At 68.0% G+C, this 55,421-nt stretch carries 45 protein-coding genes and 2 pseudogenes (1 of these 47 only partly in view); 21 read left to right on the forward strand and 26 right to left on the reverse strand.

The annotated features are described in order from the left end of the window. The 6 genes from A4F85_RS28745 to A4F85_RS28770 form a co-directional block, all read right to left on the reverse strand. Window positions 1-338, reverse strand: partial view of a benzoate/H(+) symporter BenE family transporter gene (locus A4F85_RS28745; protein WP_013804763.1) — the 5' portion only. 844 nt of this gene lie to the left of the window's left edge; only the first 338 of its 1,182 coding nucleotides appear in the window; the start codon lies at window positions 336-338; its stop codon lies beyond the left edge, outside the window. A gap of 50 nt (window positions 339-388) precedes the next feature. After that, window positions 389-2,257 carry a potassium transporter Kup gene (locus A4F85_RS28750; protein WP_034397428.1) on the reverse strand — a complete coding sequence of 623 codons (1,869 nt, stop codon included), beginning with the start codon at window positions 2,255-2,257 and terminating at the stop codon, window positions 389-391. A 97-nt stretch (window positions 2,258-2,354) separates the two neighbouring features. Next, window positions 2,355-3,650, reverse strand: coding sequence for a glutamate--cysteine ligase (gene gshA, locus A4F85_RS28755; RefSeq protein WP_012207794.1), 1,296 nt, complete (start codon window positions 3,648-3,650; stop codon window positions 2,355-2,357). 81 nt (window positions 3,651-3,731) lie between these two features. Then, a complete protein-coding gene (locus A4F85_RS28760) occupies window positions 3,732-5,198 on the reverse strand; it encodes a TrkH family potassium uptake protein (protein WP_013804766.1) in 1,467 nt (488 codons plus the stop codon). A 10-nt stretch (window positions 5,199-5,208) separates the two neighbouring features. Continuing rightward, window positions 5,209-6,666, reverse strand: a complete 1,458-nt coding sequence (gene trkA / locus A4F85_RS28765) for a Trk system potassium transporter TrkA (RefSeq protein ID WP_012207796.1) — start codon at window positions 6,664-6,666, stop codon at window positions 5,209-5,211. Between the two features lie 89 nt (window positions 6,667-6,755). After that, window positions 6,756-8,036, reverse strand: coding sequence for a glutamate-5-semialdehyde dehydrogenase (locus A4F85_RS28770; protein ID WP_012207797.1), 1,281 nt, complete (start codon window positions 8,034-8,036; stop codon window positions 6,756-6,758). A 189-nt stretch (window positions 8,037-8,225) separates the two neighbouring features. Here A4F85_RS28770 and A4F85_RS28775 point away from each other — a divergent pair, with 189 nt between their 5' ends. Beyond that, a complete protein-coding gene (locus tag A4F85_RS28775; RefSeq protein ID WP_063328563.1) occupies window positions 8,226-8,528 on the forward strand; it encodes a hypothetical protein in 303 nt (100 codons plus the stop codon). 10 nt (window positions 8,529-8,538) lie between these two features. Here A4F85_RS28775 and holA read toward each other — a convergent pair whose 3' ends face one another. From holA to leuS, 3 genes are read right to left on the reverse strand one after another with little or no spacing between them, the layout of a single operon-like run. Further along, window positions 8,539-9,591: a DNA polymerase III subunit delta gene (gene holA, locus A4F85_RS28780; protein ID WP_012207798.1), complete on the reverse strand. Its 1,053-nt coding sequence runs from the start codon at window positions 9,589-9,591 to the stop codon at window positions 8,539-8,541. 5 nt (window positions 9,592-9,596) lie between these two features. Further along, window positions 9,597-10,103 (reverse strand): LPS-assembly lipoprotein LptE, encoded by a 507-nt coding sequence (locus A4F85_RS28785; protein WP_012207799.1) that lies wholly within the window; start codon window positions 10,101-10,103, stop codon window positions 9,597-9,599. A 44-nt stretch (window positions 10,104-10,147) separates the two neighbouring features. After that, a complete protein-coding gene (gene leuS / locus A4F85_RS28790; protein ID WP_063328564.1) occupies window positions 10,148-12,883 on the reverse strand; it encodes a leucine--tRNA ligase in 2,736 nt (911 codons plus the stop codon). Window positions 12,884-13,245: 362 nt separating this feature from the next. On the opposite strand from leuS, the gene A4F85_RS28795 reads away from it, so the two are divergent. Then, window positions 13,246-14,460: a mechanosensitive ion channel family protein gene (locus tag A4F85_RS28795; RefSeq protein WP_063328630.1), complete on the forward strand. Its 1,215-nt coding sequence runs from the start codon at window positions 13,246-13,248 to the stop codon at window positions 14,458-14,460. A 27-nt stretch (window positions 14,461-14,487) separates the two neighbouring features. On the opposite strand, the gene A4F85_RS28800 is transcribed toward A4F85_RS28795, so the two are convergent. From A4F85_RS28800 to A4F85_RS28815, 4 genes are all read right to left on the reverse strand, one after another. Then, window positions 14,488-14,967 (reverse strand): ExbD/TolR family protein, encoded by a 480-nt coding sequence (locus A4F85_RS28800; RefSeq protein ID WP_012207802.1) that lies wholly within the window; start codon window positions 14,965-14,967, stop codon window positions 14,488-14,490. 24 nt (window positions 14,968-14,991) lie between these two features. Next, window positions 14,992-15,726: a MotA/TolQ/ExbB proton channel family protein gene (locus tag A4F85_RS28805; RefSeq protein WP_063328565.1), complete on the reverse strand. Its 735-nt coding sequence runs from the start codon at window positions 15,724-15,726 to the stop codon at window positions 14,992-14,994. Window positions 15,727-15,790: 64 nt separating this feature from the next. Further along, window positions 15,791-16,627: a 4-hydroxy-tetrahydrodipicolinate reductase gene (gene dapB / locus A4F85_RS28810; RefSeq protein WP_063328566.1), complete on the reverse strand. Its 837-nt coding sequence runs from the start codon at window positions 16,625-16,627 to the stop codon at window positions 15,791-15,793. A gap of 124 nt (window positions 16,628-16,751) precedes the next feature. Continuing rightward, window positions 16,752-17,300 (reverse strand): outer membrane protein assembly factor BamE, encoded by a 549-nt coding sequence (locus A4F85_RS28815; protein WP_034397436.1) that lies wholly within the window; start codon window positions 17,298-17,300, stop codon window positions 16,752-16,754. Between the two features lie 156 nt (window positions 17,301-17,456). Here A4F85_RS28815 and fur point away from each other — a divergent pair, with 156 nt between their 5' ends. The 3 genes from fur to A4F85_RS28830 all read left to right on the forward strand — a co-directional run bounded on the left by fur (window position 17,457) and on the right by A4F85_RS28830 (window position 20,835). Beyond that, the gene (gene fur / locus A4F85_RS28820) at window positions 17,457-17,882 is read left to right on the forward strand and encodes a ferric iron uptake transcriptional regulator (protein ID WP_013804774.1); all 426 of its coding nucleotides are present in this window, start codon (window positions 17,457-17,459) and stop codon (window positions 17,880-17,882) included. A 143-nt stretch (window positions 17,883-18,025) separates the two neighbouring features. Further along, window positions 18,026-19,603 carry a DUF1800 domain-containing protein gene (locus A4F85_RS28825; RefSeq protein WP_063328567.1) on the forward strand — a complete coding sequence of 526 codons (1,578 nt, stop codon included), beginning with the start codon at window positions 18,026-18,028 and terminating at the stop codon, window positions 19,601-19,603. A 17-nt stretch (window positions 19,604-19,620) separates the two neighbouring features. Beyond that, the gene (locus A4F85_RS28830; protein WP_063328568.1) at window positions 19,621-20,835 is read left to right on the forward strand and encodes a DUF1501 domain-containing protein; all 1,215 of its coding nucleotides are present in this window, start codon (window positions 19,621-19,623) and stop codon (window positions 20,833-20,835) included. Window positions 20,836-20,843: 8 nt separating this feature from the next. Here the strand turns inward: A4F85_RS28830 and sigJ are convergent, their stop codons facing one another. The 5 genes from sigJ to A4F85_RS28855 all read right to left on the reverse strand — a co-directional run bounded on the left by sigJ (window position 20,844) and on the right by A4F85_RS28855 (window position 27,832). After that, entirely contained in the window at window positions 20,844-21,794 is a 951-nt protein-coding gene (sigJ, locus tag A4F85_RS28835; RefSeq protein WP_063328569.1) for an RNA polymerase sigma factor SigJ, read from the reverse strand. 70 nt (window positions 21,795-21,864) lie between these two features. After that, window positions 21,865-22,365 carry an NUDIX hydrolase gene (locus A4F85_RS28840; protein WP_012207810.1) on the reverse strand — a complete coding sequence of 167 codons (501 nt, stop codon included), beginning with the start codon at window positions 22,363-22,365 and terminating at the stop codon, window positions 21,865-21,867. Window positions 22,366-22,444: 79 nt separating this feature from the next. After that, on the reverse strand, window positions 22,445-22,969 hold the full coding sequence (locus A4F85_RS28845; RefSeq protein WP_063328570.1) for a GNAT family N-acetyltransferase: 525 nt from the start codon (window positions 22,967-22,969) through the stop codon (window positions 22,445-22,447). 94 nt (window positions 22,970-23,063) lie between these two features. Then, window positions 23,064-24,065, reverse strand: a complete 1,002-nt coding sequence (locus A4F85_RS28850; protein WP_012207812.1) for an HD-GYP domain-containing protein — start codon at window positions 24,063-24,065, stop codon at window positions 23,064-23,066. Continuing rightward, window positions 24,062-27,832, reverse strand: a complete 3,771-nt coding sequence (locus A4F85_RS28855) for a PAS domain S-box protein (protein ID WP_063328571.1) — start codon at window positions 27,830-27,832, stop codon at window positions 24,062-24,064. The genes A4F85_RS28850 and A4F85_RS28855 overlap by 4 nt, the downstream gene beginning before the upstream one ends. Before the next feature lie 150 nt (window positions 27,833-27,982). Between A4F85_RS28855 and A4F85_RS28860 the strand changes: the two genes are divergently transcribed. Continuing rightward, window positions 27,983-28,243 (forward strand): DUF2061 domain-containing protein, encoded by a 261-nt coding sequence (locus tag A4F85_RS28860; protein ID WP_013804781.1) that lies wholly within the window; start codon window positions 27,983-27,985, stop codon window positions 28,241-28,243. 427 nt (window positions 28,244-28,670) lie between these two features. On the opposite strand, the gene A4F85_RS28865 is transcribed toward A4F85_RS28860, so the two are convergent. After that, window positions 28,671-29,639, reverse strand: coding sequence for a LysR family transcriptional regulator (locus A4F85_RS28865; RefSeq protein WP_063328572.1), 969 nt, complete (start codon window positions 29,637-29,639; stop codon window positions 28,671-28,673). A gap of 245 nt (window positions 29,640-29,884) precedes the next feature. On the opposite strand from A4F85_RS28865, the gene A4F85_RS28870 reads away from it, so the two are divergent. Further along, complete coding sequence (locus A4F85_RS28870) at window positions 29,885-31,243, forward strand: aspartate aminotransferase family protein (RefSeq protein WP_013804783.1); 1,359 nt, start codon at window positions 29,885-29,887, stop codon at window positions 31,241-31,243. Between the two features lie 79 nt (window positions 31,244-31,322). Here A4F85_RS28870 and A4F85_RS28875 read toward each other — a convergent pair whose 3' ends face one another. Together A4F85_RS28875 and A4F85_RS28880 are read right to left on the reverse strand one after the other, a co-directional pair. Next, on the reverse strand, window positions 31,323-32,339 hold the full coding sequence (locus A4F85_RS28875) for a Bug family tripartite tricarboxylate transporter substrate binding protein (RefSeq protein ID WP_013804784.1): 1,017 nt from the start codon (window positions 32,337-32,339) through the stop codon (window positions 31,323-31,325). Between the two features lie 113 nt (window positions 32,340-32,452). Further along, window positions 32,453-33,469, reverse strand: coding sequence for a FadR/GntR family transcriptional regulator (locus A4F85_RS28880; protein WP_063328573.1), 1,017 nt, complete (start codon window positions 33,467-33,469; stop codon window positions 32,453-32,455). A gap of 244 nt (window positions 33,470-33,713) precedes the next feature. Between A4F85_RS28880 and A4F85_RS28885 the strand changes: the two genes are divergently transcribed. From A4F85_RS28885 to A4F85_RS28930, 10 genes are all read left to right on the forward strand, one after another. Then, complete coding sequence (locus A4F85_RS28885; RefSeq protein WP_063328574.1) at window positions 33,714-34,919, forward strand: ABC transporter substrate-binding protein; 1,206 nt, start codon at window positions 33,714-33,716, stop codon at window positions 34,917-34,919. A 172-nt stretch (window positions 34,920-35,091) separates the two neighbouring features. After that, complete coding sequence (locus A4F85_RS28890; RefSeq protein WP_012207821.1) at window positions 35,092-35,952, forward strand: branched-chain amino acid ABC transporter permease; 861 nt, start codon at window positions 35,092-35,094, stop codon at window positions 35,950-35,952. A gap of 5 nt (window positions 35,953-35,957) precedes the next feature. Next, entirely contained in the window at window positions 35,958-36,950 is a 993-nt protein-coding gene (locus tag A4F85_RS28895; RefSeq protein WP_170962116.1) for a branched-chain amino acid ABC transporter permease, read from the forward strand. Then, window positions 36,947-37,726, forward strand: coding sequence for an ABC transporter ATP-binding protein (locus tag A4F85_RS28900; RefSeq protein ID WP_043820693.1), 780 nt, complete (start codon window positions 36,947-36,949; stop codon window positions 37,724-37,726). The genes A4F85_RS28895 and A4F85_RS28900 overlap by 4 nt, the downstream gene beginning before the upstream one ends. Beyond that, on the forward strand, window positions 37,723-38,433 hold the full coding sequence (locus A4F85_RS28905) for an ABC transporter ATP-binding protein (RefSeq protein WP_013804788.1): 711 nt from the start codon (window positions 37,723-37,725) through the stop codon (window positions 38,431-38,433). The genes A4F85_RS28900 and A4F85_RS28905 overlap by 4 nt, the downstream gene beginning before the upstream one ends. Before the next feature lie 32 nt (window positions 38,434-38,465). Continuing rightward, the gene (locus A4F85_RS28910) at window positions 38,466-39,761 is read left to right on the forward strand and encodes a Zn-dependent hydrolase (protein WP_063328575.1); all 1,296 of its coding nucleotides are present in this window, start codon (window positions 38,466-38,468) and stop codon (window positions 39,759-39,761) included. Beyond that, window positions 39,758-41,224, forward strand: a complete 1,467-nt coding sequence (locus tag A4F85_RS28915) for a M81 family metallopeptidase (protein WP_063328576.1) — start codon at window positions 39,758-39,760, stop codon at window positions 41,222-41,224. The genes A4F85_RS28910 and A4F85_RS28915 overlap by 4 nt, the downstream gene beginning before the upstream one ends. A 208-nt stretch (window positions 41,225-41,432) precedes the next feature. After that, window positions 41,433-43,742: an NADP-dependent malic enzyme gene (locus A4F85_RS28920; protein WP_063328577.1), complete on the forward strand. Its 2,310-nt coding sequence runs from the start codon at window positions 41,433-41,435 to the stop codon at window positions 43,740-43,742. Between the two features lie 310 nt (window positions 43,743-44,052). Next, window positions 44,053-44,472: a ribonuclease domain-containing protein gene (locus tag A4F85_RS28925; protein ID WP_013804791.1), complete on the forward strand. Its 420-nt coding sequence runs from the start codon at window positions 44,053-44,055 to the stop codon at window positions 44,470-44,472. Window positions 44,473-44,621: 149 nt separating this feature from the next. Further along, window positions 44,622-45,047 carry a barstar family protein gene (locus A4F85_RS28930; RefSeq protein ID WP_013804792.1) on the forward strand — a complete coding sequence of 142 codons (426 nt, stop codon included), beginning with the start codon at window positions 44,622-44,624 and terminating at the stop codon, window positions 45,045-45,047. A 77-nt stretch (window positions 45,048-45,124) separates the two neighbouring features. On the opposite strand, the gene rsmA is transcribed toward A4F85_RS28930, so the two are convergent. From rsmA to A4F85_RS28945, 3 genes are all read right to left on the reverse strand, one after another. Continuing rightward, a complete protein-coding gene (gene rsmA, locus A4F85_RS28935) occupies window positions 45,125-45,892 on the reverse strand; it encodes a 16S rRNA (adenine(1518)-N(6)/adenine(1519)-N(6))-dimethyltransferase RsmA (protein WP_043783066.1) in 768 nt (255 codons plus the stop codon). A gap of 76 nt (window positions 45,893-45,968) precedes the next feature. Continuing rightward, entirely contained in the window at window positions 45,969-47,396 is a 1,428-nt protein-coding gene (locus tag A4F85_RS28940; RefSeq protein WP_013804794.1) for a peptidylprolyl isomerase, read from the reverse strand. 41 nt (window positions 47,397-47,437) lie between these two features. After that, on the reverse strand, window positions 47,438-49,873 hold the full coding sequence (locus A4F85_RS28945; protein WP_156517070.1) for an LPS-assembly protein LptD: 2,436 nt from the start codon (window positions 49,871-49,873) through the stop codon (window positions 47,438-47,440). A 92-nt stretch (window positions 49,874-49,965) separates the two neighbouring features. Here A4F85_RS28945 and A4F85_RS28950 point away from each other — a divergent pair, with 92 nt between their 5' ends. Together A4F85_RS28950 and A4F85_RS28955 are read left to right on the forward strand one after the other, a co-directional pair. Further along, complete coding sequence (locus A4F85_RS28950) at window positions 49,966-51,063, forward strand: aminoglycoside phosphotransferase family protein (protein ID WP_013804796.1); 1,098 nt, start codon at window positions 49,966-49,968, stop codon at window positions 51,061-51,063. Between the two features lie 13 nt (window positions 51,064-51,076). Beyond that, a pseudogene (locus tag A4F85_RS28955) lies at window positions 51,077-51,830 on the forward strand (16S rRNA (uracil(1498)-N(3))-methyltransferase). Here the strand turns inward: A4F85_RS28955 and A4F85_RS28960 are convergent. After that, window positions 51,817-52,702, reverse strand: a pseudogene (locus A4F85_RS28960) (alpha/beta hydrolase). The pseudogenes A4F85_RS28955 and A4F85_RS28960 overlap by 14 nt on opposite strands. Further along, complete coding sequence (locus A4F85_RS28965) at window positions 52,702-54,210, reverse strand: M20 family metallopeptidase (protein ID WP_063328579.1); 1,509 nt, start codon at window positions 54,208-54,210, stop codon at window positions 52,702-52,704. Before A4F85_RS28965 ends, A4F85_RS28960 begins: the two are co-directional and overlap by 1 nt. Before the next feature lie 11 nt (window positions 54,211-54,221). Here A4F85_RS28965 and A4F85_RS28970 point away from each other — a divergent pair, with 11 nt between their 5' ends. After that, window positions 54,222-54,719: a MerR family transcriptional regulator gene (locus A4F85_RS28970; protein ID WP_231890642.1), complete on the forward strand. Its 498-nt coding sequence runs from the start codon at window positions 54,222-54,224 to the stop codon at window positions 54,717-54,719. Window positions 54,720-54,757: 38 nt separating this feature from the next. Then, entirely contained in the window at window positions 54,758-55,408 is a 651-nt protein-coding gene (locus A4F85_RS28975) for an NAD(P)H-dependent oxidoreductase (RefSeq protein ID WP_063328580.1), read from the forward strand. The last annotated feature ends 13 nt before the right edge of the window (window positions 55,409-55,421 follow it).

Here is a 55,421-nt window from a genome sequence, read left to right on the forward strand (position 1 = left end):
GTGGCACCCACCAGGATGATCAGCCCCGCGCTGATGATGAAGGCGCCGACGGCCTCGCCCATGGAAAAGCCTCCGGCAAGCCCTGCGGTGGCCAGCACGGCAGCACCTGGTGTGGACCAGGCGACCATGACGGGCATGCGCAGTATCAGCGAGGGCAGCAAGGAGCACAGGCCCATGCCCAGCCCCAGCGCCCAGACCCAGGAGGTGATCTGCTCGGGCGTGGCATGGAAGGCCTGGGCGGCCTGGAAGACCAGGGCCACCGAGCTGGTGAAGCCCACGAGCACGGCCACGAAGCCGGCCGCAAAGGCGGAGGGACTCAAGTCACGGAGAAAGCGCATCGCGCGATTCTGTCACCACAGTGGCGGATCGTGCGATGCGCGGGCGACGCCTACAGCTCGATCTTGGAGCCCAGCTCCACCACGGAGTTGCTGGGCAGGTGCAGGAAGTCGGAGACACGGCTGGCGTTGCGGTGCATCTGGGCGAACAGCTTTTCGCGCCAGGGCGCCATGCGGTGGCTGATGCGCGGGATGATGACATCGCGCGACAGGAAGTAGCTGGTCTCCATGGCGTCGAGCTGGCAGCCCCGGGGGCGCAACAGGGACAGCGCCGCCGGCACGTCGGGTTCGTTCTTGAAGCCGTAGTTGATGATGACCTGCCAGCAGTCGCTGCCCAGGGCCTCGATCTCGGTACGCTTGTCCAGGCCCACCCAGGGAATTTCGTGGTTGCGCACCGTGACGAAGATGTTCTGGCTGTGCAGCACCTTGTTGTGCTTGAGGTTGTGCAGCAGGGCGTTGGGCACGGTGCCAGGCTCGCCGGACAGGAAGACGGCCGTGCCCGGCACCCGCGCCGGGGGATGACGCCAGACCGATTCGAGGAAGCTCTTGAGGTCGATGGCATCGGCCTGCAGCTTTTGGTGCAGCAGCTCGCGGCCCTTGCGCCAGGTCATCATCAGCGAGAACACCGTGCCGCCGATCAGCAGCGGGAACCAGCCGCCATCGAACAGCTTGAGCAGGTTGGACGAGAAGAAGGCCAGGTCCACCAGGAAGAAGAAGCCGGTGGCGGCAATGCACAGGGCCAGCGGGTAGTTCCAGCGGTAGCGGATCACGAAGAAGGTCAGCGTGGTGGTGATCAGCATGTCCAGCGTCACCGCAATGCCGTAGGCGGCCGCCAGGTTGCCGCTGGAGCGGAACAGCACCACGGCCAGCGCAATCGCCACGAACAGGCTCCAGTTGACCAGGGGCATATAGATCTGGCCGGCCTCGCGCACGCTGGTGTGGCGCACTTCCAGGCGCGGCAGATAGCCCAGCTGTATGACCTGGCGCGTGACGCTGAAGGCACCCGTGATCAGGGCCTGCGAAGCGATGACCGTGGCCATGGTGGCCATCAGCACCAGGGGCAGCAGAGCCCAGGCCGGGGCCATCATGTAGAAGGGATTCTTCACGGCGGCCGGGTTGGCCAGCAGCAGCGCACCCTGGCCGAAGTAATTGAGCGTGAGGGCAGGCATGGCCACGGAGAACCAGGCCAGGCGAATGGGCTTCTTGCCGAAGTGGCCCAAGTCGGCGTAGAGCGCCTCCGCCCCGGTCACGCACAGCACGACGGCGCCCAGGATGATGAAGCTGGTGCCGGGGTTGTCCCAGATGAAGCGCACCGCGAAGTGCGGGCTGATGGCCGCCAGGATTTCCGGATGGCCGGCGATCTGGTGTATGCCCAGCGCGGCGATGGTGGCGAACCAGACCAGGGTGATGGGGCCGAAAAAGCGCCCTATCCCTGCCGTGCCGTGCTTCTGGAACCAGAACAGCAGGAACAGGATGACCAGGGTCAGCGGGATCACCGCCTTGGTGAAGTGCGGGGACACCACCTCCAGGCCCTCGACGGCCGAAAGCACGGAGATGGCCGGTGTGATCACGCCGTCGCCATAGAACAGCGAGGTGCCGAAGATGCCGATGAGCAGCAGCACGCTGCGCAGGCGCGGCTTGTCCTTGACGGTCTGCGAGGCCAGGGCCAGCATGGCGACCAGGCCGCCTTCGCCGTTGTTGTCGGCGCGCAGCACCAGGACCACGTATTTGAGCGAGACGATGACCGTCAGCGTCCAGAACAGCAGCGACAGGACGCCGTAGATGTTCTCCTGGGTGAACGGCACATGGCCGGAGCCGAACACCTCCTTGACCGAATACAGCACGCTGGTGCCGATATCGCCATAGACCACGCCGATGGCGCCCAGGGTGAGCGCGGCCAACGAAGATTTGGTTTTCTGCACAGGTCTATGCGCCATCCCGTGGGGAGATGGCTTCAGTCAATTGAAATGCCGGCATTGTCCGCTGTCCTGATGACGAGCGCATCGGACAGCACCCCGATCAGTCGTAGATTTCCGCGTTGGGGTTGGTCGCCTCCAGCTCATAGCTGGCCGCCAGCATGGCGACCCGGGCCACCACGCCGTACATGTAGAAGCGATTGGGCATGCTGGCACCCGGGCGGGCGCCGATCTGGGGCAGCTGGGTGCTGTGCTGGAAGGCCAGCGGCACGAAGCCGGCACCGGGCGCGTTGAGGTTTTCGTCCACATCGCGCTCGGGGTGCATGCGGTAGAAGCCGCCGACCACGTAGCGGTCCATCATGTAGACCACGGGCTCGGCCACGGCGTTGTTCATGCGCTCCTGGGTGAGCACGCCCTCCTGGATGATCACGTCGTGCACGGTCTGGCCGTCCTTGATCATGCCCATCTTGTTGCGGCTCTTGCGCGGCAGCTCGGCCAGTTCCTTGGCGTCGCGCACGGTCATGACGCCCATGCCATAGGTGCCGTTGTCGGCCTTGACGATGGCAAACGGCTTTTCCTTGATGCCGTATTCCTTGTACTTGCGGCGCACCTTGGCCAGCAGCACATCGACCTGCTCGGCCAGGCCTTCCATGCCCACGCCATTGGCGAAGTCGATGCCTTCGCTGCGCCCGAACAGCGGGTTGATCAGCCAGGGATCGATGCCCAGCAGCTTGCCGAAGCGCTTGGCCACTTCCTCGTAGCTCTGGAAATGGCGGCTCTTGCGGCGCACGCTCCAGCCTGCATGCAGGGGCGGCAGCAGGTATTGCTCGTACAGCTCCTCGACGATGCCCGGCACGCCGGAGGACAGGTCGTTGTTGAGCAAGATGGTGCAGGGATCGAAATCCTTGAGGCCGATGCGGCGCTTGCTGCGGATCACCGGCTCCAGCGTCACCGTGTCGCCATGCGGCAGGGTGACGGTGGTGGTCTTCTTGACATCGGGGCTGATGGAGCCGATGCGCACATTCAGACCGGCCATGTTGAAGATGCGCTTGAGCTGCACCACGTTGGCCAGGTAATGGGTGTTGCGCGTGTGGTTCTCGGGAATGATGAGCAGGTTGCGCGCTTCGGGGCAGATCTTCTCGATCGCCGCCATGGCCGCCTGCACGGCCAGCGGCAGCATTTCGTCGGTCAGGTTGTTCCAGCCGCCAGGAAACAGGTTGGTATCCACGGGCGCGAGCTTGAAGCCGGCGTTGCGGATGTCCACCGAGCAATAGAAAGGCGGCGTGTGTTCCATCCATTCGAGCCGGAACCAGCGCTCGATCGCCGGCATGGAGTCGAGGATGCGCTGCTCAAGCTCGTTGATCGGGCCTGTCAGGGCCGTGATGAGATGTGGAACCATAAAGACCCTCTGGGTACGGCGGTGGGGGGCAATTGTAGAGATTGGACCATGGTCTAAGTGTTTTCCCTAGTCTCTTCGGCATCATCGGCGCCAGAAAGCCGGGGAAAGCAGCGCCATGAAACTCAGGATTTCCAGGCGCCCCAGCAGCATGGCCAGGGTGCAGATCCAGGTCTGGAAGTCGGTGAGCACAGCATAGTTGGAGCTCGGCCCCAGCGCGCCCAAGCCCGGCCCCATGCAGTGCACGCTGGCCAGCACGGCGGAAAAGGCGGTCACCGGGTCCAGGTCGGTGAGCAGCAGCACCATGCTGAGCGTGATCACGGTGGCGCCATAGACCAGCATGAAGGCCAGCACCGAGAAGATCATGCGGTCGTCCACCACGCCGTTGCCCAGTCGCACGGGCTGCATGGCGCGCGGGTGCACGAGCCGCGTGAGCTCGCGCCGCGCCTGCTTGAGCAGGATGAGCATGCGCACCATCTTGATGCCGCCACCCGTGGAGCCCGCGCTGGTGGCCACGCCCGACAGCAGCAGCATGAGCACGGGCGCGAAGACGGGCCAGCTCAGGTAGTCGACGGTGGTGAAGCCCGTGGTCGTGGCCACCGAGACCACGTGGAAGATGCCATAGCGCAGCGCCTCGACAGGCCCGTACACGCCCTTGGCCCACAGCAGCAGCGCGACGATGAGCCCGCCGCCCAGCAGCACGGCCAGCGTGGCGCGCATTTCGGGGTCGCGCCAGAAGCCGTCCCAGCGGCCCTTGCGCATGGCCACGAAGTACAGCGCGAAGTTGCAGCTGGCCAGCAGCATGAAGACCAGGGCGATCAGCTCGATCAGCGGCGAGTCGAAGTAGGCGAAGCTGGCGTCATGCGAGGACAGGCCGCCCAGGCTCACCGTGGCGAACATGTGCATCAGCGCATCCAGCGGCTCCATGCCCGCGGCCCAGAAAGCCAGCGCACAGGCCAGCGAGAACACGCCGTAGACGCCCCACAGGCCCTTGGCGGTCTCGGTCATGCGCGGCGTCAGCTTGGTGTCCTTGATGGGGCCGGCGGCCTCGGCGCGGAACAGCTGGGCACCGCCCACGCCCAGCAGCGGCAGGATGGCCACGGCCAGGATCAGGATGCCCATGCCGCCCAACCATTGCAGGAAGGTGCGCCAGACGTTGATGGACACGGGCAATGCATCCAGCCCCGTGAGCACGGTGGCGCCCGTCGTCGTCAGGCCCGAGACGGCCTCGAAATAGGCATGGGTGAAGCTGATGCTCAGGCCCACATGGCCCAGGCCCAGCACCAGGGGCAGCATGGCGCACAGCGGCAGCACCACCCACACCAGGGTGACGAGGATGACGCCGTGGCGCGGCTGCAGCTCGCGCCGGAAATGGTCCAGGCCTACCCACAGCGACAGCCCCGCCGCCGCCGTGATGCCGATGGCCCAGGGGTAGATGCGCCAGATGCCGTCGTCGGCAAACCAGGACACGGCAAAGGGCAGCAGCATGGACAGCGCGAACATGACCATGAGCATGCCAAGCACGCGCAGGACGGGGAACAGGTCGCGCATGGGTATGGGCTCAGAAGAAGGTGGCGCTGACGCGGAACAGGTTTTCCACGTCCCGCACCAGCCGCTTGTGGGGCAGGAAGAAGACCACGTGGTCGCCGCTCTCGATCACGGTGTTGCCGCGCGGGATGATGACCTCGGGCTCGGCGCCGGCCGCGATCTCGTCGGCCGGCACGCCTTCGGGAATGCCGCGCACGATGAGGCCGATGTGCGCATCCTCGGGCACGCGCAGGTCCTCGACCTTGCGGCCGACCACGCGCGAGCTCTTGCGGTCGCCGCGCGCCACGATCTCCAGCGCCTCGGCCACGCCCCGGCGCAGGCTGTGCACGGCCTGCACGTCGCCGCGGCGCACATAGGCCAGCAGCTCGCCGAGCATGGCCTGGGCCGGCGACAGCGCAATGTCGATCTGCGTGCCGTGCATCAGGTCGGCATAGGCGCGCCGCGTGATCAGCGAGAGCACGCGCCGCGCGCCCATGCGCTTGCCCAGCAGGCTGGCCATGATGTTGTTCTCGTCGTCGTCGGTGAGGGCCAGGAACAGGTCCACGTCCTCCACGCTTTCATCGGCCAGCAGGTCCTCGTCGGTGGCATCGCCGTGCAGCACCAGCACCTCGGCCGGCAGCAGCGAGGCCAGGTCCTGGCAGCGCTGCTCGTCGGGCTCGATGATCTTGATGTGAAAGCGGCCCGGCACGCGCGACAGCTGCAGCGCCAGGCGCAGGCTGACCTGGTCGCCACCGGCGATCATGATGCGGTAGACGGGGCGCGAAGGCCGGCCCGCGGGCTGGTGGATGGCGCGCAGCACCTCGGCCACATGCTCGCGCGCGGCCAGGATGAAGACTTCGTCGCCGGGCTCGATGCGGGTGTTGCCGTCGCAGCGCACGAAGCGGTCGGGTTCCTCCAGGAAACGCCGGTAGATGGCCACGATGCGCATGGCCAGCTCGGGCATGCAGTCGCGCAGCTCGCCGATGTGCTTGCCGACGGCGGGGGCGCCGTCGCGCGCACGCACCGAGGCCAGCGCGGCGCGTCCGCCCGCGAAGGCACGCACCTGCATGGCTTCGGGGAACTCGATGAGCTTGCTGATGTAGTTGGTCAGCGACTCCTCGGGGCAGATGATGCGGTCCACGCCGAAGCCTTCCTTGCCCAGCAGCGTCTCGTCATCGCCAAAGCCCGAGGAGCGCACGCGCGCGATGCGGGTGGGAATCTCGAACAGCACCTGGGCCAGCTTGCAGCACACCAGGTTGGTTTCGTCGAGCGCGGCGCAGGCGATCAGCAGGTCCGTGTCCTTGGCTCCGGCCTCGGCCAGCACCTGGGGATCGATACCGTTGCCCACGACGCCGCGCAGGTCGAAGCGCGATTCCAGCTCGCGCAGGCGACGCGCATCGGTGTCGATCACCGTGATGTCGTTGCGTTCGGACACCAGGCTTTCGGCCACGCTGTAGCCCACACGGCCGGCGCCAAGAATGATGATTTTCATGGGTTCATTGCGGTGCTGCGGTGCCGGCGCGGGGCATCCCGGCGCGGGGCGTCCCGGCCGGGTGCCTGCCGGCGCGCAGCAAGGTCCGGTCAGGTGCGGACTTCGCCTTCACCCAGCACCACGTATTTGAGCGAGGTGAGACCTTCGATGCCCACAGGACCGCGCGCATGGAACTTGTCGGTGCTGATGCCGATTTCCGCGCCCAGGCCGTACTCGAAGCCATCGGCAAAGCGCGTGCTGGCATTGACCATGACGCTGGCCGAGTCCACCTCGCGCAGAAAGCGCTGGGCATGCATGTGGTCGCGCGTGAGGATGGCATCCGTGTGGTGGCTGGAGTAGCGGTTGATGTGGGCGATGGCTTCGTCCACACCCGCGACGATCTTGACGCTGATGATGGGTGCCAGGTATTCCTCGCTCCAGTCCTGCTCGGTGGCCTCGGCCAGTTGGGCACCGGCCACGGACTTCAGGATGGCCAGCGATTCGGGGCAGCCGCGCATCTCCACGCCCTTGGCGGCGTAGATGGCACCGATCTGCGGCAGGAACTCGGCCGCCACGCCACGCGCCACCAGCAGGCTCTCGCTGGCGTTGCAGGGGCTGTACTTGTTGGTCTTGGCGTTGTCGGCCACCTTGACGGCCATGGCGATGTCACAGGGATCATCGACATAGGTGTGGCAATTGCCGTCCAGGTGCTTGATCACAGGCACCTTGGCCTCGCGGCTGATGCGCTCGATCAGGCCCTTGCCGCCGCGCGGGATGATGACGTCCACGTAGTCGGGCATGGCGATGAGCTGGCCCACGGCCTCGCGGTCCGTGGTCTGCACCAGCTGCACGCCGTGCTCGGGCAGGCCGGCCTCGGCCAGCGCCCTGGCCACGAGGGCGGCCAGTGCCTTGTTGGAGTCGATGGCTTCCGAGCCGCCGCGCAGGATGCAGGCGTTGCCGCTCTTGATGCTGAGGCTGGCCGCCTCGATGGTCACGTTGGGGCGGCTCTCATAGATCATGCCGAACACGCCGATGGGCACGCGCATCTGGCCCACGCGGATGCCGCTGGGCATTTGCTTCATGCCGATGATCTCGCCGATCACGTCGGCCATGGATGCCAGCTGTTCGCAGCCCTGGGCACAGGTTTCAAGCACCTTGGGTGTCAGGCGCAGGCGGTCCACCATGGGTGCGGACAGGCCGTTGGCCACGGCGCGGTCGAGGTCACGGGCGTTGTCGGTCTGCAACGGCTCCACGTTCTCCCGCAGCAGGCGCGCCAGCGCCAGCAGGGCGCGGCTTTTGACGGCAGCCGAGGCTCGGGCCATCTGGGCGGAGGCCACTTTGGCCTGAACGCCCAGGTTGTGGGTGTATTCGACGATATTGAGCGCGTTCATTCCGAGATTCTCGCCGAGTTGCGCCCATTTGCGCACCGGGACCGGGCATGCCCCGCGCCGACATGCGGCTGCGACGCGGCCAGGAAGCGTCTGCGCACGGCCGCCAGAGGGCAAACCCCGCGTTGCGGCGGCCGGCAGGATGTCGCGGCCACCCTACACTGCTGCCCAGTACGCAGAGGTTTTCCCGCCATGTCCACCAGCCACGACACTCTTCTCGCCGCCCAGCAGCTCGCCCAGCTGCATGCCGGCTTCGCCCAACTGGCACAGCAGCAGCTGTCGGCCACCGTGCTCGGACAGCAGGCCAGGGCCTCGTCGGAGTTGCTGCAGGCCCTGCCGCCGCGCTACGGCGAAGTGCTGCTCAATCTGCTGGACCGACTGGAGTCCAGCGCGCTGTTCAGCGAGGAAAGCTGCTCCTTCAGCCAGAAGGACCTGCTGGACAACCTTGAGACCTGGGCCACCAAGGCCCAGGCGCAGCTGGAAAAGACGCGCTAGGAACGGTACGTCAGCCCTTGGCGCCGGCCTGGGCCAGGTCCACGGCCAGGCGGCGCAGGGCCTGCCAGCCGTCGCGCGGCCAGCCTTCGAAGGCCAGGCCCTTGACGATGCCGTCCACCGCGTGGGCCGATTGCAGCAGGCGCGCGGCCTGGGCATCGGTGATGCGCGGCAGCAGGCGCTCGAACAAGCGTTCCTTGACGCCCCAGATGCGCTGGGCGCGCAGCGCCATCGGCAGGGGCTGGCCTGCGGCCATGGCGTCCCTCACGCGGCAGATGGCGCGGATGTCCTCGGCCAGGGTCCAGTGCACCAGCACTTCGGCCGTGCCTTCGGCCTGCAGGCCATCGAGCATGCGCGAGACGCGCGCCAGCTGCCCGCCCAGCACGGCCTCCGACAGCTTGAACACGTCGTAGCGCGCCACATTGAGCACGGCCTGCTCGACCTGGGCCTGGCTCAGTTCACCCTCGGGATGCAACAGCGCCAGCTTCTGGATTTCCTGGTGCGCGGCCAGCAGGTTGCCTTCGACGCGGTCGGCAAAGAACTGCAGCGTGCGCTGCCCTTCCTCGCCGGGTGCGACGCGCTGGCCCTGGGCCGCCAGCCGCTGGGCAATCCAGGCCGGCAACTGGGCGCGCTCAATGGGATCGATCTGCAGTGTCATGCCCTGGGCCTCCAGCGCGCTGAACCAGGCCCCCGTCTTGGTGGCCTTGTCCAGGCGCGGCAGCAGGACCAGGGTGAGCGTGCTGTCGTTGCCCCGCGCGGACTCGGCGATCTGCTGCAGCGCGGCGCCGCCGTCCTTGCCCGGCTTGCCCGAGGGAATGCGGATCTCGACGATCTGCCGGTCGGCGAACAGCGACAGCGAGCCACCGGCCGCCAGCACGGCGCTCCAGTCGAAATGCGCGCCGGCCACGGTATAGCTGCTGCGCTCGGTATAGCCGGCCGCGCGCGCCGCGGCGCGGATGGCATCGGCCGCCTCCTGCTGCTGCAGCGGCTCGTCGCCGTGCAGCACATAGAGCGGGCGCAGGCCCTTGGCCAGATGGCCGCCAAGCTGGTTCAGGGCAAGCTGCATGGGGCTCAGGTCAGGCTCTTGACGGCCGCCAGACGGCGCAGCAACTGCTGCACGATGTCAGTGCGCATGTCCTTGTAGAGCATGGCCTCCTCGGCTTCCTTGGACAGCGCGTTGGTTTCGTTGTACGTCACATCGCGCTGCTGCAGGATTTCGGTCTCGGGAATCGGCTCGTCGCCATTGGGCGTGCGCAGCTTGAAGCGCACGCGCAGGCGCAGCTGCAACTCGCGCACCTGGCCCAGCGCGTTCATGCCGACGATGACCCGCTCCTGCCGCTCGCTGACGATCTGGAAGATCGCTTCGGCATCGTCGGGCGATGCCGGATCGCGCAGCACGGTCAGCTTGTCGCTGGCACTGGCCAGATTGCGCGACAGCTCCCGCGCTACCGGAGAGCCCCGGCCCGCCTGGATGTAGAGCGAGCGGAACACGAAGGTCGGCACCCCCCGCAGGCGAAAGCCGCAGGCCCCCAGCAGCGGAGCCAGGGCCAGGGCGGTGAGCAGGGTACGTTTTTGCATGCTTGGTTCCTTGCGGGCGCCGGGCAGGCCCGGCGCCCAGGGGGTCAGACCACGACGTTCACGAGGCGGCCAGGCACCACGATCACCTTCTTGGGCACGGCACCGTTGGTGAACTTCTGGCATTCCTCGTTGGCCAGGGCAATGCGCTCGATCTCGGCCTTGTCGGCCGTCGAGGACACCAGGATGGCCCCGCGCAGCTTGCCGTTGACCTGCAGCACCAGAGAGATCTCGTCCTGCACCAGCGCCTGGGGATCGACCTGGGGCCAGGGCGCATCCAGCACGTCGCCCAGGTGGGCGGCGTAGCCCAGCTCGCTCCACAGCGCATGGGCCAGGTGGGGCGTGGCCGGGTAGAGCACGCGCAGCAGGATGCCGAAGCCTTCGATCAGCGCCACCTGGGCGCCCGCGTCGTCGAAGGACTTGAAGTCCTCCAGCGCGTTGATCATCTTCATGGCGCCCGAGACCACGGTGTTGTACTGCATGCGCTGGTAGTCGTATTCCACCTGCTTGAGCACGGTGTGGATCTCCAGGCGCAGGGACTTGGCGGCCTTGCCGAACTCCACGTCGTCCAGCGACTTGGCGCCGGCCACGCTCTGCACGGCACCGGCCATGTCCATCTGCGACAGTTTGGCGCCGAAGTTGTAGACGCGGCGCAGGAAGCGGTAGCTGCCTTCGACGGCGGCATCGTTCCATTCCAGCGTCAGCTCGGGCGGCGCGGTGAACATGGTGTACAGGCGCGCGGTGTCGGCGCCGTACTTCTCGATCAGCTCCTGCGGATCGATGCCGTTGTTCTTGGACTTGGACATGGTGCCCACGCCCTCGTAGTCGATGTCCGTGCCCACGGGCAGCAGGCCATCGGCGCTGTCCACCTCGGCCTTGAGCTTGGCGCCCACGATCTTGCCGGTCTCGTCGAACACATGCTCGACATCCTTGGGCCAGAAGTACTCCTTGGCACCCTTGGCCGTGCGGCGGCTGTAGATGTGGTTGAGCACCATGCCCTGGGTCAGCAGCTTGGTGAAGGGCTCATCGACCTTGACCAGGCCCAGGTCACGCATGACCTTGGTCCAGAAGCGCGCGTACAGCAAGTGCAGGATGGCGTGCTCGATGCCGCCGATGTACTGGTCCATGCCGCTGCCGCCGGTGGCGGCATTCTGGTCCCGCATCCAGTACTCGGCACCTTCCGCCACCATCTGCTCGCTGTTCCTGGCGTCGCAATAGCGCATGAAGTACCAGGACGAGTCCACGAAGGTGTCCATGGTGTCGGTCTCGCGGCGCGCGCTCTTGCCGCAGCAGGGGCAGACCACGCCGGCGTGGAAGGCTTCGCTCTTGATCAGGGGGTTGCCCGAGCCATCTGGCACCAGGTCCTGGGGCAGGACCACGGGCAGGTCCTTGGCGGGCACGGGCTGGGCGCCGCAGTCCTCGCAGTGGATGATGGGAATCGGCGTGCCCCAGTAGCGCTGGCGGCTCACGCCCCAGTCGCGCAGGCGCCAGGTGGTTTTCTTCTCGCCAAGACCCTTGGCGGCCAGCAGTTCGGCCACCTTGTCCACGGCCGCCACATGGGGCAGGCCGTCGAGTTCGCCGGAATCGATGCAGACAGCGCGCTGCTTGTCGCCGTACGAGTCGGCCCATGCCTCGGTGCTGAAGGTCTCGCCTTCGACCGCGATGACCTGGCGGATGGCGATGCCGTACTTCTTCGCAAAGGCGAAGTCGCGCTCGTCATGCGCGGGCACGCCCATGACGGCACCGTCGCCGTAGCTCATGAGCACGTAGTTGCCGACCCAGACCTCGACCTGGGCGCCCGTCAGCGGATGCGTGACGAACAGGCCCGTGGGCAGGCCTTCCTTTTCCTTGACCGCGAGTTCGGCCTCGGTAGTGCCGCCCTTCTTGCACTCTTCGATGAAGGCGGCCAGCTTGGGGCTCGTGGCGGCGGCGTGCAGGGCCAGCGGATGCTCGGGCGCCACGGCGCAGAACGTCACGCCCATGATGGTGTCGGCACGCGTGGTGAACACGTACAGGCGGCCGTCCTGGATGGGCTGGCCGTCGGCGCCACGGATGTCGTGGGTGAACGCAAAGCGCACACCGGAGCTCTTGCCGATCCAGTTTTCCTGCATCAGGCGGACTTTTTCAGGCCAGCCGGTCAGCGTGGCCTTGTCGCCACCCACCTGGACATGGTCCAGCAGCTCCTGGGCGTAGTCGGTGATCTTCAGGTAGTAGCCGGGGATTTCGCGCTTTTCGACCGGCGCGCCCGTGCGCCAGCCGCGGCCGTCGATGACCTGCTCGTTGGCCAGCACGGTCTGGTCCACCGGGTCCCAGTTCACGACCTGGGTCTTGCGGTAGGCAATGCCCTTTTCCAGCATCTTCAGGAACAGCCACTGGTTCCACTTGTAGTAGTCGGGGTCGCAGGTGGCGATCTCGCGGCTCCAGTCGATGGCCAGCCCCATCGCCTGCATCTGCTTTTTCATGTAGGCGATGTTGTCGTAGGTCCACTGCGCGGGCGGCACCTTGTTCTTGAGCGCAGCGTTCTCGGCCGGCAGGCCGAAGGCGTCCCAGCCCATGGGCATGAGGACGTTGTAGCCCTTCATGCGCAGCTGGCGCGTCAGCATGTCGTTGATGGTGTAGTTGCGCACATGGCCCATGTGCAGCTTGCCGCTGGGGTAGGGCAGCATGGAGCAGGCGTAGAACTTGGGCTTGGCCTGGTCTTCGGTCACGCGGTAAGCGTCGCGGGCGGACCAGTGGTCTTGCGCTGCGCGCTCAACGTCGATGTGGTTGTATTTCTCTTGCATGGTGCTGCGGCCCAGGGGCCTGACAAGGTGGATTGCCGGAATCAACCGGCGATTTTAGGCCCCCGGCCCGGCCGTGCCCGAAGCCGCCCACAAGCCCGCAGGCGGTACTGCGTCATCGGCGGCCGCTTGCCCGCCTGTGGCACGGGGAAAAGCCGCACTGCGTATGCTTGCCAGCTCTGCGGCGCCATGCCGCAGGCGTTCCTCCATCGCCAGCCCGGGCTTGCGCAGGAACCGATGCGCATCTCCCGGGCATGCCGCCACTGCGCGCGGCCTCATGGTGCCGGCCGCAGGCAGGCCGGCACTGCAACGCCCTGGAGTTTTTCTTGCTGAACTGGTCTTTGATTTCCGGCTGGGATCCCGTCATGCAGGCCCTGGCCGCGCTGTGTGCGCTGGTGCTGCTGGCCCGCTCGGCGGGGTTTGTCGTGCAATGGCTGCTGCTGCGCGTGCTTCCGCGCATGCGCAGCACGCTGGTGGAGATGGAATGGGCGCAGGTGCTGCTGCACGATAGCGTGCTGCAGCGGCTGGCCAAGGCCGTGCCTTCGCTGGTCATGCAGTCGGGCGTGCAGGCCATACCGCAGTTGCAGCCGCAGTGGGCCACGCTGATCCTGAACCTGGCCATCGCCTGCACCATCTACCACGTGGCCCGCGTGATCAGCGCCCTGCTCAACGCCATGAACGAGGCGCACGAGCTCAAGGAAGAGCGCAAGGCCACGCAGGCCCACTCGATCAAGAGCTATGTGCAGCTGGGCAAGCTGCTGGTGTTCCTGATCGCCATCGTGCTCATCGTCGCCACCCTGGTGGACCGCTCGCCGCTGTTGCTGCTGTCGGGCCTGGGCGCGGCCTCGGCCGTGCTGATGCTGATCTTCAAGGACACCATCATGTCCTTCGTGGCCGGCGTGCAGCTGGGCTCCAACGACATGCTGCGCGTGGGCGACTGGATAGAGATGCCCCAGGTCGGCGCCGATGGCTTCGTGATCGACATCGCGCTGCACACGGTGAAGGTGCAGAACTGGGACAAGACCATCACCACCATTCCCACCTGGCGGCTGATGAGCGACAGCTACAAGAACTGGCGCGGCATGTTCGAGTCGGGCGGGCGCCGCATCCGCCGCTCGCTGCACATAGACGCCCACACCATCCGCCTGCTGACGCCCGAGCAGCGGCAGAAACTGGCGCTGCTGGAGCCCCTGAAGGACCATTGGACCCGCAGCGGCGACCTGCGCATGGCCGACGCGCCTGCAGGCAGCGAGATGGCTGCGCAGCAACTCAGCAATCTGGCCGTTTTCAAGGCCTATGCATACGCCTACCTGCTGCGCCATCCGCACATCCACAAGACGCCGAACATGTTTTTGCTGGTGCGCACCATGGAGCCTTCGCCCATGGGGGTGCCGCTGGAGCTGTTTTGCTACACCAGCACCACGGTCTGGGTGGAGTACGAGGCCATACAGGGCGCGATCTTCGACCACCTGATCGGCATGCTGCCCCTGTTCGGGCTCAGCCTGTACCAGCGTTCCTCGGACCATGGCCAGCATCTGCGGCTGGCGGGCAGCGAGCGCTGGCCCGAAGGACAGCAATAGGTTCGCGGGCGCAGGCCCGGCGGCGCTTCAGCGCCCGGCGCCGGAGGGGCCCAGGACGGCGGCGGACCGGCCCTCCTGGCTTCGCGCAGGCTCCGCCACGAAGCCCATGCGCGTCAGGCCCGCCGCGTGTGCCCAGCCCATGAGCTCGGCCACGCGGCCATAGGGCACAGCCTGGTCGGCACGCAATTGCAGCTCGGCCTGGGGATTGCGGGCGCCAAGCCGGGCCAGGCGCTCGCGCAGTGCCTCGGGCGTGGTGGGCTGGCCCTGCACCCAGAGCGCGCCCTGCGCATCGACCTCCAGCAGCAGCGCATCGTCCTCGCCCGCAGCCGCCATGGGCTGGGTGCCCTGGGCCTGGGGCAATTGCACTCGCAGGGAGGCGGCCAGCATGGGCGCCGCAAGAATGAAGATGACCACCAGCACCAGCATCACGTCCACCAGCGGGGTGACGTTGATGGCGTGCATGGGCTGGGGGGCGCTCTCCTTGCCGCTCAGTCGTCCGAAGGCCATGTGCGCTCCTGCCTGGCCGCCCGGTCAGGGCGCGTCCATGGGGCCGGCCGGCAGGGCGGCGACGGGCATGCCGTCATCCTGCTGCGCCTGCCCAGGCTGCTCCAGGCCGAACATGGCCTGCAGGTCATGGGCAAAGCCTTCGAGCAGGGCTTCCATCTGGGCGGCGGCGCGGCCCAGCAGGTTATAGGCCAGCACGGCCGGCAGGGCGACGGCCAGGCCGGCTGCCGTCATCACAAGGGCCTCGCCCACAGGGCCGGCCAGTTGCTCGATGCCGATCTGTCCGCTGCCGGCCAGCGTGGCCAGCGCGTGGTGAATGCCCCAGACGGTGCCCAGGAGGCCGACGAAGGGCGCCGTGGCGCCCACGGTGGCCAGCAGGGTCTGGCCCCATTGAAGCTGGTGGCTGGCCGACTGCAGCGCCTGGCGCAGGCCGCGCGTGAGGCGCACGGAGCGCGCTGCGCGCCCCGAGAGCGCCATGCCGCTGCTGCCCGTGGGCGCGAGGGCCTGGGACACGGCCCCGGCCATGGGCGCCACCAGTTGCTGGCGATCGCCCTCGGCCATGCGGGCCTGGCCCGTGGCCAGGTCCGGCGCACTCCAGAAGGCCGCAATGGCCTGTGGAACGCGGCGGCGGCTGGCGGCCATGAACCAGATCTTCCAGACGATGACCACCCAGCTGGCCACCGACAGCGCCAGCAGCAGCAGCGCCGTGCCGCGCGCCACGGCGTCGCCTTGCTGCCACCAGAGCCAGAGTGGGCCGGTCATGGTCTTTATCTCGCCCGTATGGCCAAAGATAGGTACGCGGCGCTACGGCCCTGGGTCTGTGCCATCACAGACCCAGGACATCGTTCATGTCGTACTGACCCGTTGCCTTGCCTGCCAGGAAGCGCGCCGCCCGCAGGCTGCCCTGGGCATAGCCGGCACGGCTGCTGGACTTGTGCGAGATCTCGATGCGCTCGCCCGTGCCCGCGAACAGCACCGTGTGGTCACCGATGATGTCGCCGCCGCGCACGGTGGCAAAGCCGATGGTGTTGTCCTCGCGCGCGCCGGTGTGGCCGAAGCGCTCGTAGACGGCGCGGTCGGCCAGCTTCGTGCCCTGGGCTTCGGCGATGACCTCGCCCATCTTGAGGGCCGTGCCCGAGGGGGCATCGACCTTGTGGCGGTGGTGGGCCTCGACGATTTCGATGTCATAGCCGCTGGACAGCGCCTTGGCCGCCATCTCCAGCAGCTTGAAGGTGACGTTCACGCCCACGCTCATGTTGGGCGACAGCACCACGGCCGTGCGCTGGGCGTACTCGGCGATGCGGGCCTTTTGCTCGTCGCTGAAGCCCGTGGTGCCGATGACCAGCTTGACGCCCAGCTCGGCGCAGATGGCCAGGTGGTCCATCGTGCCTTCGGGGCGCGTGAAGTCGATCAGGCAATCGGCCTTGGACAGCGCGGCACGCACATCGCTTTCGATGGCGATGCCGCTGGGCTGGCCCAGGAAGGCCGAGGGGTCGGTGCCCAGCGAAGGGCTGTCGGCGCGGTCCAGCGCGGCGGCCAGCGCAAGGTCATCGCTTTGCGCGATGGCCTCGATCAGCATGCGGCCCATGCGGCCGGAGGCGCCGGCCACGGCCACACGCAGGCGCTGGTTGTTGCTGGAGGAAGTGGCGGTCGTGGCGTTCATGTCGGGAAAGGGATGCACAAGCTCAATGCATGGACAGCAGGCAAAAGCGGCGCCAGACAGGCGCTGCGGCGGCCGCCATCCACGGAAAAACGCCCGCATGCCTTGCGGCGCGCGGGCGGCGATATCAACGGGCGCCGGATTCCAGTGGCGGGTAGCTGGCCGCTGTGGGCGGCGGCTCGGCAGCCACGGGCTCTTCCACAGGCTTGGCGGCCGGGAACTTGGACAGCTGCTCCTCGCTGGCTTCCAGTTGAGGAATCTTGCCCAGCTTCTTCTTGGAGCCCAGGCTGGCGACGAATTCGGCCTCGGTGGGCATCTCGTCGCCTTCGGAGCGGGCAAACAGGTCGCCGTTGAAGAAGACGGTCAGCTTGCGCACCTGAGAATCGACGCCGGGGCGCTTGATGGTGAACACATATTCCCAGCGGTCGGCGTGGAATACGCTGGTGACCAGCGGCGTGCCGAGAATGTCGCGCACCTGCTGGCGGCTCATGCCGGGCTGCAGGGCCTCGACCTGTTCACGGGAGACGAAGTTGCCTTGGACGACCTCGACCTTGTAGGGAGTGACGACATTGGCGACTCGGTGCGCGGCGCCATCGAGGCTGCTGCAGCCTGCCAGCGCCACCCCGATCGACAGCATCAGGGCCGCACTCGTGCGGCAACGGGCTTGAACATGCATTGGTATCAGCATAGGGATATGATCGTGGATCATTGTAGCGGCTGGTCCCTAGGGCTTGCGATCATGCGACGCCCCTGGCACCAGGGCCATTTTGTTCGCCGCCCCGCGCCTGCCATGGTGGCAGTCCAGCGGGCAGTCTCTGCCAAAGACCCAGACATGAAGAACATCGACGAACTCAAGAGTACCGGCCTGAAGGCCACGCTTCCCCGCCTGAAGATCCTGGAGATCTTCCAGACGGGTGCGCAACGCCACATGACGGCCGAAGACGTGTTCCGCGTGCTGCTGGACGAACGCTCGGACATCGGCCTGGCCACGGTCTACCGCGTGCTCACGCAGTTCGAGCAGGCCGGCATCCTCATCCGCAGCAATTTCGAGAGCGGCAAGGCCGTCTACGAACTCAATGAAGGCCAGCACCACGACCACTTCGTGTGCACCAGCTGCGGCAAGGTCGAGGAGTTCTACGATCCCGATATCGAAAAGCGCCAGAACCTGATCGCCAAGGCCAAGGGCTGGGTGATCCAGGACCATTCGATGGCCCTGTACGGACAGTGCGCGGAATGCGCGAGCCGGCCCAGCAAATAAGGCCGGGTCCCTCAGAAAAAGCGGAGTGTGAAGCACTCCGCTTTTTTTTGCCTTTTACTTTTTGCTACCGGCGCTTTACAGGGCGAAGCACATGGGCGGAGGATGCTGGCGTCCAATGGATGCCCCCTACCCACCGAGACACCATGCGCCGCACATCGCCGTTCGCCATCGCTCTCACGTTCTGCGCCATCACCCTGGCCACGGGCTGCGCGCCCCTGCAGGCGCCGCCCTCCTCCGCAACGCCCGCAATCCAGGCCCTGCCCGATGCGCCCCTCACCGCCGCGCAGCGCCAGCAATGGCTGGACCGCGTGACCTGGGGCGCCACCGACAGCGAGGATGCACAGCTGCAGCGCCTGGGCCTCAAGGCCTGGCTGGCCCGGCAGTTGCAGCCCGGCCCCCGGCCGCTGCCGCCGCAGGCGCAGCAGCGGATTGACCAGCTGGGCATTAGCCAGCGCCCCATGAACGAGGTCTTGCTGGAACTGGAGACCCAGCGCAAGGCCGTGCAGGAGGCGGCATCGGCCGATGAAAAGGCCACGCTGCAGCAGACCTACCAGCGCACGCTGAACCAGTTGGGCAACGATGCCCAGAAGCGCTTCGTGATCCGCGCGCTGTACTCGCCGGCGCAGTTGCAGGAACAGATGACCTGGTTCTGGATGAACCATTTCAGCGTCAGCCTGCGCAAGGCCGATATCCGCGCCTGGGTGGGCGACTACGAGGAGCAGGCCATACGCCCGCATGCGCTGGGCAGCTTTCGCAGCCTGCTGGAGGCCTCGCTGCGCCACCCGGCCATGCTGCGCTACCTGGACAACGCCAGCAATGCGGCAGGCCGCATCAACGAGAACTACGCGCGCGAACTGCTGGAGCTGCACACCATGGGCGTGGGCAGCGGCTACACCCAGGCCGATGTGCAGGAGATGGCGCGCATCCTGACCGGCGTGGGCATCAGCCTGCAGCCGGCCGGCACGCCGCCGCCGCGCATGCGCCCCGAGCGCCAGGGCGACTACCTGCGCTCGGGCTTTTTCGAGTTCAACCCCAACCGGCACGACTACGGCCCCAAGACCTTCCTGGGCCAGCCCCTGCACGCACGCGGCATGGCCGAGGTCCAGGAGGCGCTGGACCGCATCGTCGCCTCGCCGACCACGGCGCAGTTCATCGCGCGCAAGCTGGCGGTGTTCTTCATTGCCGACGATCCGCCGCCCGCCCTGGTGCAGCGCACGGCCCAGGCCTTCACGCGCAGCCGGGGCGATATCGCGGCCACCGTGGCGGCGCTGCTGGCCGATCCCGAGGCCGCCCGCTTCGGCCGCAAGTTCCGCGATCCGCTGCACTACGTGCTGGCCGCCACGCGGCTGTCGGTGGACCAGCGCGTGGCGGCCGACGTGGCGCCGGTGCTGGGCTGGGTCAACCGGCTGGGGCAGAACCTCTATGCGCATGAGACGCCGGACGGCTATCCGCAGATGCAGTCCGACTGGGCCAGCTCGGGCCAGATGGCGGCGCGCTTCGAGGTGGCGCGCCAGATCGCCACGCGCAGCGCCGTCCTGTTCCGCGCCGACCCCGCAGACGCGCTGGAGAAGCCGCCCTACCCCACGCTGTCGGAATTGGCCAGCGTGCGCCAGCGCCTGCCGCAGTGGAGCCAGGCCACGCAGGCGGCACTGGCCCAGGCCCGCAGTCCGGCGGACTGGAATACCTACTTCCTGTCCGCCCCCGAAATGATGTTCCGCTGACCCCCGGGAGTCTGTCCATGCAGCGACGCCACTTTCTGTCCCTGGCCTCCACCCTGCCCTTTGCCGCCCACCTGGGCCGGCTGCAGGCCGCCACGCCCCGGCCAGCCACGCCGCGCCTGCTGCTGGTGTTCCTGCGCGGCGCCTATGACAGCAGCAACCTGCTCGTGCCCACGCACAGCGACTTCTACTACGAGGCCCGCCCCAGCATCGCCATTGCCCGGCCCGGCGAGGCCCGGGGAGCCCTGGCGCTGGACGACCGCTGGGGCCTGCATCCGGTGCTGCAGGACAGCATCCACCCGCTGTTCCAGGCAGGCCAGGCCTGCTTTGTGCCCTTTGCGGGCACGCACGACCTGTCGCGCAGCCATTTCGAGACGCAGGACTCCATCGAGCTGGGCCAGGGCCTGGACGGGCGCCGCAGCTACCAGTCGGGCTTTCTGAACCGGCTGGCCCAGGTGCTGGGACAGGATGGCCGCACGGCGGTATCGCCCATGGCCTTCACACCCCAGCTTCCGCTGCTGCTGCGCGGCAGCCTGCCGGCCGCCAACATGGCGCTGGCATCCGTGGGCAAGGGCGGCCTGGACGATCGCCGCAGCCAGGCCATTGCCGCCATGTATGCGGGCACTGCCCTGGGCCCGGCCGTGCAGGAGGGCTTTGCGGTGCGTGATGCCGTGCAGCGCAGCGTGCAGGAGGAAATGGACCAGGCCGGGCGCAATGCCATCAGCGCACGCGGCTTTGCCCTGGTGGCGCAGCGCATGGCGGCCCTGATGCGCGAGCGCTTCGACCTGGGCTTCGTCGATGTGGGCGGCTGGGACACGCACGTGGCCCAGGGCGGCGCCACGGGTGCGCTGGCCGGGCGGCTGGACGAGCTGGGCCGGGGCCTGGCCGGCTTTGCCCAGGAGATCGGCCCCGAGGCCTGGCGGCATACGGTGGTGGTGGTGGTCAGCGAGTTCGGCCGCACCTTCCGCGAGAACGGCAACAAGGGCACGGACCACGGCCACGGCACGACCTACTGGCTGCTGGGCGGCGGGCTGTCCTCGCGCGCGGGCGGGCGCATCGTGGGCGAGCAGGTCGAGGTCAACCAGAAAAACCTGTTCCAGAACCGCGACCACCCCGTGCTCAACGAGTACCGCGCCGTGCTGGGCGGCCTGTTCCAGCGCATGTATGGATTGAGCCCGGCCCAGCTGCAGCGCGTGTTCGAGGGCGTCACGCCCCGCGATCTTCAGTTCATCTGACCCTCTGACTACGCTGCAGGGCCGGCCGGGCCTGCAGGGAACGGCAGTGGCGCCGGCACGGCCACGCCGGCCAGCTTGTCGGGGTTGCGCAGCGTGTAGATGCAGCGGATCAGGCCGTCCTCGACCAGCAGCGTCTGCACGGACTCCAGTTCGCCGTCGATGCAGCGCAGCAGGCCCGGCAGGCCGTTGACGCGCGCCAGGTGCAGGGTCTGGCGCTGGCCGTTGCGCCGCATGCGGCGCGTGGTGGCGAAGTACAGCAGGGCCAGGCGCCGGCCCGTCTCCAGCACGCGGCCGAACGAGGGCACCTTGCCGCCGCCGTCGCTGATGAGCTCGGCATCGGGCGCGAACAGCGCCTGGATCTGCGCGAAGTTTCCCCCCTGCACGGCCTGCGCAAAGCGCTGCAGCAGCGCGGCATGGGCCTCGGGCGGCGCCGCAAAGCGCGGGCGGCCGGCCTGTACATGGCTGCGGGCGCGGTGCACGAGCTGGCGGCAGGCGGCCTCGCTGCGGCCCAGGGCCTGGGCCACCTCGGCATAGTCGGCATCGAAGATCTCGCGCAGCAGGAAGGCCGCACGTTCGTCGGGGGTGAGCTGCTCCAGCACGAACATCAGGGCCGTGGACACGTCGTGGGCCCGCTCCAGCAGGTCTTCGGCCGAGGGCGCGGCCTCCTCGGCCCAGGGCTGGACCAGGGGCTCGGGCAGCCAGAAGCCCTGGTAGTGCTCGCGCTCGGCGCGCAGGCGGCGCAGCCGGTCTATGGCTAGGCGCGTGGTCACGGAGACCAGCCAGGCCTCGGGCTGCTCTATGCCGGCGCGCTCGGCGCCATGCCAGCGCAGCCAGGCTTCCTGGACCAGGTCTTCGGCATCGGCGCGCTGGCCCAGCATGCGGTAGGCCAGGCCGAACAGGCGCGGGCGGTGGCGCTCGAACAGCGCCAGGGGATCGTCAGGGGCGGAGGAGGTCTGCATGCCATCAAGACGCGGGAGCGTGGCGTTTTGTGACAGACAGGGCCGGCATGGTGCTCGGTGCCTTGGTGACTCAGTGGGGCTGCGGAGCCTGCATCACGCTGGGATCGGTATGGATCAGCTCCAGCGGATAGCGGCGGCCGGCCAGGTAGTCCTCTATGCTTTGCATCACCAGCGGGCTGCGGTGCTGGGCTGCGCAGGCCTTCAGTTCGTCCAGCGTCATCCAGACCGTGCGCAGGATGCCGTCGTCCAGCGGCTGGCCGGGCCGGAAGTCGCCCAGCTCGCCCGTGAATGCAAAGCGCAGATAGGTGATGTCCGAACCCGTGCGCGTGCGCACGAAGCGGTTCAGGTAAATGCCGACCAGGGCCGTGGGCACGAAGTCGTGCGCGGTTTCCTCATCGACCTCGCGCACGCAGGCGGCGATGGGCGACTCGGCCGGGTCGAGATGGCCAGCGGGCGTGTTGTAGCGCACGCCATCGGCCGTGTCTTCTTCCACCAGCAGAAAACGGCCATCGCGCTCAATGATGGCCGCCACAGTGACATTGGGTTTCCAGCGATCGGGCATGGCGCGCATTATGACCAGAGGCGGCCACCACGTCCCCGGCCAAAACCCCATCAACACGCCCTGCCGGCCACCCGCGCGACACCGCGCCCTACAGCGGCCGGACCATGTACAGCGCACCATCGCCATAGCTGTCCAGGCGCTGCTGCTGCAGCGGGTTCGCCAGCGCCTGCACGGCATAGCCATGGCGCTCCCAGTAGCCGCGCGAGCCCTGCACCGAGACCAGGGCCGTGTGGCGCAGGCCCTCGGCACGCGCCCTGTCCCACAGCGGCGCCAGCAGCGCACGCGCCAGGCCCTGGCCTGCAGCCTCGGGGTGCACGGCCATGTCGTGCAGGTAGAGGGTGTCGGCCTGCTCCACGGCTTCGAAGTCACCGTGCAGCGGGGTGATCTTGGCCATCCGGCTGCGGTAGGCCGCAAGGTAGGCGCGCACCCGGCCGCCCTGCTCCAGCGCCAGCGAGCAGTTCGCCGCGCTGGCCAGGCGCCGCGCAAAGACCTCGCCGCTCTCGGCATAGTCCGCGCCATAGCAGGCCAGCTGGATGTGCAGCAGATCGGACAGGTCGGCAGCGGTCAGTGCGCGGACATGGAAGCGGCCAGCGAGGGGCGGGGGAGAAGACATGGACAGGTCATTTGAGCGCCGATGGCAGGCCCGCCAGGGTAAGCGATGGCCCATGCCCCAGCATGCCCTGCCGGAATCGGTGCTGCCGGTGCAGTCAATCCTTCCAGCGCTCGCGTATGTCTTCCAGCTGCGGGCGCAGGCCGATGAACAGCGGCACCAGGCGCGGGTCGAAGTGGGCGCCGGCCTGCTGCTCTATGTGCTCCATGGCGTCGTCCACGGTCCAGGCGTGCTTGTAGGGGCGCTCCGTGGTGAGCGCGTCGAACACGTCGGCCACGGCCACGATGCGCGAGGCCAGCGGAATGTCCTCGCCCGCCAGGCCCTGCGGGTAGCCCGTGCCGTCCCATTTCTCGTGATGGGTCAACGCAATGCTGTAGGCCATCTGCAGCACCTGGGAGTCGTGCTCGCCGATGATCTCGGCGCCGATCTGCGGATGGCGGCGCATGACGGTCCATTCCTCGGCCGTCAGCGGGCCGTTCTTGAGCAGGATGGCGTCGGGGATGCCGATCTTGCCCACGTCGTGCATGGGCGCGGCGTTGAGCAGGTCGTCGGCCCACTCGTCGGTGCAGCCGGCCGCCAGCGCCAACGTCTTTGCGTAGTGGCTCATGCGGATCACGTGCATGCCGGTTTCGTTGTCGCGGTACTCGGCCGCGCGGCCCAGGCGCTGCACGATCTGCAGGCGGGTGCTGCGCAACTCGTCGAGCTTGACCAGCGACAGGTGGTTGCGCACCCGCGCGCGCACCACGGGCGCACGCACGGGCTTGACGATGTAGTCCACCGCGCCGGAGGCAAAACCCAGCGCCTCGTCCTGCCCGTCCGACAGGGCCGTGATGAAGATCACCGGGATGCGGGCGGTGTCGGCCTGTGCCTTGAGCTGGCGGCACACGGCGTAGCCATCGAGCTCGGGCATCATGATGTCCAGCAGGATCAGGTCCGGCTGGTGCTGTGCCAGCTGCAGTGCCTTGCGCCCGTCCGTGGCGAACGAGAGCCGGTAGTCCTCGCCCAGGATCTGGCGCAGCACATGCAGGTTGGTCGGGTCGTCATCGACCAGCAGCAGGCGCGGGCGCTTGTCCGTTGCCAGTAGATTGGGCGCATTCATGCTCTGTCTCCATCGATCGAGGGCAGTTGCTGCTGCAGCTGCTGGGCGCATTCCTGCGCACGCTCGAAGTCGAAATTATCCAGTGCCTGCTGCAGTGGTTGCAGCTGTTCGGCCGTCAGTATGCGCACCAGGGCCTGCATGGCCTGCCCGTCCAGCTCCCCGCTTTGCAATGCGGCAACGATGCGCTCCAGCCAGGGCCGGGCATCGGCCGGCAGGCAGGACGCGCCGCCCTGCGGCCCGGCATCGGCCACGGGCGGCGCCGGTGCCGTGCCGCCGGGCAGCGCCTGGCCCGCGACCTCGGCCACCGGCATGGCGGCCGGATGGCGCTGGCGCAGCTCCTGCGTCACCGCATCCAGCGCCTGCTGCAACTGGTCGATGAGGGCAAGCAGCTGGGGCTGCGGGGCGCCATCCTGCGCATGGCCTTCCAGGCGCGATGCCAGGCGGTACACGGCCTGCAGCCCCAGGTTGCCTGCCGCGCCGCGCACGCGGTGCGCCAGGCCCACCAGGGCCTCGGTCCCCGGGCGCTGCAGGGCGCGGCGCAGGCGATCGGCCAGGTCAAGCTGCTCGTTCAGAAAGCGCCGAATGGCGGCCACCAGCGGATCGACCCGGCCCCACAGCGCAATGCCCGAGGCCCAGTCCACCGTGACATCGGGCAGCCCCGCCTGGGCACTGGCGGGCGCGGGCGGCCTGGCCTCCTTGAGCGCCACCTGCAGCGACAGCAGCCGCGCGATCTCGGCCTGCAGCCGCGCCATGTCCAGCGGCTTGGAGGCAAAGCCGTCCATGCCGGCGGCGCTGGCGTCGCTGCGGTCCTTCTCCAGCACGCTGGCCGACAGCGCGACGATGGGCACGGGCCGGCGCTGCAGTTGCCGCTCCCAGACGCGGATGGCGCGCGCCGCCGCCAGGCCGTCCATGCCCGGCATCTGCAGGTCCATCAGCACCACGTCGAAGGGCGGCTCCTGCGCCTGCACGCAGCGCAGCGCCTCGGCGCCGTCATGCGCCAGTGCCATCTGGTGGTTCTGGCTGGAGAAGTTGATCTGCAGCAGCTCCAGGTTCTCGGGCACATCGTCCACGGCCAGGATGTGCAGCGGCGGCAGGCCGCGGCTGGCCGCGCCGCGCTCGGACAGCGGGCTCTCGCCGACCGGCAGGGGCAGGCGCACCTCGAACACCGTGCCCACGCCCACGGTGCTGTGCAGCTGGATGCTGCCGCCCATGAGCTCGGCCAGCTGGCGTGAGATGGTCGTGCCCAGGCCCGTGCCGCCAAAGCGCCGCGTGGTCGAGGCGTCGGCCTGGGCGAAGGGGTCGAAGATGCGGTGGATCTTCTCGGGCGCGATGCCGATGCCCGTGTCATGCACATCGAGCTGCAGCACGCCCTGCTCGTAGCGCACGCGCAGCAGCACATGGCCACGCTCGGTGAACTTCACGGCATTGCCCAGCAGATTCACCAGGATCTGCTGCACGCGCATGCCGTCGCCACGCAGGGCCGCCGGGGTGTGCGGGTCGTAGTCCAGGCGCAGGTCCAGGCCCTTGCGGTCGGCCGTGATGCGCAGCGACGCCAGGATCTGCTGGCACAGCTCGCGCACCGAGAAATCCTCGATCTCCAGCTCCACCGCGCCCTTGTCGAGCTTGGCCGTGTCCAGGATGTCATTGAGCAGGCGCAGCATGGAGCGCGCCGCGTAGTGCACCGTGTCCAGGTAGCGCGCCTGCGTGGGCTGCAGGGCGGTTTCGCGCAGTGCCTCGGTGAAGCCGATGATGGCGTTCATGGGCGTGCGGATTTCGTGGCTCATGTTGGCCAGGAAGGTGCTGCGCGCGGCGGCGGCCGCCTCGGCATGCTCCTTGGCCAGCACCAGCTCCTGGGCCAGCTTGCGCTGAGCACTGATGTCGGTGAGCAGCTTGACGATCTTGTAGGGCCGGCCATCGGCGTCGCGTATGGGGTTGTAGGTGGCCTGCACCCAGATGCGCCGCCCCTCGCGCCCGCAGCGCAGGAATTCGCCGGCCTGGAACTCGCCCTCGGCCAGGCGGCGCCAGAACTGCACATGCTCGGGCGTGTGGGCATAGCCGGGCTCGCAGAACATGCCGTGGTGGCGGCCCGCGACCTCGTCGAGCCGGTAGCCGAACAGGTCCAGGAAATTGCGGTTGGCGCGCAGCACTTGGCCCATCAGGTCGTACTCGATGGTGGCCAGCGACAGGTCAATGGCGCGCACCGTGCCCTCGAACTCGGCATTGCGCGCGCGCGTCGCCGTCTGGTCCATGATCACGCCGTCGATCCAGGTCAGCTCGTCGTGCTCGTTGAAGACGCCGCGCCCGGTCTCGGACACCCAGCGGGTGCTGCCGTCGCGGTGCAGCAGGCGGTAGTCGGCGTTGTAGGTGTGGCGCCGTGACAGCGAATGCGAGACCGCAGCCTCCAGCCGGTCGCGGTCCTCGGCATGGATGAGCCGGTCCCAGCCCGTGAGTCCGTCCGTGAAGTCCTGCTCCGTCCAGCCGGTCAGTTCCTTGATGGAGCGGCTGAGCAGCAGCGGCGTCCACTTGCCGTCGTACAGGCAGCGGAAGGTGGTGCCCGGCACGTTGTTGATCAGGGTGCGGTACTGCTCCTCGCTGCGGCGCAGCGACTGCAGCATCTGGCGGCGCTCGCGGATGTCGGTCACAAAGCCCACGAACAGCGGATCGCCCGCAATCGCCACCCGGCCCACGGCCAGGCGCACGGCGATCTGCGTGCCGTCCTTGTGCAGGGCATGGACATCTCGGCTGGAGCCGAGCAGGCCTGCAAAGCCCGCGGCCAGCTGCTTTTCCAGCGAGCCGCCCTCACCATCGCAGCCCGACGCAGGCATGAGCAGGCTGGCGCTGCGGCCCAGCACCTCCTGCGCCGTCCAGCCCAGCAGCCGCTCCGCCGCGCCGTTGAACGAGACGATGCTGCCGCGCCCGTCGATCATCACGATGCCGTCCACCGCCGTATCCACCACGGCGCGCAGGCGCGACTCGCTGCGCTGGACCTGCCGGTAGATCTGGCGGTAGCGCAGCGTCATGTTGACCGCGAGCACCAGGCCGAAGATCAGCACCACCACGCCCACGATGGAGAACACCAGCAGCGCATGCGTGGGCGCCTCCTGCTGCGCCAGCGCATCGATACCGGGCTTGAGGCGCAGTGCGTACAGGCCCGCATAGTGCATGCAGGAAATGGCCATGCCCATGACTATGCCGGCCACCAGCGTGGGCCACAGGCGGCCCGTGTTGCCCAGCCGAAAGCGCACCCACAGCGACAGCATGGCCATGGTGGCGGCCACGATCACCGACAGCAGCACGCCCCAGGGGTCGTAGAGCATCAGGCTCCAGGTCTGGGCCGCCGCCATGCCGATGTAGTGCATGGAGCCAATGCCCAGCCCCATGAGCACGCCGCCGCCGACCAGCGCCTGGGCGGACAGCCGGGGCCGCACCATCAGCGTCAGCGCCAGCCAGGACGCCAGCATGCTGGGCAGCATGGACAGCGCGGTGATCCAGGGGTCGTAGTCGCCGAAGGTGCAGGGCACAAAGGCGAGCATGCCGATGAAGTGCATGGCCCAGATGCCGGCGCCCAGGCAGAAGGCGCCGGTCAGCACGCCGGTGCGGCGTATCCGGGGCGAGGCGGCATTGCGCGCCAGCCCCGCGATCTGCATGGCCATCATCGACGTGGCCACGGCCACCCCCACCGACAGCGCCACCAGGCCCGGATGCAGCCACTGGAACCACTGCGGATGGGGTGCCCATCCGAGCACGAAGATCTCGTCCCAATTCATGGCGCCCCCCCTGAATGGCACAGGGCCACGGCACCTGCCTGCCCGCCATCGATAGTCTTCATGTCTTTGATAATCATTTTCGATTGGCCGCAGCTATTGATCACACCTAGCATGGAGTCTCATCACGAGAAAAGCCCCGAGGAAAGCCCCATGACCCGCATCCGCCAGACCTTGCACCACCACCGCCACACGCTGATGAAAACCGCCAGCTACTACGTCATCCACGTCACGGTGGCGGCGGCCGTGGCCTATGCCGTGACCCGCAACCTCTGGGCCGCGCTGACGCTCAGCCTGCTGGAGCCCACCGTCCAGGCCGTGGCCTTCTTCTTCCATGAAAAGCTCTGGGAACGGGGCCTGCGCCGCCGTGCCGATGCCGCCGCCGCGATGGCGCCGCCCACGGCTGCAGCCTGAGCCTGCCGGGAGCGCGGAGATGAACATGCCCATGCCCATGCCGACACCCATGCAGCCCCTTGGCGCAGACTCATTCGGGAAATGGCTGGCCGAGACCCTGGCCAGGATGGTCGATGGCGGCACGGGCTGAAACCCGGCCCTGCCGTGGCGGCAAGAGAGGTGGACATGGCGGCGCATGGTGGCAAGAACCCGGGAAATGCGAAATCGTTGGTATCAAGGCGCTGCTCGTACGGCCCAGGGCCGACACGGAATCCATGCATGCATGTCGGCGCAATCGGGGCGGACTGAAGCCCTGGCCCCGGCCACAATGCCAAACATTGTCAAGCGCATACGCTGCAAAAACCTGAGCACAAGCTGTGCAAAAACCTGTGCACATCCTGATATCAAACCTGTGAATTTCCTCTTTCCAAGGCTGTGATAAACCCGTTCATCCATGGTGCACGGACAGCAGGGCGTCAATGAACACCCGGGCCGCACGCCCAGGGGCCACGGCATTGCGCCAGACCGCGAAGAAATCGCACAGATAGAAAAAGCGGTGCGGTGCCACGGCCTGCAGCAGGCCCTGGTCCTGCATGGCCTGTGCATAGTGATCGGGCAGAAAGCCCAGGTAGCGGCCCGATCGCACCAGCATGGCAATGGCCTCCTGGTCAAAACCCGTGGCCTGGCGCTGCAGGCCGGCCTGGTGGCTGAGCGCCATGTTGGGCGACTGGTAGCCCAGGCCTGCGAAGGCATGCGCACCCAGGCTGTCCCAGTCCAGCCCGCCATGGTCGGCGCCATGCAGCGGATGGCCGGGAGCGCAATACAGCTGCATGCGCTCGCCAAACAGCCGGGCGCTGTCCAGGGCGCCCGAACTGGGTGCCGATGGCAGCACGCCCACCTGCCAGCGCCCCTCCATCAGCCCGCGCTCGATGGCCTGGATGGAGGCCACATGCAGGCGCAGATGCAGCTGCGGCGCCTGGTCGTGCAAAACGCCGATCGCCTCGGGAATGCGCGACTGCGGATTGCCCACGGTCTTGTCGAACAGCGCCACGTCCAGCGTGCCGGCCAGCCGGCCATGGATGTCGTCCACCTGGCCCAGGAAGCCTTCCACGCCACCGAGCAGTTGCAAGGTGGCCTCGTAGATGCGATGGCCTTCGGGCGTGAGCGCGAAGCCCGCGCGCCCGCGCCGGCACAGCGTCAGGCCCAGGCGCTCCTCCAGGTCCTTCATATGGCGGCTCAGCGTGGAGCTGCCGATGTTCAGCTCCAGCTCGGCAGCCGACATGCCGCCGCACTCGACCACGGCCTTGAATACGCGCAGCAGGCGCAGGTCCATGTCGCCCAGCTGGCCCAGCGCGGCGCGCGCGCGCCCGTCCCGCGCCGGGCGGCCTGGGGTGCTGTCCATCGAAAAATCCGCCATCGCCCTTCGCCTCCCGGTGCCCGCCTGAACCGGCCACCACTACAGGGGAGCCACTATAGGCGAGCACCAGGGCGGCATCGGCCATGGATTCCCACAATGCGCGCTCTCCGGGCCCGGACCGGCAAGCCCCTGCTCACTTGCAGGAATCCGCAAGTGAACCTCGATATCACGCACTTCGAGAAATCAAAAGGCACGATCACAATGGGCCGGTTCCTTTTTTTCTTTTCCGGCCCGAGGAGATCACCATGACCCTGGTTCCCACCGAACAAGGCGCTGCAGCCGCCACGCGCACCGATGCCGCCTGGCTTGACGCCCACTGGATGCCCTTCACCGGCAACCGCGAGTTCAAGGCGCGCCCGCGCATGATCACCAGCGCCCAGGGCGCCTACTACACCGATGCCGACGGCCGCAAGATCTTCGACGGCCTGTCGGGCCTGTGGTGCTCGGGCCTGGGCCATGGCCGCCGCGAGATCGCCGAAGCCATCGGCCGCGCGGCCCAGCAGCTGGACTATGCGCCGGCCTTCCAGTTCGGCCACCCGGCCTCGTTCGCGCTGGCCAACAAGATCAAGGAGCTGACGCCTGCAGGCCTGGACCATGTGTTCTTCACGGGCTCGGGCTCGGAGGCGGCCGACACGGCGCTGAAGATGGCGCGCGCCTACTGGCGCGCCAAGGGCCAGGGCGGCAAGACCCGGCTGATCGGGCGCGAGAAGGGCTACCACGGCGTGAACTTCGGCGGCATCTCGGTCGGCGGCATGGTGGGCAACCGCAAGACCTTCGGCCAGGGCGTGGAGGCCGACCACCTGCCGCACACGCAGCCGGCGCTGGGGTCCTTCCACAAAGGCATGCCCACCACCGATGGCCGCGCGCTGGCCGACCGGCTGCTGGACCTGATCGCCCTGCATGACGCCAGCAACATCGCGGCCGTCATCGTCGAACCCTTCTCGGGCTCGGCCGGCGTGGTGATTCCGCCGGCCGGCTATCTGCAGCGCCTGCGCGAGATCTGCACGCAGAACAACATCCTGCTGATCTTCGACGAGGTCATCACGGGCTTTGGCCGCTGCGGCGCCATGACGGGGGCCGAGGCCTTCGGCGTCACGCCCGACATCATGAACATCGCCAAGCAGGTGACCAATGGCGCCCAGCCCCTGGGCGCCGTGGTGGCCAGCAAGGAGATCTACGACACCTTCATGGCGGCCGGCGGCCCCGAGTACATGCTGGAGTTCCCGCACGGCTACACCTACTCGGCCCACCCCATTGCCTGCGCAGCAGGCGTGGCCGCGCTGGACCTGCTGCAGCGCGAGGACGGCCCGGGCCGCGTGCGCGCGCTGGCCCCGTTCTTCGAGCAGGCCGTGCACAGCCTCAAGGGAGCAAAGCATGTGGCCGACATCCGCAACTTCGGCCTGGCGGCGGGCTTCACCATCGAGTCGCTGCCCGGCGAGCCGGCCCGCCGTCCCTACGAGATCGCCATGAAGTGCTGGGACAAGGGCTTTTACGTGCGCTACGGCGGCGACACCATCCAGATCGCGCCGCCCTTCATCAGCGAGAAGGCCGAGATCGAGCGGCTGGTCAGCGCCCTGGGCGATGCCCTGACGGAAACGAACTGAGCATCTCCGGCACATGAGAAAAGCCCCTGGGCCGTGAGGCCGCAGGGGCTTTTTACATGGCAACGGCAAGGCTGCGAAATCAGTCCAGCGTGATGCCCGCGTTCTTGATCACATCGCGCCACTTGTCCACTTCCACGCGCAGAAACTGGGCCGAGGCATCGGGCTTGAGGCCCGAGGGCAGCACGCCCATGGCGTCCAGCTTTTCCTTGACCTCGGGCGCGGGCAGGGCCTTGGCGATCTCGGCGTAGAGCCGGTCCACGATGGGCTTGGGCGTGCCTGCGGGCACGGCCGCGAGGAACCAGGCATCGGCCGTGAAGTCCTTGAGGCCGGCCTCGGACATGGTGGGCACGTCGGGCATGGACTGCAGGCGTTCGTTGTGGGCCACGGCCAGGGCACGCACCTTGCCGGCCTTGAGCTGCGCGGCAATCGTCACGGCCGTGAGAAAGCCGAAGTCGGTCTCACCGGCGGCCAGCGACACCACGGAAGGCGCACTGCCCTTGTAGGGCACATGGCCGATCTTGACCTTGGCCTGCATGGCATACAGCTCGGCGCCCAGGTGGTTGGGGCCGCCCGTGCCCGACGAGGGGTAGTTGAGCTTGCCGGGCTGGGCCTGGGCCGCCGCCGTCAGCTCCTTGAGCGAGTGGAACGGGCTTTGCGCGCCCACGGTGAGCACCAGCGGGCTGCGTGCCACCAGGCTGATGGGCGCGAAGTCGCGCAGCGGGTCATAGGGCAGCTTGGTGTACAGGCCCTTGGCCATGGCCATGCAGCCCACATCGCCCAGCACCACGGTGTAGCCGTCGGCCGGCGCCTTGGCCACCAGGTCGCAGCCGATGGTGCCGTTGGCGCCGGGCTTGTTGTCCACCACCACCGTGGTGTGCATGCTCTCGCCCATCTTTTGCGCCAGCAGGCGGCCCAGGATGTCGGTGGAGCCGCCAGGCGCAAAGGGCACGACCAGGCGAATGGTCTTGGACGGATAGCTGCCTGCGCCCTGGGCATGGGCGAGGGGCGCCGCCAGCGTGGCCGCCAGCGCCAGGCCGCCGGCCAGGGCGCGCCACAGGGCAGGGGTACGGGAAGATGCGAAAGGGGTTTGTCTCATGCTGTTGTCTCGTGAGGGGGTGGAATGCGTGAAGGCCGAGCGCGCGGCAGCATACCAGCAGCGGGCGGCGCGAAACGCGTGGCCTGGGCCGGCAATGACCGGCGCGGGACAGTTCAGGAGGCCGCGCGCTTGCGTGCGGCGGCGGGACGCGCCGACGGTGACTTGGCGGGCGCCTTCGGAGCCGCCTTTGCGGTGGTCTTCGCGACGGCTTTTGCGGCGGTCTTCGCGGCCGGCCTTGCCGTTGTTGTTGGCGCTGTTTTTGCTGCCGGTTTCGGTGCCTTTTTTGGTGCAGTCCTCGGCACTGCCATCGCAGGCTTTTCCACCGGCTGCACGGCGCGTTGCGGACGCGGGCTGCGCAGGCTGTCGGCATCCAGGATGAGCCGCCCCTGGATGCGGCCCTTCATGCGCTTGACGCTGCTGGCTGCATCCCGCATGTGCTGCTGCATCAGCGCATGCACCTTCACGGCATCCCGTTCGCGTGCGGCCTGCACGATGTCGCGGTGGATCCGGGCATTGGCCTCGCCGAAGCGCCGGTGCTCGGACTGGGGCGTGCGGTTGGCGAAGACGATGAGCTGGCGAATCATCTCGTTGATGAGCTCGCAGGTGAAGCGCAGGAAGGGGTTGGGATTGGCCGCGGCAAGGATGTCGTGGAAGTTCACGTCCTCGCGCCGCTGGCTGACCAGGTCCTCGCTGCTTTGCGTGGGGTCGCAGCAGGCGATGCTGTGCTCCAGCGCGTCGAAATCCGCCTCGGTCAGATGGGGCACGGCGCCTGCCGCCAGCTCGGGCTCCAGCATCTGGCGCACCGTGTAGATGTCGTCGATGGTCACCTCCTGGAAGAACAGGTAGTTCTGCATGAACTGCAGCGTGCGGTCCAGCGGCACCTCGACGACCGTGCCACCGCCCGAAGGGCCGGTGGAGATGGTGATCAGCCCCTGCACTTCCAGCGATTTGAGGGCCTCGCGGATCGTGCCCTTGCTGACCTGGAACTGTGCCTGCAGCTCGCTTTCGCGCGGCAGGCGGTCGCCGGGGCTGAGGTTCTTTTCGGTGATCAGGCGCTTGATCTCCTGGGCCACGAGATCCGGGCGCTTGAGCTGCCGGATTGCCAGGGAGGGCGACTTGGGTGTATCCATTGTTGTGTTCTCCGGAAGGGCACCGGATCGTGTCCGCGCCCAGTCTGCATGCGGGTTTGGTGCAGTATGCACCGCCATGGCGCGTGGCCGTGCCCGCCTAGGGTTAGCACGCGCCCTATTTCTTCTATTTATCACTATAAATATGAATCAAGGAGCCTGCACGCACCCATTTCGACTGGCATGCAACTTGCTCTGAAAAGCGTACCCGGGCCGCAGCGCCTTCAGTCCCCATCACGGAGATCCCATGCAACGTCGTCACCTCCTGCAACTCTCGGCACTGGGCGCATTGCCCGCATCGCTGGGCCTGGGCCGCAGCGTCTGGGCGCAGTCCAAGGACAGCATCCAGTTCGCCTGCCCCGTGCCCATGTCGGGCGCCTTCGCGGCCAACGGAAAGTATGCGGACCTGGGCATGAAGCTGGCCATCGAGCAGTACGGCAAGGCGCTGGGCCGCCCGCTGGCCTACACCGTGCTGGACACCGAGGGCAAGCCCGCCACGGCCGTGCGCAAGCTGCAGGAGTCTTCGCAGCAGCAGGGCACGCGCTTCTTCGCAGGCGGCATCCTGTCGTCGGAGGCGCTGGCCATGGGCAAGGAGGCCGAGAAGACCGGCGGCATCTTCATCACCACCGCAGGCGCCGACGAGATCACGGGCAAGGACTGCAACAGCGCCACCTTCCGCTGGTCGGCACCCACCTTCGGCGCCATCGAGCAGACCGTGCGCCCGCTGGTCGAATCCCTGCCCAAGGCCAAGCGCTGGTACACCATCACGCCGCAGTACGTGTTCGGCGACGGCCTGCTGACGGCGGCCAAGAACATCTTCAAGGAAAAGGGCATCGAGCATGTGGGCAACAGCTACCACTCGCTGACCGAAAAGGAGTTCAGCGGCTACCTGACCAATGCCGTGGCCGCCAAGCCCGACGTGCTGCTGCTGCTGAACTTCGGCGCCCAGTCCTCGGACACGCTGCGCCAGGCCATCAGCTTCGGCATGAACAAGAACATGACCATCCTGATCGCCTGGGCCTCGGGGCTGGAGCAGTTCGAATCGCTGGGCGCCGACCTGTGCGACGGCGTGTACTTCGGCGCCCAGTACTGGCACACGGTGGACACGCCGCTCAACCGCGATCTGGTGCAGCGCTGCAACGACAAGTTCAAGGCCAATCCCAACTACAGCCTGGCCGGCCACTACATCTGCACCAAGCTGATGATCGACGCCATCATCAAGGCCGGCACGGCCGACCCCAAGGCCGTGGTCGCCGCGCTGGAAGGCATGAAGTACCAGGGCCTGACGGGCGAGGAAGAAGTGCGCAAGGCCGACCACCAGGTGCTCAAGAGCTACTACCTGCTCAAGGGCAAGGCCAAGTCCAAGATGAAGAACAAGGACGACTACGTGGATGTGGTCAGCTCCGGCAAGTCCTTCCTGCCCATCGATCAGACCGGCTGCAAATTGGCTTGAAAGCCCCCTGAGCGGCTACGCCGCTTCCCCCTCTCGCGTCGCGGGGGGGACGGCACCCTCGCGGCGGGGCGGCCCTTGCTCGGTGCCCCTCGCCTGGGCCTCGCCAGTTTCATGGCGAACCGCGCATCAAGGCCGCCACGGCGCCTCCTTCGTCCATCGTTTCGGACCCTGTATGAGCATCTATCTGCTTCAGACCATCAACGGGATCGGCATAGGCATGCTGTATTTCCTGTTGGCCGTGGGCCTGTCCATTGTTTTCGGCCTGCTGCGTTTCGTGAATTTCGCGCACGGTGCCTTCTACCTGCTGGGCGCCTATTTCTGCTACCAGATGACGCGCTGGGGCATGAGCTTCTGGCTGTCCCTGGTCGTGGTGCCGCTGGCCGTTGGCGCGCTGGGCTGGCTGGTGGAAAAGCTCATGCTGCGCCATGTGTATGCCAAGGCGCATGAGTTCCACATCATCGTCACCGTGGGCCTGGCCCTGGTGGTGCAGGAGCTGGTGATCGTGCAATGGGGCCCGCTGGGCGACAGCGTGGCCGTGCCCGATCTGCTGCAGGGCGTGGTGATGTGGGGCAGCTTCGTCTATCCCAAGTACCGGCTGTTCGTGATCGGCTTCACCGCCGTGCTGGCCGTGCTGCTGTGGTGGCTGCTGGAGGGCACGCGGCTGGGCAGCGCGGTGCGCGCGGGCAGCGAATCGACCGAGATGGTGTCCCTGCTGGGCGTGAACGTGCTGCGCATCTTCAGCCTGGTGTTCGCGCTGGGCGCGGCCACGGCGGCGCTGGCCGGCGTGCTGGCTGCGCCCATACGCGGCGCCGAGCCCTTCATGGGCGTGGAGGCGCTGGGCGTGGCGTTCGTGATCGTGGTCGTGGGCGGGCTGGGCAGCTTCGGCGGCGCCCTGGTCGGCGGCCTGCTGATCGGCATCGTGCAAAGCGTGATGAGCACGCTGTGGCCCGAGGGCGCGCGCCTGATGATCTACGTGGCCATGGCCGCCGTGCTGCTGCTGCGACCCCATGGCCTGCTGGGCCGCAAAGGATGAAGACCATGACCAGGCATTCCCATCTCCTTCTCGCGCTGGCCATCGTGGTCGCCATGCCGCTGTGCATGCAGTCGGGCTCGCTGGCCAGCGAGGTGCTGATCTTCGGCCTCGCGGCCATGGGCTGCAATCTGCTGCTGGGCTACACGGGGCTGCTGTCCTTCGGGCAGGGCATCTTCTTCGGCCTGGGCAGCTACACCATCGCCCTGCTGCTGACGCGCTGGCCCCTGCCCATGCCGCTGGCCCTGCTGGCCGCCACGGCCATGGGGGCCGTGGGCGCGGCCATCGTCGGCTGGGTGGCCATACGCCAGCGCGGCACCTACTTCGTGATGCTGACCCTGGCGTTTGCGCAGATGTTCTATTTTCTGGCCTACTCGGCCACGGACATCACCGGCGGCGACAACGGCCTGCTCGATGTGCCCCGCCCCGCCCTCGCGGTGGCCGGCCAGACGCTGTGGCCGCTGGCCACGCCCTGGCAGTACTACGGCTTTGTGGCCGTGCTCTTTCTGGTGGTGTTCTGGCTGCTGCGTCGCGTCTGCGACTCCATGTTCGGCCGCACCCTGCTGGCCGTGCGCGACAACGAGGAGCGCGCCGCCGCCGTGGGCTACGACCTGAGGCTGCTCAAGCTGCAGGCCTTCGTGATCTCGGGCGCGGTCACGGGCCTGGCCGGCGCGCTGCACGCCATGATGACGGGCATCGCCCCGCTGTCCAACGCCGAGTACCACACCAGCGAAATGATCCTGGTGATGACCGTGATCGGCGGCACGGGCAACCTGCTGGCCTCGGTGCTGGGCGCGGCCTTCTATGTGCTGCTGGGCGACTGGCTGTCCACCCTGTGGCCGCGCTGGCTGCTGCTGCTGGGCGTGGTGCTGATGATCGTGAGCCTGGGCCTGCAGCGCGGCCTGTGGGGCCTGGGCGAGAGCCTGTGGGCCCTGGTGCGCCGCAAAGGGCCGGCAGATGCCGAGGCGGCCGCTGCAGAAACCAAAGGAGGCCAGGCATGAGCGCCGCAGCATCTCCCATCCTGCTCGAGGCCGTGGGCGTCGAGAAACGCTATGACAAGTTCGTCGCCCTGGGCGGCGTGGACCTCAAGGTCCGCGCCCACACCGTGCACTCGGTGATCGGCCCCAACGGTGCGGGCAAGACCACGCTGTTCCACATGCTCACGGGCACCAAGAGCGTGAGCGGCGGGCGCATCGTCTTCGACGGCCACGACGTGACGCGCGAGCCCGACCACCGCCGCGTGCGCCGTGGCATGGCACGGTCCTTTCAGGTCACCAGCCTGTTCCTGACCCTGCCCGTGCGCGAGAACCTGCGCCTGGCCGCGCAGGGCGTGGCCCCCGCCAGGGCCCTGGACTGCTGGAACGCGCCCGTGGGCGCGCGCTCCATGGCCGATACCGTGGCCAGCGTGCTCTCGCGCCTGGGCCTGGAGCGCCACGCGGACACGCCGGCCGGCAACCTCTCGCACGGCCAGCAGCGGCGGCTGGAGGTGGGCATGGCCCTGGCCGCCCGACCCAAGGCCATCTTCCTGGACGAGCCGACCTCGGGCATGGGCATCGACGACCTGGACGAGATGAAGCGCCTGATCCAGGGCCTCAGGGACGAGCACACCGTGGTCCTCATCGAGCACAACATGAACATCGTCATGGACATCTCCGACACCATCACCGTCATGCAGCAAGGCCGCGTGCTGGCCGAAGGACTGCCCCACGAGATCCGCGCCGACGAGCGCGTGCGCAGCGCCTATCTGGGCAACATGATCACGGGAGGAAAGGCATGAGCGGTCCCCTGCTTTCGGTCGAGGGCATACACGCCCACTACGGCAAGAGCCATGTGCTGCAGGGCGTGTCGCTGCAGGTGCAGGACGGCGAACTGGTCACGCTGCTGGGCCGCAACGGCGCGGGCAAGACCACCACGCTCAAGTCCATCGCGGGGGTGATGCAGCCCTCGCAGGGGCAGATCCGCTTCGGCGGCGAGCCCGTGCACCGGCTGGCCACGCACCAGGTGGCCCAGCGCGGCATCTGCCTGGTGCCGGAGCACCGCGGCATCTTCAAGCTGCTCACGGTGGAGGAGAACCTGCTGCTGGGCCAGCGCAAACGCTCGCCCTGGCAACTGGCCGACATCTACCGCATCTTCCCGCGCCTCAAGGAGCGGCGCGGCAACGGCGGCGGCCAGCTGTCGGGCGGCGAGCAGCAGATGCTGGCCATAGGCCGCGCCCTGATGAACGCGCCGCGCCTGCTCATGCTGGACGAGCCCGTCGAGGGCCTGGCGCCCGTGATCGTGGAGGAGATCGTGGCCCAGCTCAAGACCATCAAGGCCGCTGGCGTGGCGATCTTGCTGGTGGAGCAGAACCTGGAGGTCTGCACCCAGCTGGCCGACCGCCACTACATCATCGAACAGGGTGCGATTGCGCACGAGGCAGGCAATGCCGCTTTCCTGGCCGATGACGCCATCAAGGACCGGTATCTCGGTGTAGGGATCGCCTGATCCACCGCCTTTCGCATTCCCAGGAGTCATTCATGGATCTCAGTACCCCTCTTGCAGCCACCGCCGTTGCGGCCGGGCTGCGCACCGACGGCGCCCGCCTGTGGCAATCGCTGATGGACCTGGCGCGCATAGGCGCCACACCCAAGGGCGGCGTGTGCCGCCTGGCGCTGACGGACCTGGACCGCCAGGGGCGCGATCTCTTCGTGCAGTGGGCGCGCGAGGCCGGCTGCAGCATCCGCGTCGATGCCATCGGCAACATCTTCGCGCGGCGCGCGGGCCTGGACGATGCGCTGCCGCCCGTGATGACGGGCAGCCACATCGACACCCAGCCCACGGGCGGCAAGTTCGACGGCAACTACGGCGTGCTGGCCGGGCTGGAGGTGCTGCGCACGCTCAACGATGGCGGCGTGCGCACGCGCGCCCCGGTGGAGGTGGCCGTGTGGACCAATGAGGAAGGCTCGCGCTTCGTGCCGGTGATGATGGGCTCGGGCGTGTTCGTCAATGCCTTCACGCTGGAGCATGCGCTGGCCCAGCGCGATGCCCAGGGCGTGAGCGTGGACGAGGCGCTGCGCGCCATCGGCTATGCCGGGCCGGCCGGCCCGGCGCCTGCGGTGGGCGCGTATTTCGAAGCCCATATCGAGCAGGGCCCGGTGCTGGAAAACCATGAACGCGTGATCGGCGTGGTCAGCGCCGCGCTGGGCCAGCGCTGGTACGACGTCAGCGTGCAGGGCATGGAGGCCCATGCCGGCCCCACGCCCATGGAGCTGCGCCACGACGCACTGCTGGCCGCCAGCTGCATCGTGGCCGAGGTCAACCGCATCGCCGTGGACCGCCTGCCGCATGCGCGCGGCACCGTGGGATCGCTGGAGGTATTTCCCAACTCGCGCAACGTGATCCCGGGCGGGGTCAAGCTCAGCGTGGACCTGCGCGCGCCGGACGACGGCCAGTTGCTGGACATGGACGCCGCACTGCGCGCGGCCTGCGAGCGCATTGCCACCGCGCGTGGCGTGACCATTGGCGTGGAGCAGGTCGTCTACTTCCCGCCCCAGCCCTTCACGCCGCACCTGGTGGAGGCCGTGCGCGCCAATGCCGCCGACCTGGGCTACAGCGCCATGGACGTGGTCAGCGGCGCGGGCCACGATGCCGTCTACCTGGCCCGCGTGGCGCCTGCCGCCATGATCTTCGTGCCCTGCGCCGACGGCATCAGCCACAACGAGATCGAGGACGCCGAGCCCGCGCACCTGGAGGCCGGCTGCAACGTGCTGCTGCGCGCCATGCTGGCGGCCGCGGGCGTGGTGCAGGCAGCGGACGGCGGGGTGCCGGCATGAAGATCCTGATCGCCCGGCTCAACCACGAGACCAATACCTTCTCGCCCGTGCCCACGCCCATCGAGGCGTTTGCGCCCACCTATGGCGAGGCCGCCTATTCGGCCAACAAGGGCATGCGCACGGCCATGGCCGCCTTCATCGACCTGGCCGAGGCGGCGGGCGCCACCCTGGTCACGCCTGTGTCCGCCACAGCCAACCCCAGCGGCCCCGTGCATGCGGCCGCCTACGACGAACTCACGCACCGCATCGTGGCGGCCGCGCCGGGCTGCGATGCCATCTTGCTGGACCTGCACGGCGCCATGGTGGCCGAGAACAGCGCCGACGGCGAAGGCGACCTGCTCGAACGCGTGCGCGCCGCCGCGCCCGGCGTGCCCGTTGGCGTGGCGCTGGACCTGCACGGCAACATCACCGAAAAAATGGTGGGCAATGCCGATGTGATGGTCGGCTTCAAGACCTATCCGCACATCGACATGTACGAGACCGGCGAGCACGCGGGCCGCCTGCTGCTGGACATGCTGGCCGGCCGCGCGCGCTACGCCGTGTGCTGGCACCGCCTGCCCCTGATGAGCCACACGCTGCGCAGCACCACGCTGGACGGCCCCATGCTGGACGCCGTGAACGCAGCGCGCGCCCTGGAAACGGAGGGCCTGCCCGCGGTCTCGGTGTTCGGCGGCTTCTCGCTGGCCGACATCGCCGCGCCCTGCGTGAGCGTGGTCGCCACCTGCAGGACCGACGAGCGCGCGGCCACCCAGGCGAGCGTGGACGCGCTGGCCGCCCGGATCTGGCAGCGCCGCGCCGACTACGTCTACCGCAGCGAGCCGCTGGCCGATTCGCTGCGCCGCGCCCAGGCCCTGGCCGAAGGCGCCGACCGCCCCGTGCTGCTGCTCGACCATGGCGACAACTGCATGTCCGGCGGCACCTGCGACACCATGGACGTGCTGCAGACCGCGCTGGAGCTGGGCCTGTCAGGCATTGCCGTGGGCCCGCTGTGCGACCCCGAAGCGGTTGCCTCGCTCACGGCGGCCGGCGAAGGCGCCGAAGTGGAGATCGCGCTGGGCAACAAGGTGTCGCTCGAAGGCATCGGCCTGCACAAGCAGCCGCTGCGGCTGCGCGGCACGGTGCGCGCCGTCAGCGACGGCGCCTACACGGTCAGCGGCCCCATCTACACGGGCCAGCGCTGCCACATGGGCCGCACGGTCTGCCTGGACACGGGCGCAGCGCAGATCGTGATCACCGAGCAGACGCACGAGCCCTGGGACCTGGGCGTGTTCCACTGCGTGGGCATGGACCCGACGCGCTTTCGCTTCGTGCTGCTCAAGTCGCGCATGTACTGCCGGCCCGTCTTCGTGCCGCTGTCCGCCGGCCTGGTCGAGTGCGACAGCCCCGGCGTGACCACCTCGGACTATTCGCGCTTTCCGTTCGCCCGGGTCAGCCGCCCGGTGTTTCCGCTGGACGCCATCTGATGGATGCCATGTGATTGCCCGGCTTTGCGGCGGCGCGCAAGCAAAGACCGCCGCCGCCGCGGGGCATTGGGCAACCAGGCATCACAACAGTTTCACAGCAGGGCCCGGCTATTGCCTGTCGGCCTACAATCGGTTCCCCCCTACCTCGGCCGACGGCACGCGGGCTGATCCGCGCGTGCGTTGGCCATGCCTTCGCTGGAGACGCTTGATGTCCGACAACACGGCCCCGACCCCTTCCGATAAACGTGCCCAGCTGCGCCGTGCCGCACTCGAATACCACGAGTTTCCCAAGCCCGGCAAGCTGACCATCGTGCCGACCAAGCCCATGGCCAACCAGCATGACCTGGCCCTGGCCTACTCGCCCGGCGTGGCAGCGCCCTGCGAAGAGATCGTCAAGGACCCGGCCGCCGCCTTCAAGTACACGGCGCGCGGCAACCTGGTGGCCGTGATCTCCAACGGCACCGCCGTGCTGGGCCTGGGCGACATCGGCGCCCTGGCCTCCAAGCCGGTGATGGAAGGCAAGGCCGTCCTGTTCAAGAAGTTCGCGGGCGTGGACGTCTTCGACATCGAGATCAACGAGAAGGACCCGCAAAAGCTGGTCGATGTGATCGCCGCGCTGGAGCCCACCTTCGGCGCCATCAACCTGGAAGACATCAAGGCACCCGAGTGCTTCTTCGTGGAGCGCGAACTGCGCCGCCGCCTGAAGATCCCCGTCTTCCACGATGACCAGCACGGCACGGCCATCACCGTGGCAGCGGCCATGGTCAACGCGCTCAAGGTGGCCGGCAAGAAGATCGAGGAGGTCCGTCTCGTGGCCTCGGGCGCGGGCGCCGCCGCCCTGGCCTGCCTGAACCTGCTGCTCAAGGTCGGCCTGCGCCGCGAGAACGTGTTCGTCACCGACCTGGCCGGCGTGGTCTACGAGGGCCGCACCGAGCTGATGGACGAGGACAAGGCCCAGTTCGCGCGCGCCACCGAGCTGCGCACGCTGGGCCAGGTCATCGAAGGCGCCGACGTCTTCCTGGGCCTGTCCGCTGGCGGCGTGCTCAAGCAGGACATGGTGGTCAAGATGGCCGCGCGTCCGGTGATCTTCGCGCTGGCCAACCCCAACCCCGAAATCATTCCCGAAGACGTGAAGGCCGTGCGCAGCGACGCCATCATCGCCACGGGCCGCTCGGACTACCCCAACCAGGTCAACAACGTCCTGTGCTTCCCGTACATCTTCCGGGGTGCCCTGGACTGCGGCGCGACCACCATCACCACCGAGATGGAAATCGCCACCGTCCACGCCATCGCCGAGCTGGCCCAGGCCGAGCAAAGCGAGGAAGTGGCGGCCGCCTACGTGGGCGAGCAGCTGACTTTCGGCCCTGAGTACCTGATCCCCAAGCCCTTCGATCCGCGCCTGATGATGAAGATCGCATCGGCCGTGGCACAGGCCGCCGCCGAGTGCGGCGTGGCCCAGCGTCCGATCCAGGACATGGATGCCTACCGCGCCCACCTGCAGACCTTCGTCTACGCCTCGGGCACGATGATGAAGCCGCTGTTCGCCGCGGCCAAGAAGGCCTCCAAGAAGCGCGTGGCCTACGCCGAGGGCGAGGAAGAGCGCATCCTGCGCGCCACGCAGATCGTGGTGGACGAGCGCATTGCGCGCCCCACGCTGATCGGCCGCCCGGCCATCATTGCCCAGCGCATCGAGAAATTCGGCCTGCGCCTGAAGGAAGGCACGGACTACGACGTGGTCAACGTCGAGCACGACGAGCGCTACCGCGACTTCTGGCAGACCTACCACCGCATGACCGAGCGCAAGGGCATCACCGTACCCATCGCCCGGATCGAGATGCGCCGCCGCCTGACCCTGATCGGCTCCATGCTGCTGCACAAGGGCGAAGTCGATGGCCTGATCACCGGCACCTGGGGCCAGACATCGCACCACCTGCAGTATGTGGACCAGGTGATCGGCCGCCGCGCCGGCGTGCAGACCTATGCCTGCATGAACGGCCTGCTGCTGCCCGACCGCCAGGTCTTCCTGGTGGACACCCACGTCAACTACGACCCCACGGCCGAGCAGCTGGCCGAGATCACCATCATGGCCGCCGAGGAAATGATGCGTTTCGGCGTCAAGCCCAAGGCCGCCCTGCTGTCGCACTCCAACTACGGCTCCAGCAACCAGCCCAGCGCCGTCAAGATGCGCCAGACCCTGGAGCTGCTGCGCGAGCAGGCCCCGTGGCTGGAAGTGGACGGCGAGATGCACGGCGACGTGGCCCTGGACGGCAAGGCCCGCGCCCAGCTCATGCCCAACAGCACGCTGCTGGGCAACGCCAACCTGCTGGTCATGCCCAACATCGACGCGGCCAACATCAGCTACAACCTGCTCAAGCAGGCCGCTGGCGGCGGCATTGCCATCGGCCCCGTGCTGCTGGGCGCCGCCCGTCCCGTGCACATCCTCACGCCGAGCACGACGGTGCGCCGCATCGTCAACATGACGGCGCTGACGGTGGCGGACGCTAACGCTAATCGGTAAGCACCCCCTGAGCGGCTTCGCCGCTTCCCCCTCTCTCGCTTCGCGGGAGGGGGACGACACCCTCGCTGCGGGGCGGCCCTTGCTCGGTGTCCCTCGTTTTGGCCGCGCGCGCTTTTTTTGACAACGCACGGCATTTGCATTGAATAGCAGGCAACTCAGGCGGAGAGTTGCCTGCCCACTGTTCAATCCCCAGACATTTCCTTGGTCAAGCTGCCTGTTTTTTGGGCAGAACTTGCATTTTGAGGGGTGTTCCGTCACACTAGCGGGTCGAGATTTCAGGGCTTCCCTGGATTTCTGAAAGGTGTAGTTGATGCTGAAGGCAGCCGCCGCCAAGGCGTACCAGTCCGGTCTAGCGCTCATCGTCGGGGCCGCCTTTGTGCTGTCGCCCTCGCTCGCTGATGCGCGCCGCTCGGCGCCCGAGAGCGTGGAGACGACGGCGGCCGTGGCCACCGTCGCCCTGTCCGAGTTGCCGCGCGAAGGCCGTTCCACGTATACGCTGATCCTGCGCGGCGGGCCTTTTGCCCACGACAAGGACGGCACGGTGTTCGGCAACCGCGAGCGCATCCTGCCGCGTCAGTCGCGCGGCTATTACCGTGAGTACACGGTGCGCACGCCCGGTTCGCGTGACCGTGGGGCCCGTCGCATCGTCTGCGGCGGAGAGCCCCAGCAGCCCGATGCCTGCTACTACACCAGCGACCACTACAGCAGCTTTCGCAAGATCATCGAATGACCTCGACCCAGTCTCTACAGCCAGTTCGACCCTCCGTGTCCGACGCAGTGCGCTGGCAGGGGTCTGCATTTCATCCACAGCCCAGGGATGCCGAAGGCCATGAGCCCGTCCCCGCAGGCCACATCCACGTTAGAGAAAGAGCCACGGAGATGGATGCACCACTTCGTAAGATCCCCGACACCCCTTTGCGGAACGTGCGCGCCAACATCGTGCAGTCGATCCGCGCCTACAGGGTGGAGGATCTGCAACAGGCGGCCGAGACGCTGGGGTGCCATTTCCTGTATGCCAACCTGGCCCATGCGCAGACCAAGGCCGATATCCTGGAACTGCTGGCCACGCAGTTCTTCTTCCCCGCGCATTTCGGCAAGAACTTCGACGCGCTCTACGACTGCCTGACCGACCCCATCCACAAGGCCGGCCCGCAGCCGGGCTTTGTGCTCGTGCTCGACCAGATCCCGACCACGCCCAAGTTCGACAAGGAAGTGCGCGAGCAGCTGCTGGACAGCTTCCGCGACGCGGCCGAGTACTGGGCCGAGCGCAAGATTCCGTTCCGCTGCTTCTACTCGTTCCTGTAAGCGCAGGACATTGATGGCCCAGAGCCCATAGCGCCCAATCGGGTGCTATGGGCTCTGCAGTCGCTGGGCGCCTGTGCCTAGGCGCGCGTGAACCGGGCGGCGAGTGCCTCGTATTCGGACACCGGCACTTCCTCGGCGCGGCGCTGCAGGTCGAATTCCCCGTCAAAGCCCTTGGCTTCCAGCCAGCGCCCCAGCGTGTTGCGCAGGATCTTGCGCCGCTGGCTGAAGGCCACCTGCACCATCTCCTCCAGCAGCTTCGCGTCCAGGGCCGCCGGCGACTCGCGCGGGACCATGCGCACGACGGCGCTGTCCACCTTGGGCGGCGGATTGAAGCTCTCGGGCGGCACGTACAGCACGCTCTCCATCGCATAGCGCCACTGCAGCATGACTGTCAGCCGCCCATAGGCGGCCGTGGAGGGCGACGCCACCATGCGGTCGATGACCTCCTTTTGCAGCATGAAATGCTGGTCCTCGACCACGTCCACCTGCTCGAGCAGGTGAAAGAGGATGGGGCTGGAGATGTTGTAGGGCAGGTTGCCCGCAATGCGCAGCTTGGGCACGCCCAGGCGCGCGGCAATGGCACGGAAGTCCACCTTGAGCACGTCGGACTCGACCACGTCGAGCTGCTCGTGCAGGCGCAGGCGCACGGCCAGGTCGCGGTCCAGCTCGATCACGGTGAGCCGGCCCAGGCGTTCGACCAGGGGCTGGGTCAGGGCCATCAGGCCCGGCCCGATCTCGACCATGGACTGGCCCGGCCGGGGGTCGATGGCGCTCACGATGCCGTCGATGATGCCGTCATCGGTCAGGAAGTTCTGGCCGAAGCGTTTGCGAGGAATGTGTTTCATAGAAAAAGCAAGGCGGTGCGCCATGGCACCGCCTTCCATTGTGGACTGCCGCAGCCGCAGCTGCTCGGGGGGTGTCTTATTGCGGAGGCTCGCGGTACTCGACGTAGGCGCGGCCACGCAGCTCCTGAAGCCAGGTCTGGTAGTCGGTTTCGAGCTTGCGCTCGCGCACCACGTTGCGAACCATGTCGCGCTGCTCGCGCGGCGTCAGCGCAGCCTGGCGGCGCTCGATGAGCTGGATCAGGTGCACACCGAAGCGCGAGACCAGCGGGTCGCTGACCTGGCCGGGCTGCAGCGCATTGAGCACCTGCTCGAACTCGGGCACGAACTGGCCGGGCGAGGCCCAGCCCAGGTCGCCGCCGTTGCGCGCGCTGCCGTCCTGCGAGAACTCGCGGGCCAGCGATTCGAAGCTGGCCTGGCCGCTGTCCACGCGGCGCTTGTAGTCGGCCAGGCGCTTGGCGGCATCGGCCTCGGTCATCTGATCGCCAATGCGCAGCAGGATGTGGCGCGCATGGTTTTGCGTGACCACGGACGGCATGCCGGCCTGCGACTTCTCCAGCACCTTGAGCACGTGAAAGCCCGCGCCCGAACGGAAGGGGCCGACGATGCCGCCCTGCGCCGTCTGGCCCACGGCCTTGGTGAACAGCTCGGGATAGCGGTCCAGCGGGCGCATGCCCATGGCGCCGCCGCCCTGGCCGTCGGGCACATCGGAGAACTCCTTGACCACGGCCAGGAAGTCGCCTTGCGTGCGGGCGGCCTCGGCGGCCTGCTTGGCGCGGGCCTCGCGCTCGGCCACTTCGGCGGGGCTGGCGTTCTCGGGCACGGAAATCAGGATGTGGCCCAGGTTCACGGCGGCCGGTGCCTTGTCGGCACCGCCGCTGCGCTGCTCAGCCAGGTAGCGATCAATGTCGGCATCGGTGACGCGCACGCGGCCGTCCACATCGCGCTCGCGCAGACGTTGCAGCGTGATCTGGCGGCGCAGCTCTTCGCGGAACTGCTTTTCGTTCACGCCTTCGGCCCGCAGGCGGGACTGCAGGCCAGCCTTGTCCAGGCCGTTTTGCCGCGCCACATTGGTCAGCGCCTGGTCCACGGCGTAGTCATCCACGCGCAGGCCCGTGTCCTTGGCTTCCTGCAGCTGGGCCTTTTCGACGATCAGGCGCTCCAGCACCTCGCGGGCCAGCAGCGCCTCGGGCGGCATCTGGCCGCCCTGCTCGGCAATGTTCTGCGCCACGCGCGCCATGCGGGCACGCACTTCGTTGTTGGTCACCGGCTCGGAGTTGACCACGGCGACGATGTAATCGGCCGAGCGCACGCCTGCCTTGGCGCCACGATCGCGCGACGAGGGCAGGTTGGTGGCGTCCAGCGCACGCGAGACGGAGGCATCGCCGGCCTGGGGCGCCCTGGACTGGCCCGGAACACGCAGGCCTTGCGCCTGGGCTGTGGTGGCCAGCAAGGCCAGCGCCACAGCGGCAGCTGCGCAGCAATGGGTCTGGGAAAGAAAACGCATGGGAGAGATGCCTTGCAAAAAGCGTGTTTGGAGCGTTGGCTCTAATCGTAGTTGGTGAAGCGGCTGGGAGGCGTCACGGACTCGCGCAGGTACTGGTAGCGCGGCACATTCTGCTTGAGGCTGCGCTGCGGGTCTGCACCCAGGCTCAGCCGCGAGAAGCCGACGAACTCGATCTGGAACAGCAGCCGGGTGTTGGACTGGGTGATGGAGCTTTGCAGACGCTCCAGCACCACGCGGCCAATCCAGCAGCAGCCGTCGTACTCCAGCCCGACCACGGTATCGACGAGCTTGCGGTCCTTCAGGCTGTAGTTCAACCGGCCCACCGTGTACCAGCGCCCGCCGCCCTGGCCACGGCCGGCACCCAGGTCGCGCCCCTTGTCGCCCCACAGGTCGTTGATGGGCCATTGCCAGCCCACGTCGACCAGCTTGCTGGCGTCGGTACGCGCCACGGTGTCGTACTGGGTACGGTAGGCCACGTTCACCGTGCGGTAGGAACTGGGGCTGTAGCGCGCGCCAAAGGTGGTACGCACCGAGCGGTTGAGGTCGCGGTTGTACTGGGTCGTGCCTTCGGTGGACCAGGCATCGGTCCAGTTGATGGCCGCACCCAGCAGCACGTCGGACAGGCGGCTGGTGGCCGGCACCTCGCCGGGCAGGATGACCTTCTGGTCGGAGAAACGCACGCGCTGCGCAATGCCGAAGCGCGCCTTTTCCGCACCCGTGGTCCCGTCGATCAGGCGCGTGGTCGCACCCAGGGTCAGCAGGTGGTTGTCGGCAATGCGGTCCTGGCCGTTGTAGTCGTTCTCGGAGTAGATGCTCGCGAAGTTGAAGTCGTTGCGCGCCGTGTCATACAGCGGCAGAAAGCTCTGGTCGCGGTAGGGCGTGTAGGTGTAGAAGGCGCGCGGCTCGAAGGTCTGCAGCAGCTGGCGGCCGAACAGCGTGGTGTCGCGCTCGAACACCAGCCCGCTGTCCACGCTGACCGTGGGCAGCGTGCGCGAGGCATTGCGGCTGCCGTTGCTCATCAGGCTGTCCACCTGGTAGTTGCTGGTGTGCAACTGGATCCTGGGCGTGATGAAGGCGCCCGGCGACAGGAAGGGGCGGCTCACCTGGGCCAGCATGTAGCTGCGCTGGCCGTTGTTGTAGGTGATGCCGGCCAGGGGCTTGTCGATCTCGAAGCGCGTGGTGTCGGCCACAAAGCTGAAGTCCAGGCCGTGCGGCAGGTCCAGCGGCGTGTAGCGCCATTGCAGCTGCGGCTTCATGCCGTAGGGCGGGGCAATGGGCGCCGATGCATCCTGCATGGTCTGCCAGTACAGGGTGCGCAGTGTCAGCACATTGTCGCCCCGCGCCCAGGACAGGTTCACATCGTTGGGCAGCAGGCGCTCGCGCAGCGATTTCGCGGCCAGCGGGAAGTCGCGCCAGTAGTTGTCGTCGCTGACGCGGTTGAGGTTCATGTTCAACCCCAGGCCACCGATGGGCGAGTCGATGACGCCCCGGTGCTGCAGCGAGTAGGCCCAGCGGTCCCGGTCACGCTGGCGGTCGCCGGGCATGTAGGCCGCATAGGCCTCGCCCGAATAGGTCGGCTCCAGGTAGCGGAACTGGGCTCCCAGGTTGACGCCGCGCTTGCTCATGACCGAGGGATACAGGGTCATGTCGCGGTTGGGCGCAAGGTTCCAGTAATAGGGCTGCGTGTATTCGATGCCGCTGAGCTTGTCCAGGCCCATGGTGGGAGGCAGCAGGCCCGACTTGCGCTTGTCCGACAGCGGAAAGCTCATGCGCGGCACGGGCAGCACGGTCACGCCCTTGAACTGCAGGGCCGCACCTTCGGCCACGCCCACTTCCTCGGCCATATCGATGTGCAGGGTCCGGGCGCGCAGCATCCAGGCCGGCTCCCAGCTGGCCTCGTCGTCGCGCTGGCAGGTGGTGTAGGTGGCATCGTGGACCACGGCATGGTCGCGGTCGATGAAGTCCACGCGCGAGGATTTGCCGTAGGCGCCATTGGCCAGGAAGCGATATCCGGCGTTGTCGAAAAAGCCCTTGAAGGCATCGACCTCCAGGTCCAGCTGCGAGCCCTCGTAGACATTGCCGGCCTGGTTGATGTGTACTGCGCCCGAGGCATTGACGCGGTCGTCGGGCACCTGGTACTCGAGCCGGTCGGCGCGGATCATCGTGTCGCCACGGCGCAGTTCGGCATTGCCCTCGACCACCGAGTTGATGTCCGGCTGGCCGCTGAGCGCGTCACCGCGCACATAGACGGGCTGCTGGGAGCGCACCGCCTCGGGATAGGTTTCCTGCATCAGCGTGCTGGGGCGCAGCGGGCGGACTTGCTGCAGCCGGCCTTCGTCGGCTGCAGCGGGCTGGGCCTGGGCCATGGTGGAGCCACCGGCCCATGCGAGAGCCACAAGCCAGGCCAGCGGGCGTACAGCGGGGCGCGCGGGCGCGCGGGCAGCCAGCGGATCGGGGAGCGGCGGTCGGAGGTACACGGTGGTCAACAGCGGCGGGTGGACAAAGGCGCAAGCCTAGCATCACCGCCGGGCATTCGCCGGGGTGGCGGTTTGTAGAATCGCGATTATCCATGAGCCATCCAAACACCCCCACGGCCGGCGTTGTCTGGGCCGACCCCGCCCGCCACGCCGCCTTCGACGCCTGGCTGGCCCCGCTGTCCGCCCGCCACGCGCTGCGCCCCGAAACCCTGCGCCCTGCCTCGGCCGATGCCAGCTTTCGCCGCTATCTGCGCCTGGACACCAGCGCGGGCGCCAGCCTCATCGTCATGGATGCCCCGCCGGACAAGGAAGATTGCGCGCCCTTCGCCAAGGTGCAGGCGCTGATGGCCTCGGCCGGGCTGGCCGTGCCGCAGATCCTGGACTGGGATGCGGCGCACGGTTTCATGCTGCTGTCCGACCTGGGCGGCCACACCGTCATCGAGGCGCTGGACCCGGAAAAGCCCCAGGACGCGGAAGCCTGGTACCGCTCGGCGCTGGAGGTGCTGCTGGCCTGGCAGACCGCCTCGCGCCCCGACGTGCTGCCCGCGTATGACGACGCGCTGCTGCGCCGCGAGCTGCAGCTGTTCCCCGACTGGTACATCGCGCGCCACCGCGAGACCGTGCTCGACGACAGGCAGCAGGCCACGCTGGCCAAGGCCTTCGACCAGATCGTGGCCCACAACCTGGCGGCACCCAGCGTCTTCGTGCACCGCGACTTCATGACGCGCAATCTCATGCAGCCCGTGACCGCCAGCGGCCCGCTGGGCGTGCTGGACTTCCAGGATGCGGTCTATGGCCCGGTGACCTATGACATCGCCAGCCTGCTGCGCGATGCCTTCATCAGCTGGGAAGAGGACTTTGTCATCGACATTACCGTGCGTTACTGGGAGAAGGCGCGCAAGTCGGGATTGGTCGGCGCACGCAGCCAAAGCGGCTGGGGCGACGATTTCGGCGAGTTCTACCGGGGCGTGGAGTGGATGGGCCTGCAGCGCCACCTCAAGGTGGCCGGCATCTTCGCGCGGCTGACGCTGCGCGACGGCAAGCCCCGCTACCTGGCCGACGCGCCGCGCTTCATCCACTACATCCGCTCCACCTGCAGCCGCTACCGCGAGCTGACGCCGCTGCTGCGCCTGGTGGACCAGATCGAAAACATCCAGCCCCAGGTCGGCTGGGCCTACGGGCGCGTCTGAGAACGGATACGCCATGCCACGCTTTCACTGCCCCATTGCGCTGCGCAGCGGCGCCGACATCGACCTGCCGCCCGGCGCGGCGCGCCATGTACAGGTGCTGCGCCTGCAGCCCGGCGACGGCATCACCCTCTTCGAAGGCCGCGCCGGCGAAGGCTTCAGCGGCGGCGAGTTCGAGGCCACCGTGCTGCGCATGGGCCGCAGCGACGTGGCCGTGCGCATAGGCGCGCACCACGCCGTGGAACGCGAGCCCCTGCGCCCCGTACACCTGCTGGCCGGCATCACGGCCAACGAACGCATGGACTGGCTGGTGGAGAAGGCGGCCGAGCTGGGCGCCGCCAGCATCACGCCGCTGGTGGCCGAGCGCAGCGTGCTCAAGCTCAAGGGCGAGCGCGCCGAGAAAAAAACTCGCCCACTGGCAGGCCGTGGCCGTATCGGCCTGCGAGCAGTGCACGCGCAACCGCGTTCCCCCGCTGCACACCCCTGCAGACCTGGAGGACTGGCTGGAGGGCGGTGCGAAACAGCTGCCGCCCGGCACGCTGCGCCTGCTGCTGTCGCTGGGCGAGGGCACGCGGCCGCTGGTTGAGATCCTGGATGCCACGGCCGAGGATGCACCCGTGGTCTTTCTCTCCGGCCCCGAGGGCGGCCTGTCGCCTGCCGAGGAGGCCCTCGCCCGCGCCCAGGGCTTTGTGCCCGTCACGCTGGGGCCACGCGTGCTGCGCGCGGAAACCGCGCCCCTGGCTGCGCTGGCGGCGCTCACGCTGGCCTGAAGCGGCCCAGCCAGTCGCGCAGCCGCGCGAACACGGGCGCCGCAAAGTCATCGCGCTCGTTGAACAGCTCGTGGTAGGCGCCGTCAAAGCACTGCGCCTGTACCACGGCTGGCGGCGCGCGGTCGGCAAAGGCCTGGCTGCCGGCCGGCGCCACCAGCCTGTCGTCCCCCGCCCACAGCAGCAGGCTGGGCACGCTCCACTGCCCCCGCGCGGGCCAGCACCTGCGGGCCGCCCTGCGCCAGAAACCGCGCCAGCCGTGCGCAGATGCGGTCATGGCACAGCGGATCGGCACGGTAGGCATCGCAGACCGCCGCGTCATGCGAGAGATAGGGAATCTGCAGGCCGTTGGACACGCGCAGGTCGGGCACCAGGCGCGGCAGCGTGCCCACGAGCAGTTTCTGGATGGGCGACAGGCCCACGTCGAAGGCCGGCGAAGACAGCACCAGCGCATCGACAGGCCGGATGGCACGCGCCACGAACAGCGCAGCCACCAGGCCGCCCAGGCTGTGGCCCAGCAGCACCAGCGGCTGGCCAGCGGGCTGCTGGGCACGCGTGGCATCGACCACGGCTGCCAGGTCATCCAGCAGCCGGCCATCGGCCGTCAAGCCGCCGCGCGGCCCTGCCGAGCGCCCATGGCCGTATTGGTCGTAGCCGCGCACCGCATAGCCCCAGGCATTGAGGCGCCGGGCCAGCGCCTCATAGCGGCCGATGTGCTCGCCCAGGCCGTGCACCAGCAGCACGGTGGCGCGCGCCTGGCCCCCGTCCACGGGCCAGTCGCGCAGTGACAGCTCGGCGCCGTCGCTGGACGCAAGGCGCGTGACCTGGCCTTGCGAGGCAGGTGCAGGAACGGGTGCGGGGGCCGGCACTGCCATCACGCCACGCCAGCAGCGCCCGCCTCGGCGGCTGCCTGCGCCCCGGCCATGGCGGCGATCACCTGGGCCACGGCGGCCGTGAGCTTCTTGGCATAGGGCACGTGCAGGAATTCATTGGGACCGTGGGCATTGCTCTTGGGACCGAGCACGCCGCAGACCATCATCTGGGCCTTGGGAAAGCCCTGGCTGAGCATGTTCATCAGCGGAATCGTGCCGCCCTGGCCGATGTAGCCGCAGGAGGCGCCGAAATGCGCCTGGCTTGCCGCGTTGAGCGCGTCCTCGAACCAGCCGTCCATGGCTGGCGCATTCCAGCCGCTGGCGCCCGACAGGCCCTGCCAGGTCACACGGGCCTGGTAGGGCGCGTTGTCCTCCAGCAGCGCCTTCATTTCCTGCACGCAGGCAGCGGCATCGACCAGGGGCGGCAGGCGCAGGCTGAGCTTGAATGCGGTATAGGGGCGCAGCACGTTGCCGGCGTCCTGCAGCGCGGGCAGGCCCTCGGCGCCGGTCACGCTCAACGTGGGCTCCCAGGTGCGCTTGACCAGGGCCTGGACCGGGTCGGTGGTGGTGGGCAGGGCGAACAGCGTGGAGCCGCCGCAGTCGTAGTGCGCCCAGGGGAAGCGGGCATAGGTTTCCTCGCCCAGGATGGCCGCCGTGTCGCGCATCTGCGCCATGCGCTCGGCCGGCACCTCGCAGTGGAAACTGGCGGGCAGCAGGCGCCCGGTCTTGCTGTCCTCCAGCCGGTCCAGCACCTGGCGCAGGATGCGGAAGGACGACGGCACGACGCCCGAGGCATCCCCCGAATGCACGCCCTCGGTGAGGATTTCCACCTTCAGCGTGCCGCTGGCCATGCCGCGCAGGCTGGTGGTCAGCCACAGCTGGTCGTAGTTGCCGGCGCCGCTGTCCAGGCAGATCACCAGGCCCACATCGCCCAGGCGCGGACGCAGGGCATCGACATAGGGCAGCAGGTCGCGCGAGCCGCTTTCCTCGCAGGTCTCGATCAGGCCCAGGATGCGCGGGTGCGGCACGCCCTGGCGCTTGAGCTCCTGCACGGCCGCGATGCTGGCGTAGACCGCATAGCCGTCGTCGGCGCCGCCACGGCCATAGAGCTTGCCGTTCTCGTACTTGGGCGTCCACGGGCCCAGGTCGCTGCGCCAGCCGTCGAACTCGGGCTGCTTGTCCAGGTGGCCGTACATCAGCACCGTGGGGCTGGAGGCCGCCTTGTCCTGCGTGCCTTCCACCTCGAAGAACAGCACCGGCGTGCGGCCCGGCTGGCGCACGATCTCCAGCGTCAGGCCCCCCACCTTCTGCGCCAGCACCCAGTCGGCCGCATTGCGCAGCACGGTCTCCAGGTGGCCCTGCTGCTCCCAGTCGGGCGCGAACATGGGCGATTTGGCGGGAATGGCGATGTACTCGGTCAGCGCCGGGACGATGCGCTCGTCCCAGGAGCGGCTGATCTGGTCAAGCGCGGCTGCGGGCTGCAGCAGCTGCGAAGGGGTGCGTGCGTTCATGGCGGGTCCTCGTGTCATGGGTCGGCGCACCGTTCGAGCGAAGCCAGCGCCGCGATCCGGTCATTGTGCGCCAAGGCGGCACGGACCCCGGACACCCCGCCGCCAACGACTACGATCGCGCCATGTATATCGGAGAACTCGCCCGACGCGCCGGCTGCTCGCCCAAGGCCGTCCGGCTGTATGAATCACGGGGCCTGCTCGGCGCCGTGGCACGGGCAGGCAGCTACCGCATCTATGGCGAGCAGGACCTGGTGCTTGTGCAGCGCATACGCCAGGCGCTGGGACTGGGCTTTCGGCTGGACGAACTGCACGGCCTGCACCGCATCCATGAGGCCACAAGCTGGGAAGCCCTGGCCCGGCTGCTACGCGAGCGCAGCAGCCAGGTTCAGGCAGAAATCCGGCGCCTCCAGGCACAGCAGTCCCAGTTGGCGGCGCTGGAGCGCGAACTGCTCGAATGCAGCCTGGAGACGGAAGGTACCCAGGGCGCCTGCGAACCCGCATTGGCCTGAGCACGGGGCTTGACCCTGCCCCAAGGGGCAAGGCGAACATGGGCTCCATGTCTCCAAGCACCGCCCATCCCCCTGCCGATACGCATCCCCAGCGCATCCTGATCATCCTCGGCCACCCGTCGGCCAGCAGCCTGTGCGCAGGCCTGGCCGACGCCTACGCAAAGGGCGCACGCGACAGCGGCGCCGAGGTACGCCTGCTGCGCCTGGGCGAACTGGACTTCGACCCGCTGCTGCATGCCGGCTACCGCCAGGACCAGCCCCTGGAGCCTGACCTGCAGCGGGCCCAGGCCGACATCCTGTGGGCCAGCCACCTGGCCTGGGCCTATCCCACCTGGTGGGGCGGCCTGCCGGCCTTGCTCAAGGGCTTCATCGATCGCATCTTTCTGCCGGGCTTCGCGTTCAAGTACCGCAAGGGCTCGGTGCTGTGGGACCGGCTGCTGGCCGGCCGCACGGCCGACCTGCTGGTGAGCATGGATTCACCGCCCTGGTACTACCGCTGGGTGGCGCACATGCCGGGCCACCACCAGATGCGCCGCGCCATCCTGGAATTCAGCGGCATCCGGCCCGTGCGCATACACAGCTTCGGCCCCGTGCTCGGCGCCGAGGCCGCCCGTGTGCAGCAGTGGCTAGAGCAGGCGCAGGCAGCAGGCCGGCGCGCGGCGGCGCGCCGTCTCAAGGCTTCGGTTTGAGCAGGTCATCGAT

Source organism: Delftia sp. GW456-R20, from assembly GCF_001622915.1.
GTDB lineage: Bacteria > Pseudomonadota > Gammaproteobacteria > Burkholderiales > Burkholderiaceae_C > Comamonas > Comamonas acidovorans.

Coding starts and splice junctions, on each gene's coding strand:
- A4F85_RS28860 (WP_013804781.1), top strand. CDS start 27,983: ATGACCCGCATCCGCCAGACCTTGCACCACCACCGCCACACGCTGATG.
- A4F85_RS28785 (WP_012207799.1), bottom strand. CDS start 10,103: ATGCAAAAACGTACCCTGCTCACCGCCCTGGCCCTGGCTCCGCTGCTG.
- A4F85_RS28805 (WP_063328565.1), bottom strand. CDS start 15,726: ATGACCGGCCCACTCTGGCTCTGGTGGCAGCAAGGCGACGCCGTGGCG.
- A4F85_RS28760 (WP_013804766.1), bottom strand. CDS start 5,198: ATGCGCGACCTGTTCCCCGTCCTGCGCGTGCTTGGCATGCTCATGGTC.
- A4F85_RS28895 (WP_170962116.1), top strand. CDS start 35,958: ATGACCAGGCATTCCCATCTCCTTCTCGCGCTGGCCATCGTGGTCGCC.
- A4F85_RS28880 (WP_063328573.1), bottom strand. CDS start 33,469: ATGGATACACCCAAGTCGCCCTCCCTGGCAATCCGGCAGCTCAAGCGC.
- A4F85_RS28910 (WP_063328575.1), top strand. CDS start 38,466: ATGGATCTCAGTACCCCTCTTGCAGCCACCGCCGTTGCGGCCGGGCTG.
- rsmA (WP_043783066.1), bottom strand. CDS start 45,892: ATGAAACACATTCCTCGCAAACGCTTCGGCCAGAACTTCCTGACCGAT.
- A4F85_RS28905 (WP_013804788.1), top strand. CDS start 37,723: ATGAGCGGTCCCCTGCTTTCGGTCGAGGGCATACACGCCCACTACGGC.
- A4F85_RS28840 (WP_012207810.1), bottom strand. CDS start 22,365: ATGCGCGCCATGCCCGATCGCTGGAAACCCAATGTCACTGTGGCGGCC.
- dapB (WP_063328566.1), bottom strand. CDS start 16,627: ATGAACGCCACGACCGCCACTTCCTCCAGCAACAACCAGCGCCTGCGT.
- A4F85_RS28915 (WP_063328576.1), top strand. CDS start 39,758: ATGAAGATCCTGATCGCCCGGCTCAACCACGAGACCAATACCTTCTCG.
- A4F85_RS28965 (WP_063328579.1), bottom strand. CDS start 54,210: ATGAACGCACGCACCCCTTCGCAGCTGCTGCAGCCCGCAGCCGCGCTT.
- A4F85_RS28815 (WP_034397436.1), bottom strand. CDS start 17,300: ATGCATGTTCAAGCCCGTTGCCGCACGAGTGCGGCCCTGATGCTGTCG.
- A4F85_RS28825 (WP_063328567.1), top strand. CDS start 18,026: ATGCGCCGCACATCGCCGTTCGCCATCGCTCTCACGTTCTGCGCCATC.
- A4F85_RS28900 (WP_043820693.1), top strand. CDS start 36,947: ATGAGCGCCGCAGCATCTCCCATCCTGCTCGAGGCCGTGGGCGTCGAG.
- A4F85_RS28890 (WP_012207821.1), top strand. CDS start 35,092: ATGAGCATCTATCTGCTTCAGACCATCAACGGGATCGGCATAGGCATG.
- A4F85_RS28865 (WP_063328572.1), bottom strand. CDS start 29,639: ATGGCGGATTTTTCGATGGACAGCACCCCAGGCCGCCCGGCGCGGGAC.
- A4F85_RS28885 (WP_063328574.1), top strand. CDS start 33,714: ATGCAACGTCGTCACCTCCTGCAACTCTCGGCACTGGGCGCATTGCCC.
- A4F85_RS28850 (WP_012207812.1), bottom strand. CDS start 24,065: ATGAATGCGCCCAATCTACTGGCAACGGACAAGCGCCCGCGCCTGCTG.
- A4F85_RS28775 (WP_063328563.1), top strand. CDS start 8,226: ATGTCCACCAGCCACGACACTCTTCTCGCCGCCCAGCAGCTCGCCCAG.
- A4F85_RS28870 (WP_013804783.1), top strand. CDS start 29,885: ATGACCCTGGTTCCCACCGAACAAGGCGCTGCAGCCGCCACGCGCACC.
- fur (WP_013804774.1), top strand. CDS start 17,457: ATGAAGAACATCGACGAACTCAAGAGTACCGGCCTGAAGGCCACGCTT.
- A4F85_RS28830 (WP_063328568.1), top strand. CDS start 19,621: ATGCAGCGACGCCACTTTCTGTCCCTGGCCTCCACCCTGCCCTTTGCC.
- A4F85_RS28975 (WP_063328580.1), top strand. CDS start 54,758: ATGGGCTCCATGTCTCCAAGCACCGCCCATCCCCCTGCCGATACGCAT.
- A4F85_RS28800 (WP_012207802.1), bottom strand. CDS start 14,967: ATGGCCTTCGGACGACTGAGCGGCAAGGAGAGCGCCCCCCAGCCCATG.
- A4F85_RS28925 (WP_013804791.1), top strand. CDS start 44,053: ATGCTGAAGGCAGCCGCCGCCAAGGCGTACCAGTCCGGTCTAGCGCTC.
- sigJ (WP_063328569.1), bottom strand. CDS start 21,794: ATGCAGACCTCCTCCGCCCCTGACGATCCCCTGGCGCTGTTCGAGCGC.
- trkA (WP_012207796.1), bottom strand. CDS start 6,666: ATGAAAATCATCATTCTTGGCGCCGGCCGTGTGGGCTACAGCGTGGCC.
- A4F85_RS28770 (WP_012207797.1), bottom strand. CDS start 8,036: ATGAACGCGCTCAATATCGTCGAATACACCCACAACCTGGGCGTTCAG.
- leuS (WP_063328564.1), bottom strand. CDS start 12,883: ATGCAAGAGAAATACAACCACATCGACGTTGAGCGCGCAGCGCAAGAC.
- A4F85_RS28875 (WP_013804784.1), bottom strand. CDS start 32,339: ATGAGACAAACCCCTTTCGCATCTTCCCGTACCCCTGCCCTGTGGCGC.
- A4F85_RS28855 (WP_063328571.1), bottom strand. CDS start 27,832: ATGAATTGGGACGAGATCTTCGTGCTCGGATGGGCACCCCATCCGCAG.
- A4F85_RS28950 (WP_013804796.1), top strand. CDS start 49,966: ATGAGCCATCCAAACACCCCCACGGCCGGCGTTGTCTGGGCCGACCCC.
- A4F85_RS28795 (WP_063328630.1), top strand. CDS start 13,246: ATGCAGGCCCTGGCCGCGCTGTGTGCGCTGGTGCTGCTGGCCCGCTCG.
- A4F85_RS28920 (WP_063328577.1), top strand. CDS start 41,433: ATGTCCGACAACACGGCCCCGACCCCTTCCGATAAACGTGCCCAGCTG.
- A4F85_RS28940 (WP_013804794.1), bottom strand. CDS start 47,396: ATGCGTTTTCTTTCCCAGACCCATTGCTGCGCAGCTGCCGCTGTGGCG.
- A4F85_RS28845 (WP_063328570.1), bottom strand. CDS start 22,969: ATGTCTTCTCCCCCGCCCCTCGCTGGCCGCTTCCATGTCCGCGCACTG.
- gshA (WP_012207794.1), bottom strand. CDS start 3,650: ATGGTTCCACATCTCATCACGGCCCTGACAGGCCCGATCAACGAGCTT.
- A4F85_RS28930 (WP_013804792.1), top strand. CDS start 44,622: ATGGATGCACCACTTCGTAAGATCCCCGACACCCCTTTGCGGAACGTG.
- holA (WP_012207798.1), bottom strand. CDS start 9,591: ATGCAGCTTGCCCTGAACCAGCTTGGCGGCCATCTGGCCAAGGGCCTG.